Origin of the sequence: Pseudomonas sp. P7758, from assembly GCF_013386485.1 — a bacterium.
GTDB lineage: Bacteria > Pseudomonadota > Gammaproteobacteria > Pseudomonadales > Pseudomonadaceae > Aquipseudomonas.
The window spans coordinates 58,950-111,044 of record NZ_JACARS010000017.1 but is presented as its reverse complement, the minus strand read 5'-3'; the positions used below and the strand labels follow the sequence as shown (position 1 = coordinate 111,044).

57 protein-coding genes and 1 pseudogene (1 of these 58 cut by a window edge) are annotated in these 52,095 nt (G+C 60.7%); 34 read left to right on the top strand and 24 right to left on the bottom strand.

Annotated elements, in window-relative coordinates; genetic code table 11:
- Positions 1–75: 75 nt before the first annotated feature.
- From gatB to gatC, 3 genes are read right to left on the bottom strand one after another with little or no spacing between them, the layout of a single operon-like run.
- On the bottom strand, positions 76–1,521 hold the full coding sequence (gene gatB / locus HX873_RS05220; RefSeq protein ID WP_003216073.1) for an Asp-tRNA(Asn)/Glu-tRNA(Gln) amidotransferase subunit GatB: 1,446 nt from the start codon (positions 1,519–1,521) through the stop codon (positions 76–78).
- A gap of 10 nt (positions 1,522–1,531) precedes the next feature.
- Positions 1,532–2,983 (bottom strand): Asp-tRNA(Asn)/Glu-tRNA(Gln) amidotransferase subunit GatA, encoded by a 1,452-nt coding sequence (gene gatA / locus HX873_RS05215; RefSeq protein ID WP_177122449.1) that lies wholly within the window; start codon positions 2,981–2,983, stop codon positions 1,532–1,534.
- Positions 2,984–2,999: 16 nt separating this feature from the next.
- On the bottom strand, positions 3,000–3,287 hold the full coding sequence (gatC, locus tag HX873_RS05210) for an Asp-tRNA(Asn)/Glu-tRNA(Gln) amidotransferase subunit GatC (RefSeq protein ID WP_003216077.1): 288 nt from the start codon (positions 3,285–3,287) through the stop codon (positions 3,000–3,002).
- A gap of 210 nt (positions 3,288–3,497) precedes the next feature.
- On the opposite strand from gatC, the gene mreB reads away from it, so the two are divergent.
- The 8 genes from mreB to tldD all read left to right on the top strand — a co-directional run bounded on the left by mreB (position 3,498) and on the right by tldD (position 14,696).
- Complete coding sequence (mreB, locus tag HX873_RS05205; protein ID WP_002555108.1) at positions 3,498–4,535, top strand: rod shape-determining protein MreB; 1,038 nt, start codon at positions 3,498–3,500, stop codon at positions 4,533–4,535.
- A gap of 140 nt (positions 4,536–4,675) precedes the next feature.
- Positions 4,676–5,785 carry a rod shape-determining protein MreC gene (gene mreC, locus HX873_RS05200; RefSeq protein WP_080673268.1) on the top strand — a complete coding sequence of 370 codons (1,110 nt, stop codon included), beginning with the start codon at positions 4,676–4,678 and terminating at the stop codon, positions 5,783–5,785.
- Positions 5,785–6,273, top strand: coding sequence for a rod shape-determining protein MreD (gene mreD, locus HX873_RS05195; protein WP_003216081.1), 489 nt, complete (start codon positions 5,785–5,787; stop codon positions 6,271–6,273). The genes mreC and mreD overlap by 1 nt, the downstream gene beginning before the upstream one ends.
- A 50-nt stretch (positions 6,274–6,323) precedes the next feature.
- Complete coding sequence (locus HX873_RS05190) at positions 6,324–6,920, top strand: nucleoside triphosphate pyrophosphatase (protein ID WP_003216083.1); 597 nt, start codon at positions 6,324–6,326, stop codon at positions 6,918–6,920.
- A gap of 70 nt (positions 6,921–6,990) precedes the next feature.
- Positions 6,991–8,448 carry a ribonuclease G gene (gene rng, locus HX873_RS05185; RefSeq protein ID WP_003216085.1) on the top strand — a complete coding sequence of 486 codons (1,458 nt, stop codon included), beginning with the start codon at positions 6,991–6,993 and terminating at the stop codon, positions 8,446–8,448.
- A 76-nt stretch (positions 8,449–8,524) separates the two neighbouring features.
- Positions 8,525–12,340: a YhdP family protein gene (locus HX873_RS05180; protein WP_177122448.1), complete on the top strand. Its 3,816-nt coding sequence runs from the start codon at positions 8,525–8,527 to the stop codon at positions 12,338–12,340.
- Between the two features lie 48 nt (positions 12,341–12,388).
- On the top strand, positions 12,389–13,237 hold the full coding sequence (locus HX873_RS05175) for a carbon-nitrogen hydrolase family protein (protein WP_008437218.1): 849 nt from the start codon (positions 12,389–12,391) through the stop codon (positions 13,235–13,237).
- A 16-nt stretch (positions 13,238–13,253) separates the two neighbouring features.
- Positions 13,254–14,696, top strand: coding sequence for a metalloprotease TldD (gene tldD / locus HX873_RS05170; protein ID WP_010170608.1), 1,443 nt, complete (start codon positions 13,254–13,256; stop codon positions 14,694–14,696).
- A 45-nt stretch (positions 14,697–14,741) separates the two neighbouring features.
- Here the strand turns inward: tldD and yjgA are convergent, their stop codons facing one another.
- On the bottom strand, positions 14,742–15,263 hold the full coding sequence (gene yjgA, locus HX873_RS05165; RefSeq protein WP_003216092.1) for a ribosome biogenesis factor YjgA: 522 nt from the start codon (positions 15,261–15,263) through the stop codon (positions 14,742–14,744).
- Between the two features lie 108 nt (positions 15,264–15,371).
- Here yjgA and pmbA point away from each other — a divergent pair, with 108 nt between their 5' ends.
- The 6 genes from pmbA to HX873_RS05135 all read left to right on the top strand — a co-directional run bounded on the left by pmbA (position 15,372) and on the right by HX873_RS05135 (position 20,641).
- Complete coding sequence (gene pmbA / locus HX873_RS05160) at positions 15,372–16,718, top strand: metalloprotease PmbA (protein WP_003216094.1); 1,347 nt, start codon at positions 15,372–15,374, stop codon at positions 16,716–16,718.
- Between the two features lie 149 nt (positions 16,719–16,867).
- Entirely contained in the window at positions 16,868–17,263 is a 396-nt protein-coding gene (locus HX873_RS05155; RefSeq protein ID WP_177122447.1) for a FagA protein, read from the top strand.
- Positions 17,256–18,632 (top strand): aspartate ammonia-lyase, encoded by a 1,377-nt coding sequence (locus HX873_RS05150; RefSeq protein WP_177122446.1) that lies wholly within the window; start codon positions 17,256–17,258, stop codon positions 18,630–18,632. Before HX873_RS05155 ends, HX873_RS05150 begins: the two co-directional genes overlap by 8 nt.
- A gap of 27 nt (positions 18,633–18,659) precedes the next feature.
- Entirely contained in the window at positions 18,660–19,103 is a 444-nt protein-coding gene (locus HX873_RS05145; protein WP_003216099.1) for a hypothetical protein, read from the top strand.
- A 1-nt stretch (position 19,104) separates the two neighbouring features.
- The gene (locus HX873_RS05140; protein WP_008434313.1) at positions 19,105–19,716 is read left to right on the top strand and encodes a superoxide dismutase; all 612 of its coding nucleotides are present in this window, start codon (positions 19,105–19,107) and stop codon (positions 19,714–19,716) included.
- Positions 19,717–19,747: 31 nt separating this feature from the next.
- Positions 19,748–20,641, top strand: a complete 894-nt coding sequence (locus HX873_RS05135; protein WP_177122445.1) for a ZIP family metal transporter — start codon at positions 19,748–19,750, stop codon at positions 20,639–20,641.
- 13 nt (positions 20,642–20,654) lie between these two features.
- Here HX873_RS05135 and HX873_RS05130 read toward each other — a convergent pair whose 3' ends face one another.
- Complete coding sequence (locus HX873_RS05130) at positions 20,655–21,605, bottom strand: GlxA family transcriptional regulator (RefSeq protein ID WP_087692865.1); 951 nt, start codon at positions 21,603–21,605, stop codon at positions 20,655–20,657.
- A gap of 114 nt (positions 21,606–21,719) precedes the next feature.
- Between HX873_RS05130 and HX873_RS05125 the strand changes: the two genes are divergently transcribed.
- Positions 21,720–22,721, top strand: coding sequence for an SLAC1 anion channel family protein (locus HX873_RS05125; RefSeq protein ID WP_177122444.1), 1,002 nt, complete (start codon positions 21,720–21,722; stop codon positions 22,719–22,721).
- A 20-nt stretch (positions 22,722–22,741) separates the two neighbouring features.
- On the opposite strand, the gene HX873_RS05120 is transcribed toward HX873_RS05125, so the two are convergent.
- The 10 genes from HX873_RS05120 to HX873_RS05075 all read right to left on the bottom strand — a co-directional run bounded on the left by HX873_RS05120 (position 22,742) and on the right by HX873_RS05075 (position 29,791).
- On the bottom strand, positions 22,742–23,014 hold the full coding sequence (locus HX873_RS05120; RefSeq protein ID WP_003216108.1) for an HPr family phosphocarrier protein: 273 nt from the start codon (positions 23,012–23,014) through the stop codon (positions 22,742–22,744).
- Between the two features lie 16 nt (positions 23,015–23,030).
- The gene (gene rapZ, locus HX873_RS05115) at positions 23,031–23,888 is read right to left on the bottom strand and encodes an RNase adapter RapZ (protein WP_003216111.1); all 858 of its coding nucleotides are present in this window, start codon (positions 23,886–23,888) and stop codon (positions 23,031–23,033) included.
- A 2-nt stretch (positions 23,889–23,890) separates the two neighbouring features.
- Positions 23,891–24,355: a PTS IIA-like nitrogen regulatory protein PtsN gene (ptsN, locus tag HX873_RS05110; protein WP_003216114.1), complete on the bottom strand. Its 465-nt coding sequence runs from the start codon at positions 24,353–24,355 to the stop codon at positions 23,891–23,893.
- Between the two features lie 12 nt (positions 24,356–24,367).
- Entirely contained in the window at positions 24,368–24,673 is a 306-nt protein-coding gene (hpf, locus tag HX873_RS05105; protein WP_003216115.1) for a ribosome hibernation-promoting factor, HPF/YfiA family, read from the bottom strand.
- A 75-nt stretch (positions 24,674–24,748) separates the two neighbouring features.
- Entirely contained in the window at positions 24,749–26,242 is a 1,494-nt protein-coding gene (locus HX873_RS05100) for an RNA polymerase factor sigma-54 (protein ID WP_003216117.1), read from the bottom strand.
- Between the two features lie 184 nt (positions 26,243–26,426).
- Positions 26,427–27,152, bottom strand: coding sequence for an LPS export ABC transporter ATP-binding protein (gene lptB, locus HX873_RS05095; protein ID WP_003216119.1), 726 nt, complete (start codon positions 27,150–27,152; stop codon positions 26,427–26,429).
- Positions 27,152–27,724: a lipopolysaccharide transport periplasmic protein LptA gene (lptA, locus tag HX873_RS05090; RefSeq protein ID WP_023659193.1), complete on the bottom strand. Its 573-nt coding sequence runs from the start codon at positions 27,722–27,724 to the stop codon at positions 27,152–27,154. The genes lptB and lptA overlap by 1 nt, the downstream gene beginning before the upstream one ends.
- Positions 27,711–28,283 (bottom strand): LPS export ABC transporter periplasmic protein LptC, encoded by a 573-nt coding sequence (lptC, locus tag HX873_RS05085; protein WP_003216122.1) that lies wholly within the window; start codon positions 28,281–28,283, stop codon positions 27,711–27,713. The genes lptA and lptC overlap by 14 nt, the downstream gene beginning before the upstream one ends.
- An 8-nt stretch (positions 28,284–28,291) precedes the next feature.
- Complete coding sequence (locus HX873_RS05080) at positions 28,292–28,816, bottom strand: HAD family hydrolase (RefSeq protein ID WP_087692862.1); 525 nt, start codon at positions 28,814–28,816, stop codon at positions 28,292–28,294.
- Positions 28,817–29,791 carry a KpsF/GutQ family sugar-phosphate isomerase gene (locus HX873_RS05075; RefSeq protein WP_003216126.1) on the bottom strand — a complete coding sequence of 325 codons (975 nt, stop codon included), beginning with the start codon at positions 29,789–29,791 and terminating at the stop codon, positions 28,817–28,819.
- Positions 29,792–30,083: 292 nt separating this feature from the next.
- On the opposite strand from HX873_RS05075, the gene HX873_RS05070 reads away from it, so the two are divergent.
- From HX873_RS05070 to hisC, 10 genes are all read left to right on the top strand, one after another.
- On the top strand, positions 30,084–30,893 hold the full coding sequence (locus HX873_RS05070) for an ATP-binding cassette domain-containing protein (protein WP_003216128.1): 810 nt from the start codon (positions 30,084–30,086) through the stop codon (positions 30,891–30,893).
- Positions 30,893–31,690 carry a lipid asymmetry maintenance ABC transporter permease subunit MlaE gene (mlaE, locus tag HX873_RS05065; RefSeq protein ID WP_003216131.1) on the top strand — a complete coding sequence of 266 codons (798 nt, stop codon included), beginning with the start codon at positions 30,893–30,895 and terminating at the stop codon, positions 31,688–31,690. The genes HX873_RS05070 and mlaE overlap by 1 nt, the downstream gene beginning before the upstream one ends.
- On the top strand, positions 31,690–32,157 hold the full coding sequence (gene mlaD, locus HX873_RS05060; RefSeq protein WP_003216133.1) for an outer membrane lipid asymmetry maintenance protein MlaD: 468 nt from the start codon (positions 31,690–31,692) through the stop codon (positions 32,155–32,157). Before mlaE ends, mlaD begins: the two co-directional genes overlap by 1 nt.
- Positions 32,158–32,168: 11 nt before the next feature.
- The gene (locus HX873_RS05055; protein WP_003216135.1) at positions 32,169–32,822 is read left to right on the top strand and encodes a phospholipid-binding protein MlaC; all 654 of its coding nucleotides are present in this window, start codon (positions 32,169–32,171) and stop codon (positions 32,820–32,822) included.
- On the top strand, positions 32,819–33,124 hold the full coding sequence (locus HX873_RS05050) for a lipid asymmetry maintenance protein MlaB (RefSeq protein WP_177122443.1): 306 nt from the start codon (positions 32,819–32,821) through the stop codon (positions 33,122–33,124). The genes HX873_RS05055 and HX873_RS05050 overlap by 4 nt, the downstream gene beginning before the upstream one ends.
- A 114-nt stretch (positions 33,125–33,238) precedes the next feature.
- Positions 33,239–33,478 carry a BolA family protein gene (locus tag HX873_RS05045; protein WP_008434291.1) on the top strand — a complete coding sequence of 80 codons (240 nt, stop codon included), beginning with the start codon at positions 33,239–33,241 and terminating at the stop codon, positions 33,476–33,478.
- 23 nt (positions 33,479–33,501) lie between these two features.
- A complete protein-coding gene (gene murA, locus HX873_RS05040; RefSeq protein WP_003216140.1) occupies positions 33,502–34,767 on the top strand; it encodes a UDP-N-acetylglucosamine 1-carboxyvinyltransferase in 1,266 nt (421 codons plus the stop codon).
- A gap of 247 nt (positions 34,768–35,014) precedes the next feature.
- Positions 35,015–35,650 carry an ATP phosphoribosyltransferase gene (hisG, locus tag HX873_RS05035; protein ID WP_003188599.1) on the top strand — a complete coding sequence of 212 codons (636 nt, stop codon included), beginning with the start codon at positions 35,015–35,017 and terminating at the stop codon, positions 35,648–35,650.
- A 127-nt stretch (positions 35,651–35,777) separates the two neighbouring features.
- Positions 35,778–37,103 carry a histidinol dehydrogenase gene (hisD, locus tag HX873_RS05030; RefSeq protein WP_177122442.1) on the top strand — a complete coding sequence of 442 codons (1,326 nt, stop codon included), beginning with the start codon at positions 35,778–35,780 and terminating at the stop codon, positions 37,101–37,103.
- A 3-nt stretch (positions 37,104–37,106) separates the two neighbouring features.
- The gene (gene hisC / locus HX873_RS05025; RefSeq protein ID WP_003216145.1) at positions 37,107–38,159 is read left to right on the top strand and encodes a histidinol-phosphate transaminase; all 1,053 of its coding nucleotides are present in this window, start codon (positions 37,107–37,109) and stop codon (positions 38,157–38,159) included.
- 129 nt (positions 38,160–38,288) lie between these two features.
- Here hisC and HX873_RS05020 read toward each other — a convergent pair whose 3' ends face one another.
- Complete coding sequence (locus HX873_RS05020) at positions 38,289–39,563, bottom strand: uracil-xanthine permease family protein (protein ID WP_087692860.1); 1,275 nt, start codon at positions 39,561–39,563, stop codon at positions 38,289–38,291.
- Positions 39,564–39,565: 2 nt separating this feature from the next.
- Complete coding sequence (gene upp, locus HX873_RS05015) at positions 39,566–40,204, bottom strand: uracil phosphoribosyltransferase (protein WP_003216149.1); 639 nt, start codon at positions 40,202–40,204, stop codon at positions 39,566–39,568.
- A gap of 165 nt (positions 40,205–40,369) precedes the next feature.
- Here upp and HX873_RS05010 point away from each other — a divergent pair, with 165 nt between their 5' ends.
- The 3 genes from HX873_RS05010 (at position 40,370) to HX873_RS05000 (ending at position 41,970) form a co-directional block, all read left to right on the top strand.
- Complete coding sequence (locus HX873_RS05010) at positions 40,370–40,927, top strand: hypoxanthine-guanine phosphoribosyltransferase (RefSeq protein WP_003216150.1); 558 nt, start codon at positions 40,370–40,372, stop codon at positions 40,925–40,927.
- Between the two features lie 61 nt (positions 40,928–40,988).
- Complete coding sequence (locus tag HX873_RS05005; protein ID WP_177122441.1) at positions 40,989–41,474, top strand: hypothetical protein; 486 nt, start codon at positions 40,989–40,991, stop codon at positions 41,472–41,474.
- Between the two features lie 208 nt (positions 41,475–41,682).
- The gene (locus HX873_RS05000; RefSeq protein WP_003216153.1) at positions 41,683–41,970 is read left to right on the top strand and encodes a PA4642 family protein; all 288 of its coding nucleotides are present in this window, start codon (positions 41,683–41,685) and stop codon (positions 41,968–41,970) included.
- A 93-nt stretch (positions 41,971–42,063) separates the two neighbouring features.
- Here the strand turns inward: HX873_RS05000 and mqo are convergent, their stop codons facing one another.
- Positions 42,064–43,572, bottom strand: a complete 1,509-nt coding sequence (gene mqo, locus HX873_RS04995; RefSeq protein WP_003216154.1) for a malate dehydrogenase (quinone) — start codon at positions 43,570–43,572, stop codon at positions 42,064–42,066.
- 727 nt (positions 43,573–44,299) lie between these two features.
- Positions 44,300–44,533 carry a hypothetical protein gene (locus HX873_RS04990; protein ID WP_003216156.1) on the bottom strand — a complete coding sequence of 78 codons (234 nt, stop codon included), beginning with the start codon at positions 44,531–44,533 and terminating at the stop codon, positions 44,300–44,302.
- Positions 44,534–44,717: 184 nt separating this feature from the next.
- Here HX873_RS04990 and HX873_RS04985 point away from each other — a divergent pair, with 184 nt between their 5' ends.
- Complete coding sequence (locus HX873_RS04985) at positions 44,718–45,302, top strand: YajG family lipoprotein (protein ID WP_003216157.1); 585 nt, start codon at positions 44,718–44,720, stop codon at positions 45,300–45,302.
- A 107-nt stretch (positions 45,303–45,409) separates the two neighbouring features.
- Here HX873_RS04985 and HX873_RS04980 read toward each other — a convergent pair whose 3' ends face one another.
- Positions 45,410–45,619, bottom strand: coding sequence for a hypothetical protein (locus tag HX873_RS04980; protein ID WP_008434269.1), 210 nt, complete (start codon positions 45,617–45,619; stop codon positions 45,410–45,412).
- Positions 45,620–45,800: 181 nt separating this feature from the next.
- On the opposite strand from HX873_RS04980, the gene HX873_RS04975 reads away from it, so the two are divergent.
- A complete protein-coding gene (locus tag HX873_RS04975; RefSeq protein ID WP_177122440.1) occupies positions 45,801–46,058 on the top strand; it encodes a hypothetical protein in 258 nt (85 codons plus the stop codon).
- Positions 46,059–46,103: 45 nt separating this feature from the next.
- Here HX873_RS04975 and HX873_RS04970 read toward each other — a convergent pair whose 3' ends face one another.
- Positions 46,104–47,267 carry a 1-acyl-sn-glycerol-3-phosphate acyltransferase gene (locus HX873_RS04970; protein WP_029615884.1) on the bottom strand — a complete coding sequence of 388 codons (1,164 nt, stop codon included), beginning with the start codon at positions 47,265–47,267 and terminating at the stop codon, positions 46,104–46,106.
- 144 nt (positions 47,268–47,411) lie between these two features.
- Between HX873_RS04970 and HX873_RS04965 the strand changes: the two genes are divergently transcribed.
- From HX873_RS04965 to HX873_RS04955, 3 genes are read left to right on the top strand one after another with little or no spacing between them, the layout of a single operon-like run.
- Complete coding sequence (locus tag HX873_RS04965; protein WP_102369897.1) at positions 47,412–47,591, top strand: CPXCG motif-containing cysteine-rich protein; 180 nt, start codon at positions 47,412–47,414, stop codon at positions 47,589–47,591.
- Between the two features lie 10 nt (positions 47,592–47,601).
- Positions 47,602–47,862 carry a putative signal transducing protein gene (locus HX873_RS04960; protein WP_017477710.1) on the top strand — a complete coding sequence of 87 codons (261 nt, stop codon included), beginning with the start codon at positions 47,602–47,604 and terminating at the stop codon, positions 47,860–47,862.
- Between the two features lie 36 nt (positions 47,863–47,898).
- Positions 47,899–48,519 (top strand): SOS response-associated peptidase, encoded by a 621-nt coding sequence (locus HX873_RS04955; protein WP_003216163.1) that lies wholly within the window; start codon positions 47,899–47,901, stop codon positions 48,517–48,519.
- Between the two features lie 133 nt (positions 48,520–48,652).
- Here HX873_RS04955 and HX873_RS32015 read toward each other — a convergent pair whose 3' ends face one another.
- The gene (locus tag HX873_RS32015) at positions 48,653–49,396 is read right to left on the bottom strand and encodes a methyl-accepting chemotaxis protein (RefSeq protein WP_371135980.1); all 744 of its coding nucleotides are present in this window, start codon (positions 49,394–49,396) and stop codon (positions 48,653–48,655) included.
- Positions 49,397–49,510: 114 nt separating this feature from the next.
- Positions 49,511–49,711: pseudogene (locus tag HX873_RS32010) on the bottom strand (HAMP domain-containing protein); the annotation flags it as partial.
- Between the two features lie 1,332 nt (positions 49,712–51,043).
- Here HX873_RS32010 and HX873_RS04945 point away from each other — a divergent pair.
- Positions 51,044–51,862 (top strand): M48 family metallopeptidase, encoded by an 819-nt coding sequence (locus HX873_RS04945; RefSeq protein WP_003216165.1) that lies wholly within the window; start codon positions 51,044–51,046, stop codon positions 51,860–51,862.
- A gap of 160 nt (positions 51,863–52,022) precedes the next feature.
- On the opposite strand, the gene HX873_RS04940 is transcribed toward HX873_RS04945, so the two are convergent.
- Positions 52,023–52,095 carry the end of a TMEM165/GDT1 family protein gene (locus HX873_RS04940; RefSeq protein WP_003216166.1) on the bottom strand. 512 nt of this gene lie beyond the right edge of the window, so only the last 73 of its 585 coding nucleotides appear in the window; its start codon lies beyond the right edge, outside the window; its stop codon occupies positions 52,023–52,025.

The following is a 52,095-nucleotide window of genomic DNA, read 5'->3' as shown; positions in this document are numbered from 1 at the left end:
CCGCTCCCACACAAGCCCGCTCCCACAAGGGGTCAGAGTTGGACGTGAGGTCCTGCTCCGACCATTTCACCGCGTTTAGCCTTCGAGTTTGCTTTTCAGCAGTTCGTTGACCTGTTGCGGGTTGGCCTTGCCTTTGGAGGCTTTCATCGCCTGGCCGACAAAGAAGCCGAACATCTTGCCGCGCTTGGCTTCATCCGCAGCACGGTATTGTTCAACCTGTTCGGCATTGGCTGCCAGCATCTCGTCGAGCACGGCCGAAATCGCGCCGCTGTCGGTGACTTGCTTCAGGCCGCGCTTTTCGATGATCTCGTCAGCGTTGCCTTCGCCTGCGGCCATGGCTTCAAACACGGTCTTGGCGATTTTGCCGGAGATGGTGTTGTCCTTGATCCGCAGCAACATGCCGCCCAACTGTTCTGCCGACACCGGTGCTTCGTCGATTTCCAGGCCCTGTTTGTTCAACAGGCTGCCCAGCTCAACCATCACCCAGTTGGCCGCCAGTTTGGCGTCGCCGGCAATGCTCACGACTTTTTCGAAGTAGTTGGCTTGCTCGCGGCTCGACGCCAGCACGCTTGCGTCATACACCGAAAGCCCGAACTGCGCCTGGAAACGCTCGCGTTTCTGCGGTGGCAGTTCCGGCAGCGTGGCGCGCACGTCAGCCAGGAACGAGTCCTCGATGACCACCGGCAACAGGTCCGGATCGGGGAAGTAACGGTAGTCGTTGGCTTCCTCCTTGCTGCGCATGGCGCGGGTTTCGTCTTTGTTCGGGTCGTACAGGCGGGTCTGCTGGATCACCTTGCCGCCGTCTTCGATCAGCTCGATCTGGCGACGTACTTCGGTGTTGATCGCCTTCTCGATGAAACGGAACGAGTTGACGTTCTTGATCTCGCAGCGGGTGCCGTATTCGGCCTGGCCCTTTGGCCGCACCGACACGTTGCAGTCGCAACGCAGGGAGCCTTCGGCCATGTTGCCGTCGCAGATCCCGAGGTAACGCACCAGCGCGTGGATCGTCTTGACGTAGGCCACGGCTTCCTTGGCGCTGCGCATGTCCGGCTCGGAAACGATTTCCAGCAGCGGGGTGCCGGCGCGGTTCAGGTCGATGCCGGTGGCGCCGTTGAATTCTTCATGCAGGCTCTTGCCGGCATCTTCTTCCAGGTGCGCACGGGTCACGCCGACACGTTTGATGGTGCCGTCTTCCAGCGGGATGTCCAGGTAGCCCTTGCCGACGATCGGCAATTCCATCTGGCTGATCTGGTAGCCCTTGGGCAGGTCCGGGTAGAAGTAGTTCTTGCGGGCGAACACGTTGTGCTGGCCGATCTCGGCATCGATGGCGAGGCCGAACATCACCGCCATGCGCACCGCTTCCTGGTTCAGCACCGGCAGCACGCCGGGCATGCCCAGGTCTACCAGGCTGGCCTGGGTGTTGGGTTCTGCGCCGAACGTGGTGGCGCTACCGGAGAAAATCTTCGATTGGGTGGCGAGCTGGGTATGAATCTCCAGCCCGATCACGACTTCCCATTGCATAGTGTTCTCCTCAGAAGCCGGTAGGGGTGCGAGTGTGCCAGTCAGAGTTCAACTGGTACTGGTGCGCCACATTGAGCAGGCGGCCTTCCTGGAAATACGGGGCGAGCAGTTGCACGCCCACCGGCAAGCCATCGACGAAACCTGCAGGCATGGACAAGCCCGGCAGACCGGCGAGGTTGGCGGTGATGGTGTACAGGTCTTCCAGGTACTCGGCGATCGGGTCGCCGGTCTTGGCGCCGATCTTCCAGGCCGGGTTCGGCGTGGTTGGGCCGAGGATCACGTCGACTTCATTAAAGGCAGCCATGAAGTCGTTCTTGATCAGGCGACGGATCTTTTGCGCCTTGAGGTAGTACGCGTCGTAGTAGCCGGCCGACAGGGCGTAGGCACCGACCATGATCCGGCGTTGTACTTCCGCGCCGAAACCTTCGCCACGGGAGCGCTTGTACAGGTCGGTGAGGTCTTTCGGGTTTTCGCAGCGGTAGCCGAAGCGCACGCCGTCGAACCGCGACAGGTTGGAGGACGCTTCTGCCGGCGCGATCACGTAGTAGGCCGGAATCGCGTGCTGGTTGTTCGGCAGGCTGATTTCCTTGATCACGGCGCCGAGCTTTTCCAGCTCCTTGACGCTGTTGTGCACCAGTTCGGCGATGCGTGGGTCGAGGCCGGCGCTGAAATACTCTTTCGGCACGCCGATGCGCAGGCCTTTGATCGAGGTATTCAGGCTGGCGCTGTAGTCCGGCACGGGTTCATCAATGCTGGTGGAGTCCTGCGGATCGAAGCCTGCCATGCCTTGTAACAAAATTGCGCAGTCTTCAGCGGTGCGTGCCAGGGGGCCGCCCTGGTCGAGACTGGAGGCGTAGGCAATCATGCCCCAGCGGGAAACGCGACCGTAGGTCGGTTTCAGACCGGTGAGGTTGGTGAAAGCGGCCGGTTGGCGGATCGAGCCGCCAGTGTCGGTGGCCGTGGCGGCAGGTAACAGACGAGCGGCAACCGCGGCCGCCGAACCACCGGACGAACCGCCGGGCACGTGCTCGAGGTTCCACGGGTTTTTCACCGCGCCGTAGTGGCTCGACTCGTTGGCCGAGCCCATGGCGAATTCGTCCATGTTGGTCTTGCCCAGGGTCACGGCCCCGGCAGCGGCCAGCTTGGCGACCACAGTGGCGTCGTAGGGCGCCTTGAAATTGTCGAGCATCTTCGAGCCGCAGCTGGTGCGAATGCCCTGGGTGCAGAACAGGTCCTTGTGGGCAATCGGCGCACCCAACAGGGCGCCGTTCTCACCGTTGGCGCGACGTGTGTCGGCGGCCTTGGCCTGGCTCAGGGCCAGCTCTTCGGTGATGCTGATGAAGCTGTTGACCTTAGGGTCCAGCTCGGCGATACGCGCCAGCAGGGTCGTGGTCAGCTCTTCGGAAGAAAACTTTTTGTCGGCGAGACCGCGGGCGATCTCGGCCAGAGTCAATTGATGCATTGCAGGCTCTTTCCCTTTAGTCGATGACTTTCGGAACCAGGTACAGGCCGTTTTCGACCGCTGGCGCGATGGACTGGTAAGCCTCGCGATTATTGCGCTCGGTCACGACGTCGGCGCGCAGGCGCTGGCTGGCTTCCAGCGGGTGAGCCAGGGGCTCGATGCCGTCGGTATTCACGGCTTGCATTTGGTCGACCAGCCCGAGAATGCTGTTCAGGGCTGCGGTGGTCTGTGGAAGATCGGCTTCATTGAGGCCCAGGCAGGCCAAATGAGCGATTTTTTCCACGTCGGAGCGTTCAAGCGCCATGGGATTCTCCAGTGGAAAACAGAACGGAAGCTATCCGTGTGTTAGATTGTAGGAACACTACCGCATTTCTACGGTCATATGGCCGCGATTGTGGGGGTTGGTGCACAGAAAGTCGGCCAATTTAGCACATTGGCGCCTTGCCCAAAATCCCTGTCGTTGTTAGAGTTTGCCGCACTTTTTTACCCACGCGTTGCCTAGGGTCCCTTTCCCATGTTCAAGAAACTGCGTGGCATGTTTTCCAGCGATCTTTCCATCGACCTGGGCACTGCCAACACCCTTATTTACGTGCGCGAGCGCGGTATCGTCCTGAATGAGCCATCGGTTGTGGCCATTCGGACCCATGGTAATCAGAAAAGTGTCGTTGCCGTTGGCACCGAGGCCAAGCGCATGTTGGGCCGAACACCGGGCAACATTGCTGCCATTCGTCCGATGAAGGATGGCGTGATTGCTGACTTCAGTGTCTGCGAAAAGATGCTGCAGTACTTCATCAACAAGGTTCACGAAAACAGTTTCCTGCAGCCCAGCCCTCGTGTGCTGATCTGCGTTCCGTGCAAATCCACCCAGGTGGAACGTCGTGCCATCCGTGAGTCGGCCCTTGGCGCCGGTGCCCGTGAAGTGTTCCTGATTGAAGAGCCAATGGCCGCTGCGATCGGTGCCGGCCTGCCGGTTGAAGAAGCGCGCGGTTCGATGGTGGTGGATATCGGTGGTGGTACCACTGAAATCGCCCTGATCTCCCTCAATGGTGTGGTGTATGCCGAATCCGTACGGGTTGGCGGCGACCGCTTCGACGAAGCGATCATCACCTACGTGCGTCGCAACTACGGCAGCCTGATCGGCGAATCCACCGCCGAGCGCATCAAGCAGGAAATCGGTACCGCTTACCCGGGCGGCGAAGTTCGCGAAGTCGATGTTCGCGGTCGCAACCTGGCCGAAGGCGTTCCACGTGCCTTCACCCTGAACTCCAATGAAGTGCTGGAAGCTCTGCAAGAGTCCCTGGCCACCATCGTTCAGGCGGTGAAGAGCGCCCTGGAGCAATCGCCTCCGGAACTGGCTTCCGATATCGCCGAGCGTGGCCTGGTACTGACCGGTGGTGGCGCCTTGCTGCGCGACCTCGACAAGTTGCTGGCCCAGGAAACCGGTTTGCCAGTGATCGTTGCTGAAGACCCGTTGACCTGCGTCGCCCGCGGCGGTGGCCGTGCACTGGAAATGATGGATAAACACACCATGGACCTGCTCTCCAGCGAATAAGAATTTGCTGGTTTGCCCATGTTTCGCTCACAGGCAGCACTTTGCAGTGCTGCCTGTTGGCGTTTATCTTCTTCAATCTGCATCCAGGCCGGTTTGATGCCGTATGAATAAAGAAAACATTTGCCTGGGAGGAGCGGCTTATTAAACCGCTTTTTTCCAAAGGCCCCTCATTGGGCGTGCGCCTGTTGGTGCTGGTCGTGCTATCGGTTGCGCTGATGGTGGTCGATGCCCGCTTCACACTGCTCAAGCCAGTGCGTAGCCAGATGTCGCTGGTCCTGATGCAGACGTACTGGATCACTGACCTGCCGCAGCGTCTCTATCAGGGTGTCGCCAGTCAATTTGGCAGCCGCACCGAACTGGTGGCGGAGAACGAAAAACTCAAGACCGAAAACCTGCTGCTGCAGGGGCGCATGCAAAAGCTCGCGGCCCTCACCGAGCAGAACGTTCGGCTGCGCGAGTTGCTCAATTCCTCTGCGCTGGTCAATGAGAAGGTCGAAGTGGCCGAGTTGATCGGTATGGATCCGAACCCCTTCACCCATCGCATCATCATCAACAAGGGTGAGCGCGACGGCGTAGTCCTTGGCCAACCGGTGCTCGATGCCCGTGGCTTGATGGGCCAGGTGGTGGAGTTGATGCCTTATACCTCCCGCGTGCTGTTGCTGACCGACACGACCCACAGCATCCCGGTGCAAGTCAACCGCAACGGCCTGCGGGCGATTGCCAGCGGTACCGGTAACCCGGAACGCCTGGAGTTGCGTCACGTCGCAGACACCGCCGACATCAAGGAAGGCGACCTGCTGGTCAGCTCCGGCCTGGGTCAGCGGTTCCCGGCAGGCTACCCGGTCGCGACGGTCAAGGAAGTGATCCACGATTCCGGCCAGCCGTTCGCCATTGTGCGTGCCGTGCCGACCGCCGCATTGAACCGCAGCCGTTACCTGTTGCTGGTGTTCAGTGACAACCGCACCCCGGAAGAGCGTGCCAACGAAGCCGCCCAGGCCCAGGAAGCGGAAGACAAGCAAAACGGCACCGCGCCGATCATTCCGGCCACCGTGCCAAAACCGGCGGCACCTGCTGCCCCGGCAGCCGCTCCGGCAACGCCAGCCGCGCCGGTTGCGACACCGGTCAAGCCTGTGGCCCATAGCGCGCGTCCGGCCAAGCCTGCGGCTGCAACACCTGCCGCTGCCAAACCGCCCGCCGCCGCCAAACCACCGGCCGCGGCCCCGGCAACCACTCGGCAGAGGGAAGAATAATGGCCGGTACTCATTCGCGTAACGGCTGGATCGTCTGGCTGACCTTTGCCATCGGCTTGCTGCTCAGCGTTTCGCCGCTGCCGCAATTCATGGAGATCCTGCGCCCGCTGTGGCTCGCCTTGCTGCTGGCGTTCTGGGCCCTGGCGCTGCCGCACAAGGTCGGGATGGTCACGGCCATGTGCCTGGGGCTGATGGAGGATGTGCTCTACGGCACCCTGCTCGGGCAGAACGCGTTGATCCTGACCCTGATTACCTTCCTGGTGCTGTCATTGCAGCAGCGCCTGCGGATGTTCCCGATGTGGCAACAGTGCCTGGTGATCCTGGTGATCTTCGGCCTGGCGCAGTTGGTACAGCTGTGGCTTAGCGCCTTGACCGGCAACCGCCAACCGACCCTGGCGCTGGTGTTGCCCGCGCTGGTCAGCGCGCTGTTGTGGCCCTGGGTCAGTTTTGGCCTGCGTGGATTGCGTCGTCGCTATAAAATCAATTGAATGGATCGCGAGGCTCTGCCTGGTTATCGAACCCTACAGGGAGAGTCTGCATGAATTCGCTTTATCTGGCCTCGGGCTCCCCGAGGCGGCGTGAGCTGCTGACACAGATCGGCGTGCCGTTCACCGTCGTCAGCGCCGCCATTGATGAAACTCCCCTTACAAATGAATCGCCCGCGTCCTACGTAGAACGCCTGGCGCGCGGCAAGGCTGCGGCCGGTCGAGCGACCTTGGCCGATGCCACCGGCGCCTGTGTGCTGGGCGCGGACACAGCCGTGATCCTCGACGGCCGGATCCTCGGTAAACCCGTGGATCAAGCCGACGCCCTGGCCATGTTGCTGGCCCTTTCCGAGCGTGAACACGAAGTCTTGACGGCCATTGCCCTGATTGACGGCCAGCGTTGCGAAACGCAGCTGGTCAGCAGTCGTGTGCGCTTTCGCAGGATTTCAGCGGACGAAGCCACCACTTATTGGCACAGCGGCGAGCCCCAGGACAAAGCGGGCGGCTATGCTATCCAAGGCTTGGCGGCGGTGTTCGTCGCCGGACTCAATGGCAGCTACTCTGCCGTCGTTGGCCTGCCGGTCTGCGAAACCGCAGAACTGCTGGGCCAATTCGGCATACCCTGTTGGCAAAACCTTACCGTGCGCTAAACGCCGTATTCCAGCGCCAAGCCTTAAGCGATCGGTCACTATTGTGAAAACGCCTGAACGAGACCCAGCCATGAGTGAAGAGATTCTGATCAATATCACGCCGATGGAATCGCGCGTGGCGGTGGTAGAGAACGGTGTTCTGCAAGAAGTGCACGTCGAGCGCACCCAAAAGCGCGGGATCGTCGGCAATATTTATAAAGGCAAGGTCGTGCGTGTGTTACCGGGGATGCAAGCGGCGTTCGTCGACATCGGCCTGGACCGCGCTGCGTTTATCCATGCTTCGGAAATCTCCCTGCGCGAAGGCCCTGCGGTTGAAAGCATCAGCGCCCTGGTGCACGAAGGGCAGAGCCTGGTGGTGCAAGTCACCAAGGATCCGATTGGCTCAAAGGGCGCACGGCTGACCACGCAACTGTCGATTCCTTCGCGCTACCTGGTGTACATGCCGCGCACGGCCCACGTCGGTATTTCCCTGAAAATCGAAGATGAAGCCGAGCGCGAGCGCCTGAAAAAGGTGGTCAGTGACTGCGTGGCGCTGGAAGGTATCAAGGAGGCCGGCGGCTTTATCCTGCGTACTGCCGCAGAAGGTGCCGGTGCCGATGAAATCCTCATGGACATCCGCTACCTGCGCCGCCTCTGGGACCAGATCGGAGCGCAGATCAAGACCATTGGCGCCCCCAGCGTGATCTACGAAGATCTCGGCCTGGCCCTGCGCACCTTGCGCGACCTGGTCAGCCCGAAGATCGAGAAAATTCGCATCGACTCGCGGGAAACCTTCCAGCGCACTACGCAATTTGTTGCCGAGCTGATGCCGGAAATCGCCGATCGCCTGGAGCATTACCCGGGCGAGCGGCCGATTTTCGACCTGTATGGCGTCGAAGACGAAATCCAGAAAGCCCTTGAGCGCAAAGTGCCGCTCAAGTCCGGCGGTTACCTGGTGGTGGACCCGGCGGAAGCCATGAGCACTATCGACGTGAATACCGGTGCCTTTGTGGGCCATCGCAATCTCGAAGAAACCATCTTCAAGACCAACCTCGAAGCGGCCACCGCGATCGCCCGCCAGCTGCGCCTGCGCAACCTGGGCGGGATCATCATCATCGACTTCATCGACATGGAAGACGAAGAGCACCAGCGCCAGGTGCTGCGTACCCTGGAGAAGCAACTGGAGCGCGATCACGCCAAGACCAACATCATCGGCATCACCGAGCTGGGCCTGGTGCAGATGACCCGCAAGCGCACCCGCGAAAGCCTCGAGCAAGTGCTGTGCGAGCCGTGCAGCAGTTGCCAGGGGCGCGGTAAGTTGAAGACCCCGGAAACGGTTTGCTACGAGATTTTCCGGGAAATCTTACGGGAGGCACGCGCCTACCAGGCCGAGGGCTATAGAGTCCTGGCTAACCAGAAGGTGGTCGACCGTTTGCTGGATGAAGAATCCGGCAACGTAGCCGAGCTGGAGGGTTTTATCGGGCGCACCATTCGCTTCCAGGTCGAAACCATGTATTCCCAGGAACAATATGACGTGGTGCTGCTCTGATTCGCGTTAGTTCTTATCAACGAGACGGGCAGGCCTTGATCTGCCGTCCGACTATTGCCTTTGAGGGTCGCCTGACATGGAGCGTCTGATACGCTTTTTTGCCGCATTGACCCGCTGGGGCCTCGGCCTGTGCGCCTTGCTGCTGGTATTGGCGGCGGTGTACGTGAGCCTGGGCCGTGAATTGACGCCGTTGGTGGCGGAATACCGTGGCGAAATCGAGGCCAAGGCGCGTATTGCGCTGGATATGCCCGTGAACATCGGCAGCCTGGAAGGGCGCTGGAGTGGCTTCGCGCCGGTATTGTTGGCTCACGACGTGATGGTCGGCGAGGGCAGCAGCGCCCTGCGCCTGGACCAGGTGCAAGTGGTGCCGGATATCTGGGCCAGCCTGCTGGCGCGTGAAGTGCGCATTGCCCACCTGGAAGTCAGCGGCCTGCAAGTCAGCGTGAAGGAAGACCAGGACGGCCACTGGGCGCTGCAAGGCCTGCCGGTGCAGGATGACCAGCCGCTGGATCCCGAACAACTGCTGACGCGCCTGCAAATGGTCGGGCAGGTTTCATTGCTCGACAGCCAGGTGACGCTGCAGCCGTTCGACCAGGCTCCGCTGACCTTGACCTATGTCGGCGTGAGCCTGCAGACCGGCGCCAACCGCCAGCGCCTGGACGCGCGCCTGACCCTGCCCGACGGCCAGCCCCTGGCGTTGAACCTGCGCACCCGAATCCGCGCCAGCCAGTGGAAAGACGGCGAAGCCGAGGCTTACCTGAGCTTGCCCCAGAGTGACTGGGCAAAATGGATCCCGGCAAAACTGACCCAGCAATGGAAACTTACCGAACTCAAGGCCGGCGGCGAATTCTGGCTGACCTGGGCCAAGGGCACCGTGCAAAGCGCCGCCGTGCGCCTCAACGCCCCGCAGCTCAAGGGCAGCTATGCCGATCGCAAGCCGACTCATATTGAGAACCTGGCCCTCACTGCGTACCTGCAACGCAGTGACAGCGGCCTCAAGGTGCTGTTTGACTCGCTCGCAATGAACCTCGGCGACACCCGCTGGGAATCGCGCCTGCAACTGCAGCAAACCCTGGCCACCGACAAGGCCCAGGAAGTCTGGAACCTGCAGGCCGATCGCCTCGACCTGACGCCGATCACGCCATTGCTGCACGCCTTGGCACCCTTGCCGGAAGCCGTGGCCACCACCCTGGATCATCTGAAGGCCACCGGCACGCTGCGGAACGTGTTGCTGGATTATCGGCCTCAAGACACCACCGACCAGCGCGTGAGCTTCGCGGCCAACCTCGACCGTATTGGTTTCGACGCTTACTTCGGCGCGCCGGCCGCCCGCAATGTCAGCGGCAGCATCAGCGGTGACCTGGGCAAGGGTGAGCTGCGCATGGACAGCAAGGATTTCTCCTTGCACCTGTTTCCGATCTTCGCCAAGCCCTGGCAGTACATCCAGGCCAACGCCCGCCTGACGTGGAAGCTCGACAAGGAAGGCTTCACCCTGATCGCGCCGTATATCAAGGTGCTGGGCGAGGAGGGCAAGGTCGCCGCCGACTTCCTGATTCGCCTGCATTTCGACCATAGCCAGGAAGACTACATGGACCTGCGGGTCGGTATGGTTGACGGCGATGGGCGCTTCACCCCCAAATACCTGCCGGCGGTGTTGAGCCCGGCACTCGATGAGTGGCTGCGCACTGCGATTCTCAAGGGTGCAGTGGACGAGGGCTTCTTCCAGTACCAAGGCTCGCTGAACCACGACGCACTGCCTGCCTCGCGCAATATCAGCCTGTTCTTCAAGGTGCATGATGCCGAGCTGGCATTCCAGCCGGGCTGGCCGCACGTGAGCAAGGTCAAGGGTGAAGTGTTTGTCGAGGAAAGCGGCGTGCGCATCCTGGCCAGCAAGGGCCAGCTGCTCGACACCAAGGTCAATGATATCTACGTCAACATTCCCCACGCCCCCGAAGGCAAGGACAGCCACCTGCTGCTCACCGGCAACTTTGCCGGTGGCCTGGGCGATGGCCTGAAAATCCTTCAGGAAGCGCCGATCGGCACCGCCTCGACCTTCGCCGGCTGGAAAGGCGAGGGCGACCTGCAAGGCAAGCTGGACCTGGATATTCCCCTGGCCAAGGGCGCCGATCCCAAGATCGTGGTGGATTTCAAGACCGACAAGTCCCGCCTGCAACTGGCCGAGCCTACGCTGGACCTGAGCCAGCTCAAGGGTGATTTCCGCTTCGACAGCGCCAAGGGCCTGAGTGGCCAGAACATCAGCGCCCAGGCCTTCGACCGACCGATCACCGCGCAGATTTTCGCCGATGGCAAGCCAGGCGACCTCAACACCCGCGTCACCGCGAAAGGGCAGGTGACCGTCAAGCGGCTGACTGACTGGCTGAAGGTCAGCCAGCCGTTGCCGGTGTCCGGCGATATCCCCTACCAATTGCAGCTCAACCTCGATGGCGCCGACAGCCAGTTGATGGTCAGCTCCAATCTCAAGGGCGTGGCCGTGGACCTGCCGGCGCCGTTCGGCATGCCGGCGAGCCAGGGCCGCGACAGTGTGTTCCGCATGACCTTGCAGGGTAAGGAGCGCCGTTACTGGTTCGATTATGGCGAGTTGGGCAGCTTCACCTTCGCCGCCCCGGCGGACAATTTCGCCGACGGCCGGGGTGAGCTGTTCCTGGGAGATGGCGATGCGGTGTTGCCGGCCGGCAAGGGCTTGCGAATCCGCGGCGTGTTGTCGGAGCTGGATATCGACCCCTGGAAAAAGCTCGTGGACCGCTACGCCGGCAACGACCCGGGTGGCAGTGCCAAGCAGTTGTTGAGCGGGGCCGATTTCAAGGTCGGCAAGCTGACCGGTTTCGGCACCCAGTTCGACCAGGTCAGCTTGCAGCTGGACCGCAAACCCGCTGCCTGGGGCTTGCAGTTCGACAGCCAGCAGGCCAAGGGTACCGTGGGGTTGCCGGACGCCAAGGGCGCGCCGATTGCAGTCAACCTGCAATACGTGAAGCTGCCTGCGGTGGATCCGACCGTGCAGGCGGATGAAAATGCGCCGGACCCATTGGCTGATGTTGATCCCAAGGATATTCCCGCGCTGGATATCTCGATTGCCCAGTTGTTCCAGGGCCCGGACCTGGTAGGTGCCTGGTCTCTGAAAGTTCGCCCGACCACCAGGGGCATGGCGTTCAACAGCCTGAACCTGGGGCTCAAGGGCATGGTGCTCCAGGGCGCCGGCGGTTGGGAAGGTGCACCCGGTGCCAGCAGCAGTTGGTACAAGGGCCGCCTCGATGGCAAGAACATTGGCGACGTGCTCAAGGGCTGGGGATTTGCGCCGAGCGTGACCAGCGAAGATTTTCACGTGGACGTGGACGGCCGCTGGCCGGGTTCGCCGGCCTGGGTAGGTCCCAAGCGTTTCTCCGGCAGCCTGGACGCCAGTTTCCGCAAAGGCCAGTTTGTTGAAGTGGACGGCGGTGCGCAGGCCCTGCGGGTGTTTGGCTTGCTGAACTTCAACTCCATCGGTCGCCGGCTGCGCCTGGACTTCTCGGACTTGCTTGGCAAGGGCTTGAGTTATGACCGGGTCAAGGGCTTGCTGGCCGCCAGTAACGGCGTGTTTGTAACCCGTGAGCCGATCACCATGACGGGCCCGTCGAGTAATCTGGAGATCAACGGCACCCTGGACCTGGTGGCTGATCGCGTCGATGCCAAGTTGCTGGTGACGCTGCCGGTCACCAACAACCTGCCGATTGCTGCATTGATCGTCGGCGCGCCGGCCATTGGCGGGGCGCTGTTCCTGATCGACAAGCTGATTGGCGACCGTGTTTCGCGTTTCGCCAGCGTGCAGTACAAGGTAGAAGGCCCGTGGAAGGACCCGAAAATCACCTTCGACAAGCCATTTGAAAAGCCAAACTGAGTACCTGTGGAGTAGCATGGCCGCATGCCTTTTCTGGAGTGTGGGCCCATGTCCTTTGCGGTAATTCAAATGGTCAGCCAAAGCGATGTGCTGGCCAACCTGGCTCAGGCTCGGCGCCTGCTGGAGCAAGCGGCGGCGGGCGGTGCAAGGCTTGCGGTACTCCCGGAAAACTTCGCCGCCATGGGCCGTCGCGATGTGGCCGATATCGGTCGCGCCGAGGCCTTGGGCGAAGGTCCGATCCTGCCATGGTTGAAACAGACCGCCCGCGACCTCACCTTATGGATAGTGGCCGGCACTTTGCCGCTGCCCCCAAAGGATCAGCCGAACGCCAAGTCCAATGCCTGCTCGCTGCTGATCGATGATCAGGGCGAAATCGTTGCCCGCTACGACAAGCTGCACCTGTTCGATGTCGATGTGGCCGATGCCCGGGGTCGTTATCGTGAATCCGATGACTATGCTCATGGTAGCCAGGTGGTCGTCGCCGATACGCCGGTCGGCCGCCTGGGGCTGACGGTGTGTTACGACTTGCGCTTCCCGGAGCTATACAGCGAATTGCGCGCTGCGGGTGCCGAGTTGATCACCGCGCCCTCGGCCTTTACAGCGGTAACCGGCGCCGCGCACTGGGATGTGCTGATCCGTGCGCGTGCCATCGAGACCCAGTGCTACCTGCTGGCGGCCGCCCAGGGTGGCGTGCATCCGGGGCCCAGGGAAACCTTCGGGCATGCAGCGATCATCGACCCATGGGGGCGCGTGCTGGCACAACAGGATCAAGGCGAGGCGGTGTTGTTGGCCGAACGCGATAGCAGCGAACAGGCGTCGATACGGACGCGCATGCCGGTGGCGGGCCACCGGCGCTTTTTCTCGCAGGGCGCACAGCGACCTGCTTCAGAACGATGAATTTAAGGCCAAACCTATGAGCGAGTTGTTGTCCTCAGTCAGTGAACACCTCCTGGCGCCTGGTGGCGTGACCATCGAAAGCTTGCAAACGGTCCTCGGCGATCTGGCCGGGCCAGGCATCGACGCTGCGGACCTATATTTCCAGGGGCAGATTTCCGAGTCCTGGGCCCTGGAAGACGGGATCGTCAAGGAAGGCAGCTTCAACCTCGACCAAGGCGTGGGTGTGCGTGCGCAGTCCGGTGAAAAAACCGGCTTTGCCTACAGCAACGCCATCACCCTGGAAGCCCTGGGGCTGGCGGCTCGCGCAGCGCGTTCGATCTCCCGTGCCGGGCAAAACGGCACGGTGCAGGCGTTCAGCACCCAGGACGTGGCCCAGCTGTATGCCCCGGATAACCCATTGGAAGTGATCAGCCGCGCCGAAAAGGTCGAGCTGCTCAAGCGTGTGGACGCGGCGACCCGCGCCCTGGATCCGCGTATCCAGCAAGTCACCGTAAGCATGGCCGGGGTGTGGGAACGCATCCTCGTGGCCTCCACCGATGGCGGCCTGGCGGCGGATGTGCGGCCGCTGGTGCGCTTCAATGTCAGCGTGATCGTTGAACAGAATGGCCGTCGCGAGCGCGGTGGCCATGGCGGCGGTGGGCGTACCGACTACCGTTATTTCCTCACCGAAGACCGCGCCATGGGGTATGCCCGTGAAGCGTTGCGCCAGGCCCTGGTCAATCTGGAAGCAATTCCGGCCCCGGCGGGTACGTTGCCGGTGGTATTGGGCTCTGGCTGGTCCGGCGTGCTGCTGCATGAAGCGGTGGGCCACGGCCTGGAAGGTGATTTCAACCGCAAGGGCAGTTCCGCCTACAGCGGGCGCATGGGCGAGATGGTTGCGTCCAAGCTCTGCACCATCGTCGATGACGGTACCCTGGCCGGGCGTCGCGGTTCGTTGAGCGTCGATGACGAAGGCACCCCGACCGAGTGCACCACACTGATCGAAAACGGTGTGCTCAAGGGCTACATGCAAGACAAGCTCAACGCGCGCCTGATGGGCGTGGCCCGCACCGGTAACGGTCGTCGCGAGTCCTACGCGCACCTGCCGATGCCGCGCATGACCAACACCTACATGCTCGGCGGCGAAAGCGATCCGGCCGAAATCATCGCCTCGGTGAAACGCGGCATCTACTGCGCCAACCTCGGTGGTGGGCAGGTGGACATCACCAGCGGCAAGTTCGTGTTCTCCACCAGCGAGGCGTATTTGATCGAAGACGGCAAGATCACCGCGCCGGTCAAGGGTGCAACGTTGATTGGCAACGGCCCGGAAGCCATGAGCAAGGTGTCGATGGTCGGTAACGACCTGTCGCTGGACAGCGGTGTGGGGACGTGCGGCAAGGATGGTCAGTCGGTGCCGGTGGGTGTCGGCCAGCCAACCTTGAAAATCGATGCGATCACCGTGGGTGGCACGGGGTCGTAAGAACGGGAGCTTCGGGTGGCGAAGGCCGCCACCCGGGGAAGAGGGTCAGCGCAGGCCGCGTTGACTATCGTCCAGCTCACGGATGTATTTGAAGATTTTTCGGCTGGAGGCCGGTGGCTTGCTTTGCGCCAGTTCGTGCTGGGCCTGACGGATCAGGGAGCGCAATTGTTGGCGATCGGCATCCGGGTACTCGATGACGAACTTCTCCAGTACCGCGTCATCGCCAGCGATCAGGCGATCACGCCAGCGTTCCAGGTTATGGAAGCGCTCGTTGTACTGGCGAGTGGAGGCATCGAGTTGATCGAGCAACGTCAGAATGGCGTCAGTGTCCTGGTCGCGCATCAGTTTGCCGATGAACATGAGGTGCCGTTTACGCGCGATATTCGCGGTGTGCTTGGGCGCATCGTTCAGAGCCCGGCGCAGGGCGTCGGTCAATGGCAGTTTTGCACACAAGTCAGGCTTGAGTGTTGTAAGGCGCTCGCCGAGGTCAACCAGAGCATGCAGCTCGCGTTTGACCTGAGATTTGCTTTTCTCCCCATCGAGGGAGTCGTCGTAAGAATCAACCATGGTGGCAGTCCGCAAAGAAACGCCGCCATGATAACCAGTCGGGGGCCGCTTGTCCGGCCCGGTCGCTAGAAGGCCTTAACCGAAAGCAGAATTTGAGTGGAGAAAACCATGAGTGCAGCCCAAAGCGTCGGTCCGCAAGCGTTACCGGCACTGCAGGAACAAGTCGAGCAGATCATTGCCGAGGCCAAGCGCCAGGGGGCCAGTGCCTGTGAAGTGGCGGTGTCCCTGGAGCAGGGGTTGTCGACTTCGGTGCGCCAGCGGGAAGTGGAAACCGTCGAATTCAACCGCGACCAGGGGTTTGGCATCACCTTGTACGTGGGCCAGCGCAAGGGCTCGGCCAGCACTTCTGCCAGCGGCCCGGAAGCGATTCGCGAAACCGTTGCAGCAGCGCTGGCGATTGCCAAGCACACCTCCGAAGATGAAAGCTCCGGCCTGGCTGATGCAGCCCTGATGGCTCGGGACTTGAAGGATTTTGACCTGTTCCATGCCTGGGACATCACCCCGGAACAGGCTATTGAACAGGCTTTGACCTGTGAAGCGGCGGCATTCGATGCCGACAGCCGGATCAAGAACGCCGATGGCACCACCTTGAGTACTCATCAGGGTTGCCGTGTATACGGCAACAGCCACGGTTTTATCGGCGGTTATGCCTCGACGCGTCACAGCCTGAGCTGCGTGATGATCGCCGAAGCCAACGGCCAGATGCAGCGTGATTACTGGTACGACGTGAACCGCCAGGGCGAATTGCTGATGGACCCGGTACTCATCGGCCAGCGCGCCGCGCAGCGTGCTGCCAGCCGCCTGGGCGCGCGCCCGGTGCCGACCTGTGAAGTGCCGGTGTTGTTCTCGGCGGAACTGGCCGGTGGTTTGTTCGGCAGTTTCCTTGGGGCGATTTCCGGTGGCAACCTGTACCGCAAGTCGTCGTTCCTGGAAGGTGCGATTGGCCAGAAGCTGTTCCCGGAATGGCTGACCATCGATGAGCGCCCGCACCTGATGCGCGCCATGGGCAGTTCGTCGTTTGACGGTGATGGCCTGGCCACCTATGCCAAGCCATTCGTCGAGAACGGTGAGCTGGTGTCCTATGTGCTGGGCACCTACGCCGGTCGCAAACTCGGCCTGCCAAGCACCGCCAACTCCGGTGGCGTACACAACCTGTTCATCACCCATGGCGATGAAGACCAGGCGGCGCTGTTGCGGCGCATGGGCCGTGGCTTGCTGGTCACCGAGTTGATGGGCCATGGCCTGAATATGGTCACGGGTGATTACTCCCGTGGTGCGGCGGGTTTCTGGGTGGAAAATGGCGAAATCCAGTTCGCCGTGCAGGAAGTGACCATCGCGGGCAACATGCGTGACATGTTCAAGCAGATTGTCGCGGTGGGTAATGACTTGGAACTGCGCAGCAACATCCGCACCGGTTCGGTGTTGATCGAAAAGATGACCGTCGCCGGCAGCTAATCCGCCGACAGACGCCATAAAGAAGGCGCGCCACCCATTGGGTGGCGCGCCTTTTTTTGTGCCTGGAATTCCGAGTGACTCCCTCAGGCTCTTGTTTTGATTCTCAATATCATTTAATAATAAATATCATTACCGAATGAGTGTGGATCATGAGTTCTGTCCTGCATGAGGATCCCTACCTGGAAAGCTGGCGTTGGATGAATCGTCAGATTCGTTGCGGCCTTGCTCCCGACGAGCCCCGCCTGATCGAACATTATCTGGCCGAAGGCCGGTACCTCGCCTGTTGCACTGCGACCCACCCGTGGACCATCGGCGAAACCTCATTCCGCCTGCTGCTGGACACCGCCTCCGACATCGCCTTGCCCTGGCACTGGCGGTCCATGTGCCTGGACCAGGCCTGGCGCCCGTTGCGCGACCTGGAAAAACTTTCCCACTGTGCCTGCCGCCTCAAGCGCTGGCAGACCTTTGCCTGGCAATTGGCGACCTGCGAATTGCTGCCATCGATTTCTCACTCTGACCTGGTGCAAGGATCTTCCGATGAGTAACACCCGTATCGAACGCGACAGCATGGGCGAACTGCAAGTGCCCGCCGAAGCCTTGTATGGCGCACAAACCCAGCGTGCGGTGAACAACTTTCCCATCAGCCACCAGCGCATGCCGGCGCAGTTCATTCGTGCGTTGATCCTGGCCAAGGCTGCCGCCGCTAAAGCCAACGTCGAGCTGAAACAACTGAGCGAAGCCCAGGGCAAGGCCATCGTTGATGCCGCCCAAGGCTTGCTGGAAGGCGATTTCATGCAGCATTTCCCGGTGGATATCTTCCAGACCGGTTCCGGCACCAGCTCCAACATGAACGCCAACGAAGTGATTGCGACCCTCGCCAGCCGCTTGCTGGGCGAGCCGGTCAACCCTAACGATCACGTCAACTGCGGCCAGAGCAGCAATGACATCATCCCGACCACCATTCACGTCAGCGCGGCACTGGTGCTGCACGAACAGACCCTGCCGGCGCTGCTGCACCTGGTCCAGGTGATCGAGCACAAGGCCGAGGAGGTGCACCGTTTCGTCAAGACCGGTCGGACGCATCTGATGGACGCCATGCCGGTGCGCATGAGCCAGGTGCTCAATGGCTGGGCGCAGCAGCTCAAGGCCAATATCGGCCATCTGCAAGACCTGCTGCCGAGCTTGCAGGCGCTGGCCCAGGGTGGCACTGCAGTCGGCACCGGGATCAATGCGCATCCGGAGTTTGCAGCGCGCTTCAGCCAGCAACTGAGCAGCCTGACCCACGTCCAGTTCACCCCAGGCAAGAACCTGTTCGCGCTGATCGGCTCCCAGGACACGGCCGTCGCGGTCTCCGGGCAGCTCAAGACCACCGCCGTGTCCCTGATGAAAATCGCCAACGACCTGCGCTGGATGAACTCCGGCCCATTGGCGGGCCTTGGTGAAATCGAGCTGGAAGGCCTGCAGCCGGGCTCTTCGATCATGCCCGGCAAGGTCAACCCGGTGATCCCGGAAGCCACCGCCATGGTTGCCGCACAAGTCATCGGCAACGACACGGTGATTACCATCGCCGGCCAGTCCGGCAACTTCGAACTCAACGTGATGCTGCCGATCATTGCCCAGAACCTGCTCGGCAGCCTGGAGTTGCTGGCCAACTCCAGCCGACTGCTGGCCGACAAGGCCATCGCCAGCTTCAAGGTCAACGAAGCCAAGCTCAAGGAAGCGCTGTCGCGCAATCCGATCCTGGTGACCGCACTGAACCCGATCATCGGTTACCAAAAGGCCGCCGAAATCGCCAAGAGGGCCTATCAACAAGGCCGTCCGGTGATTGATGTGGCGCTTGAACATACCGACTTGCCCCGCAGCCAACTGGAAATCCTGCTGGATCCGGAAAAGCTCACGGCTGGCGGCGTGTAATCACCGACCCTGCTTTGGAGGCTCACCATGGAGCACTGGAAACGCACGATCGAACGGGCCAATCGCTGCTTTATGGCGGGCGAGCTGGTAGATGCCCGCGAGGCCTACCTGCAAGCCCTGGCCCTGGCTCAAGTGTTGTTTGAGCGCTGGGCGGATGCCGACGAAGCGGTGGCGGCTTGCGTCATTTCCCATCACAACCTGGCCGACCTGCACTTGCGCCTGAACCAGCCGGAAGAAAGCGCGGAATACCTCTGCGCCATTCACCAGCGCCTGTTGCAGACCATGCAAGACACCCGTCTTAACCCGCTATTGCGGGAAGCGGCCCTGCGCCAGAGCAGCAAGACCTACGTCGAACTGCTGAATTTCATCAGCGATCACGGTGAGTACCCACGTACCCACCGCCTGCTGGGCAGCAACGTGGCGCCATCGGATGCGTCGACCCGCAACAGCCCTTTTTATGGAGCTCATTGATATGTCCTACACCTTGCCGGCCTTGCCTTACGCCTACGATGCCCTTGAACCGCATATCGACGCGCAAACCATGGAGATCCACTACACCAAGCACCACCAGACCTACATCAACAACCTCAACGCAGCCGTCGAAGGCACCGAGTTTGCCGCTTGGCCGGTGGAGAAACTGGTGTCCAGCGTCCAGCAACTGCCGGAAAAACTCCGGGCGGCGGTGATCAATCAGGGCGGCGGCCACGCCAACCACTCGTTGTTCTGGGCTGTCATGTCGCCCAAGGGCGGCGGCAAGCCAGACGGCGCGCTGGGTGACGCCATCGACGAGCAGTTGGGCGGTTTCGACGCCTTCAAAGAGGCCTTCACCAAAGCTGCCTTGACCCGTTTCGGCAGCGGCTGGGCGTGGTTGAGCGTGACGCCGCAAAAGACCCTGGTGGTGGAAAGCAGCGGCAACCAGGACAGCCCGTTGATGAACGGCAATACGCCAATCCTCGGTCTGGACGTCTGGGAACACGCTTATTACCTGCTGTACCAGAACCGTCGTCCGGAATACATCAATGCGTTCTACAGCGTCATCAACTGGCCGGAAGTTGCCGGCCGCTACCAGGCTGCGCTGGGCTGAAACTCCTCTATAACAAGATCTAAGGCCGACTATGGGCACTGAAACACTGGCGATCAGCAGCGTGCGAATGTTTCGTTATGCGTTTGGCTCGCTGCTGCTATTGGCAGGAACTGCATTGCTGGTGGCCCAAGGGCTGGCCTGGCTTGACCTGGAATCGCGCATCCTGCGTGCCTTGCAGGGCGGGGCCATCTGCGCGCTCGGCACCGCCCTGGGTGCCGTGCCGGTACTGGTGATCCGCCGGATGCCATTGGCGGTGAGCGACACGCTGCTCGGCTTCGGTGCCGGGGTGATGTTGGCCGCTACGGCGTTTTCGCTGATCGTGCCGGGTATTGCGGCTGCCCAAAGCCTGGGGCTGACGCCATGGGGCGCCAGTGGATTGATCAGTTTCGGCATCATGCTGGGCGCGTTCGGGCTGTATCTGGTGGATCGCAAGGTCTCCGGCGCCACCCCGGAAATGCTCGTGGGCAGTCCGGAGCATCCGGTGATACCGCCGCGTATCTGGCTGTTTGTGTTCGCCATCATTGCCCACAACATTCCCGAAGGCATGGCCGTGGGTGTCTCGGCAGGCGGCGGCATGCCGGATGCCGACAGCCTCGCCATGGGTATCGCCTTGCAGGATGTGCCGGAGGGACTGGTGATTGCGTTGGTGCTGGCCGGGGCAGGGATGTCACGGGTCAAGGCGTTCCTGATCGGCGCGGCGTCAGGGCTGGTGGAGCCGGTGTTTGCGGTGCTGTGTGCCTGGCTGGTGAGCCTGGCTCAGGTGCTGTTGCCGCTGGGGCTGGCGCTGGCGGCCGGGGCCATGCTGCTGGTGGTGACTCACGAAGTCATTCCCGAGTCGCGGCGCAATGGCCATGACAAGCTCGCCAGCCTGGGGCTGTGTATCGGGTTTTGCTTGATGATGGTGATGGATACGGCGTTGGGCTGAGGCTGTCGCGCTTCTACAAGAAGCGCTTGCGGTAGTCGCTGGGGGTAACGCCCAGGCGGCGAACGAAGGCGCGCCGGAACCCATCAACATTGGCATAGCCGACCTGATCGGCCAGGCGTTTGAGCGAGACATTCGAGCCTTCGATCAGCCGCCGTGCCTGGTCGATACGTGCCAGCTCCACGAACTCGGCAGGGGTGAATCCACCCTCGGCCTTGAATACCCGGGCAAAGTTGCGTTCGCTCATGTCAGCGCGCTGGGCCAGCAATGCCACGCTCAGGTCTGCGGCCAGGTTGTCGACGATATAGGTCTGTATCTGGCGAATGTTCGTGCGCTCTGCGGTCTGTGCCGCCAGTTGGGCGCTGAACTGTGACTGGCCGCCCGGCCGTTTGAAGTACATCACCATTTCCCTGGCCACACTGAGCGCCAAATCACGGCCGTGGTCCTCCTCGACTAACGCGAGCGCCAGATCCATACCGGCCGTCACACCGGCGGAGGTGTACAGGTTACCGTCGCGGATAAAAATGCTGTCCGGTTCGACCACGGCATCGGGGTATTGCCGGGCCAGCAATGCACTGGAATTCCAGTGCGTGGTGACGCGTCGCCCGACCAGCAAGCCAGCAGCCCCCAGCACAAAAGCGCCACTGCAAACCGAGCCTATCCGCCGCACGCGCGTGGCCTGGTAGCGCACCCAGTCCCGCAGGTGGGCGTCGTGTGCCACGTCATTCACGCTGGGGCTTCCTGCGATCAGCAGCGTATCGATAGCCCCCTTGAACGTCTCGATGGAGTCATCCGTGGCCAGGCGAAGCCCATTGGTTCCCTTGATCTGCCCCGCGACGGTACCGATGACCGAGATCCGGTATGCACGGGAATTGCCCAATTGCCTGGCCGCTTCAGCGAACACATCGGCAGGGCCCACGACATCCAGCATTTGCACACGGGGAAACGCCAGGAGGGCAATTCGCATGGTGTCGGTCTCCGTAGTGGAAATGGCTGAAATCGTCGCTAAGCGACACTATAGGACAGAGGGGAGGTAGGCGACACTGTCCGTCACGTGCTTTATCGTCAACCGGAGACCCGCATGAGCATCTGTAACGCGCCACTTCCCCCCTTCGCTGTCGAATCGAGCGAGCGGTCGGGGTCCATCAAGAATCTTCCCATCAATTTGTTTGGCGCCGTGATGGGGTTGGCCGGCCTGAGCCTGGCCTGGCAGTCCGCCAGTGAATATGTGGCTTACGCGCAAATGATCGGAGCGGTCATTGGTGGGTTTGCCATTCTGGTGTTTATCGCACTGGTGGCGGGGTATCTCACCAAATGGGTTAAATACCCTGCGGCGGTCAAAGCCGAGTTCAATCACCCGATATCAGGAAATTTCTTTGGCACGGTGACGATCGCGTTGCTGCTGCTGTCGGCAGTCGTAGGTTCAGCTAGCACCCTGATCAGCCAGGGGCTTTGGATGTTGGGTAGCCTGCTGACCATGATCCTGGCGGCAATTGTGCTCTCGCGACTGTTGTCCGGTAATCAGGAGTCGCAATATGCGGTGCCTGCCTGGCTGATCCCGGGGGTGGCGGCGCTCGACATCGCGGTGACAGGTGCCCACATGCCCATGGCGTGGGCATACGAGTTCAATCTGTTCGCGATGGCGGTAGGGAGTGTGATTGCGCTGGTGTTCTTCACGCGAATTTTTTCACGTCTGGTTCACGAGCCGGTGATGGCCAAAGGTATGACACCTTCGCTGATTATACTTATCGCCCCCTTTGAAGTCGGCTTTCTGGCTTACACCAACTTCTTTGGCAGCGTCGACTATTTTGCCAGCGTGCTCTTCTACTTTGGCCTGTTCCTGTTTGGGGTGCTGGCATTCAAAGTATTCCGTCAGGCCGCGCCTTTTTCTCCTGCCTGGTGGGCAATCAGCTTTCCGATTGCGGCATTGAGCAACGCTGCGTTGAAATATGCCGATGCCAAAGGAGGCGTGATCCTGGAAGCGATTGCCTATCTGATCCTGGCTTTCCTGACGATCGCCCTGGCCGTACTGACGGTCAAGACGTTGAAGATTCTGTTCAACGGCAAACTGCTGTCCAACTGACGCAGGGGAGGGGCGATTACCTACTCGCCCTCATCAAAGAAATTATTGATCAACGCTACCAGGGCATCCATCGCTTCCTGCTCTTGCTCGCCTTCGGTCTTCAAATGAATCTTCGTGCCCTTGCCCGCAGCCAGCATCATCATGGCCATGATGCTTTTGCCGTCGACCATGGATTCCGGGGTGCGCCCGGCGCGGATCTGGCAAGGGAACTGCCCGGCGACGCCGACGAACTTGGCCGAGGCCCGGGCGTGCAGGCCCAGCTTGTTGATGATTTCAATTTCCAGAGCGGGCATCGCGGGGGTGTTCCTTTCAGCTGAGGTCGCGGTGGCGAACCTGGACGTTCTTGAGGGTTTGTTGCAGCACCTTGCCCAGGCGTTCGGTCAGGTAGACGGATCGGTGGTGGCCGCCGGTGCAGCCAATGGCGATGGTGACATAAGCCCGATTGCTGGCCGCAAAACGCGGCAGCCATTTGAGCAGGTAGCTGGAGATGTCCTGGTACATTTCCTCGACATCCGGTTGCGCCGCCAGGTACTCGGCCACAGGTTGGTCCAGCCCCGACTGATCGCGCAGTTCCGGCTTCCAGTACGGGTTGGGCAGGCAGCGCACATCGAACACCAGGTCGGCATCCACCGGCATGCCGCGCTTGAAACCGAACGACTCGACAAGGAACGCCGTGCCTGGCTCCGGCTGGTTCAGCAGACGCAGCTTGATCGCATCCCGCAGTTGATACAGGTTCAGGCTGGTGGTGTTGATCTTGAGGTCGGCCAGGTCAATGATCGGCCCCAGCAGTTTGGTCTCGTCCTCGATGGCTTCGGCCAGGGAACGATGAGGGCTGCTCAACGGGTGGCGGCGACGGGTTTCAGAGAAGCGCTTGAGCAGGGTCTCTTCGTCGGCGTCCAGGTACAGCACATCGCAATGGATGTGCTTGGCCCGCACTTCTTCGAGCAGTTCAGGAAAGCGTGTGAGGTGGCTGGGCAGGTTGCGGGCGTCGATCGACACGGCGACCAGCGGTTGCGCCAGCTCGGTATGAATCAGCGCGCGTTCCGCCAGTTCCGGTAGCAGGCCGGCGGGCAGGTTGTCGATGCAATAGAAGCCGTTGTCCTCAAGAACATTGAGGGCCGTGCTTTTACCTGAGCCGGAACGGCCGCTGACGATGATCAAACGCATGATTAATGCCCGTTTTGTTCATCCAGGACAACCTGGTAGAGCGCCTCATTGCTTGAGGCGCTACGCAGTTTGTCGCGTACGTCCTTGCGGTCGAGCATGCTGGCGATCTGCCGAAGCAGCTCCAGGTGCGCATCGGTGGCAGCTTGCGGGACCAGCAGCACGAACAGCAGGTCGACCGGCGCGCCGTCGATGGCGTCGAAATCGATAGGGGCGTCCAGGTGCAGCAGGGCGCTGACTGGAGACTCACAGCCTTGCAGGCGGCAGTGAGGAATGGCGATGCCGTTGCCAAAGCCGGTGGAGCCGAGCTTTTCACGGGCGATCAGAGCCTCGTACACAGCTTGCGTATCCAGTTCGGGCACTTCGCGGCCGATCAGGTTGGCAATTTGTTCGAGGGCGCGCTTTTTACTGCCGCCCGGCACGTTCACGAGGGAACGGCCGGGGGTCAGGATGGTTTCAAGTCGGATCATGGGTGGGGAGTGTTAGCGGCCAGTGCCTTGAAGAAGGCTCTGCTGCTTTTCCTTATGCTTTTTAAGTTGGCGGTCAAGCTTGTCTGTGAGCAAGTCGATTGATGCATACATGTCTTCATGTTCGGCATTGGCGACCACTTCGCCACCGGGTATCTGAAGTGTCGCTTCGATTTTCTGCTGAAGCTTGTCGACCTTCATGATGACCTGCACGTTGGTGATCTTGTCGAAATGGCCCTCAAGCTTCTTCAGCTTCAGCTCGACGTATTCGCGCAATGGAGGGGTGACTTCTACATGGTGTCCACTGATGTTGACTTGCATACAGCTTCTCCTTCGTTGCCAGTGCATAAAGCGGCGGGTAGGAATACCCGCCACTGGAACGCTATGGCCCGCCCGTCACATCAAACGCTTACGCTCGCTGGAAGGCGCGATCCCTAGGGACTCGCGGTACTTGGCGACGGTTCGACGGGCGACCTGAATGCCTTGTGCCTCCAGTAAACCAGCGATCTTGCTGTCACTCAACGGCTTTTTCTGATTTTCCGCGGCAACCAGTTTTTTGATGATCGCGCGGATCGCCGTGGACGAGCATTCGCCGCCTTCGGAGGTGCTGACGTGGCTGGAGAAAAAGTATTTCAGCTCATATATACCCCGTGGGGTATGCATGAATTTTTGCGTGGTCACCCGGGAAATCGTTGATTCGTGCATGCCCACCGCCTCGGCGATGTCGTGCAGTACCAGCGGCTTCATTGCTTCATCGCCGTATTCCAGGAAGCCGCGCTGGTGCTCGACGATCTGGGTGGCGACTTTCATCAGGGTTTCGTTGCGGCTTTGCAGGCTCTTGATGAACCAGCGGGCTTCCTGCAGTTGGTTACGCATGAAGGTGTTATCGGCGCTGGTGTCGGCGCGGCGCACAAAACCTGCGTATTGCGGATTGACCCGCAGGCGCGGCACCGATTCCTGGTTCAGCTCCACCAGCCAGCGTTCGTTGTCCTTGCGCACAATCACGTCGGGCACGACATATTCGGCTTCGCTGGACTCGATCTGCGAGCCCGGGCGTGGGTTGAGGCTCTGCACCAGCTCGATGATCTGGCGCAGGTCATCTTCCTTGAGCTTCATGCGGCGCATCAGCTGGCTGTAGTCGCGGCTGCCCAGCAGGTCGATGTAGTCGGTGACCAGGCGCTGCGCTTCGCTCAGCCAAGGCGTCTTGGCCGGCAATTGGCGCAGTTGCAGCAGCAGGCACTCGCTGAGGTTGCGGGCGCCGATGCCGGCCGGCTCGAATTGCTGGATGCGGTGCAGGACGGCTTCGATTTCGTCCAGTTCGATGTCCAGTTCCGGGTCGAACGCCTCGAGGATCTCCTCAAGGGTCTCGTCCAGGTAGCCCTGGTTGTTGATGCAATCGATCAGGGTCACGGCGATCAGGCGATCGGTATCGGACATCGGTGCCAGGTTCAGTTGCCAGAGCAAATGGCTCTGCAGGCTCTCGCCGGCTGATGTGCGGGTGGTGAAGTCCCACTCGTCGTCATCGTTGCTGGGCAGGCTGCTGGCGCTGGTCTGGTAGACGTCTTCCCAGGCGGTATCCACGGGAAGTTCGTTGGGAATGCGTTCGTTCCATTCGCCTTCCTCAAGGTTATCCACCGTGGGGGCGGTTTCCTGGTAGGAGGGTTCCTGTACGTCGGGGTTGGGCTTTTGCTCGATGTTGTCGGCCAGCGGGTCTGCATTATCGAAGTCGTCGCCTTCTTCCTGGCGTTCGAGCATCGGATTGGACTCCAGGGCCTCTTGGATTTCCTGTTGCAGGTCCAGGGTCGACAATTGGAGCAGGCGGATGGCCTGTTGCAGCTGCGGTGTCATCGTCAGCTGCTGGCCCATTCTCAGGACTAGCGATGGTTTCATGGCAGGGGCTTAACACCTTATTCGCCGGCGCAATGCGCCATCCACGACAGGGCGCGTGAGCGCCAAACATAAGCAAATTATATGCCTGATATCGGGGGCTTTGCCTAGAGCGCGGTAACAATAAAAATACTGAGGTTTTTATTGACTACCGCGCTCCATGGCGAATGGCCTGATACCACCGTGTTTACAGGCGGAACTCGTGACCCAGATACACTTCCTTGACCAGTTCGTTGGCCAGGATAGTGGCAGAGTCACCTTCGGCAATCAGCTGTCCATCGTTGACGATGTAGGCGGTTTCGCAGATATCGAGTGTCTCACGGACGTTGTGGTCGGTGATCAATACACCGATGCCCTTGGCCTTGAGATGATGGATGATCTGCTTGATGTCGCCGACCGAGATCGGGTCGACACCGGCGAAAGGTTCGTCCAGCAGGATGAACTTGGGCGCCGTGGCCAGCGCACGGGCGATTTCCACACGACGACGCTCGCCGCCGGAAAGGCTCATGCCGAGGTTGTCGCGAATGTGGTTGATGTGGAATTCCTGCAGCAGGCTTTCCAGCTCTTTCTTGCGCCCGGCGCGGTCGAGTTCCTTGCGGGTCTCGAGGATGGCCATGATGTTGTCGGAAACCGACAGTTTGCGGAAGATCGATGCTTCCTGGGGAAGATAGCCGATACCCGCCTGCGCACGGCCGTGCATAGGCTGGTGGCTCACGTCCAGGTCGTCGATCAGGACGCGGCCTTGATCGGCCTGCACCAGGCCGACGATCATGTAGAAGCAGGTGGTCTTGCCGGCACCGTTGGGGCCGAGCAAGCCGACGATCTGGCCGCTGTCGATCGACAGGCTGACGTCACGCACGACCTGACGGCTTTTATAAGCCTTGGCCAGATGCTGGGCTTTCAGGGTTGCCATTAATTCGCCTTCTTCGCGTCGGGTTTCGGCGCCGGCTGGGCTGCGCCCGGTTTCTGCTTCGGCTGGATAACCATGTCGATACGCGGCTTCGGCGTGCTGATTTTCGAGCCGGTAGCACGGCCGGCCTGGGCGATCTGCTTCACCGTGTCGTAGACGATTTTTTCGCCGTCGGTGGTGTTGCCGTCATTGATGACCCGGGCCTGGTCGATCAGCACGATGCGGTTTTGCTGGGCGTGGTACTGGATCGTCTTGCCATAGCCTTTGACCGGCGTAGGGTCGCCCACTTTCTGCAGTTGTTCGAAATACGCCAGGTTGCCCACCGAAGTGACCACGTCGATATCGCCTGCCGGGGTACGAGTCAGTGTCACGGTGTTACCCGTCACTTTCATCGAGCCCTGGGTGATGATCACGCTGCCCGTGTAGGTCGCGATACCTTGCTTGTCATCCAGCTGCGCATCGTCAGCCTGAATGTGGATCGGTTGCTGGCTATCGTTCGGCAGAGCCCAGGCGCTCACGCTTCCCAGTGCTGCGCCCAGGCCGAGCAAAATAGGGAGGGTTTTAACGAGCCTCATACTGTCCTCTTACGTTCGATAGCAGGTGTATCCTGCTTTCTTTCAAATACGCTTTCATTCCCTTGCCAGTCGATACACCGCCAGCGCCGTCAATTCTAACGTCTTGCTCGGTCTGCGCATATTGCTTCTGTGGGAATACGGTCATGCGACTGCTGGTAATAATGGTGTCGCGGTTCTTGGCGTCAGTGCGGGCTACCCGCACCGAGTCAATCAGTTCCACTTGGGTGCCGTCCGGGTTGACCTCGCCACGCTCGCTGGTGACGTGCCACGGAAATTCGGCGCCGCGGTACAGGTTCATGTCCGGCTTGGTCAGCAAAGTGACCTCGGAGGCCTTCAAGTGTTCGACCTTGTCGGAGGTCATTTCATACTGGACCTTGCCATCGGGCAGGTACTGGATGCTGTGGGCGTTGATGGCGTAATAGTCGATAGCACTCTCGTCAACCTGTGCAACCGGCTTGTCGAGGAAGCGCTCCGGGCTGATATTCCAGTAGCCGACCGCGAGGAAAACCGCGGCGATGACTGCAAGTATCAGGAAATTGCGAATCTTTTTACTCAGCATAAAACGCTCTATAGGTAGGCGGCGTGGGCCGCTTCAAGGCTGCCTTGGGCGCGCAGAATCAACTCGCAGAACTCGCGGGCGGCGCCTTCGCCGCCGCGGGCGGTGGTTACACCATGGGCGTGTTCGCGAACGAACGCCGCCGCATTGGCCACGGCCATGCCCAGGCCGACCCGGCGAATCACCGGCAGGTCGGGTAAATCGTCACCCAGGTACGCAACCTGCTCATAGCTTAGGTTGAGTTGGCCAAGAAGCTCGTCCAGAACCACCAGTTTATCCTCGCGGCCCTGATACAGGTGAGGAATACCCAGGTTTTGTGCGCGGCGTTCCACAACCGGGGTCTTGCGACCGCTGATGATGCCGGTTTGCACGCCCGCCGCCATCAGCATCTTGATGCCCTGGCCGTCGAGGGTGTTGAACGTCTTGAATTCGCTGCCGTCTTCCAGAAAGTACAGGCGGCCATCCGTCAGCACGCCGTCGACGTCGAAAATCGCCAGCTTGATGTGCTTGCCCCGTTGCAACAGGTCGGTGGTCATTTACATCACTCCCGCACGCAGCAAGTCGTGCATGTTCAGGGCGCCAACCGGACGGTCGTCGCTGTCGACCACCACCAGCGCCAGGATCTTGTGGTCTTCCATGATCTTCAGTGCTTCGGCCGCGAGCATGTCAGGGCGTGCGGTCTTGCCGTGAGGCGTCATGACTTCGTCGATGGTGGCGGTCTGGATGTCGAGGTTGCGGTCCAGGGTGCGGCGCAGGTCGCCGTCGGTGAAGACCCCGGCCAGCCGCCCGTCGGACTCCAGGATTACGGTCATGCCCAGGCGCTTGAGGGTCATTTCCATCAAGGCATCTTTCAGCAAGGTGCCGCGTGGCACTTGTGGCAGCTCGTCGCCGGCGTGCATGACGTTTTCCACTTTCAGCAGCAGGCGACGGCCAAGGGCGCCGCCCGGGTGGGAAAACGCGAAGTCTTCGGCGGTAAACCCGCGGGCTTCCAGCAATGCCACGGCCAGCGCATCGCCCATGACCAGGGCAGCGGTGGTGGAGGAGGTCGGTGCCAGGTTCAGCGGGCAGGCCTCGTGGGCAACGTGCACGTTCAAATTCACTTCGGCGGCTTTTGCCAGCGTCGAGTCCGGGTTGCCGGTCACGCTGATCAGCTGGATACCCAGGCGCTTGATCAGCGGCAGCAGGGTCACGATTTCGTTGGTGGTGCCGGAGTTGGACAGTGCCAGGATGATGTCGTCCCGGGTGATCATGCCCATGTCGCCGTGGCTGGCTTCGGCCGGATGCACGAAGAACGCGGTGGTCCCGGTGCTCGCCAGGGTGGCGGCGATCTTGTTGCCGACATGCCCGGATTTGCCCATGCCGACCACCACTACGCGGCCCTTGCTGGCCAGAATCATCTCGCAGGCGCGTACGAAATCCGCGTCGATATGGGCCAGCAAGCCTTCTACGGCTTCAAGCTCGAGGCGGATGGTGCGTTGTGCGGATTGAATAAGGTCGCTGGATTGGCTCATGTCTGAAATCGTATAGCCTGACGAAAAGTCGGCGATTATAACGGTAATGATCAATTCCCTCACACAAGTTCGTCAGGCTTTATTCAATCCACCTGTGGTTGAGATTGAACCTCAGCCAGGATTTTTTAGCTGTCCTGTTTCTGAACAAGCTCTGTTCCGGCCTTGGGGGCGCTGTACCAGCAGTGATATAGTTCGCGGCCAGTTCGGTCCGCACGGCCTTTTTGTCTATTCGGCGCAAGCATTTGTCGAAAACAAAGTGTCTGAGTGAAAGGCTGCATCCCAAGGAGTTTAGATGAGTGCCGATAACGCCTACGCGGTCGAGCTGAAGGGCCTTTCCTTCAAGCGCGGTACGCGCAGCATCTTCAATAATGTGGATATTCGCATTCCCCGCGGCAAAGTCACGGGCATCATGGGGCCTTCCGGCTGCGGCAAGACTACGCTGCTGCGCCTGATGGGCATGCAATTGCGCCCCTCCGCCGGTGAAGTCTGGGTCAATGGCCAGAACCTGCCGACCCTTTCGCGCAGTGACCTGTTCGATGCCCGCAAACACATGGGCGTCCTGTTCCAGAGCGGCGCGTTGTTTACCGATCTCGATGTTTTCGAAAACGTGGCGTTCCCGCTGCGGGTGCATACACAGCTGTCCGATGAAATGATTCGTGACATTGTGTTGCTGAAATTGCAGGCCGTCGGGCTGCGCGGTGCTATCGATTTGATGCCCGACGAGTTGTCCGGAGGCATGAAGCGTCGTGTCGCCCTGGCGCGTGCCATCGCCCTCGACCCGCAGATTCTCATGTACGACGAGCCTTTCGTTGGCCAGGACCCGATCGCCATGGGGGTGCTGGTACGCCTGATCCGCCTGCTCAATGATGCGTTGGGTATCACCAGTATCGTGGTTTCCCACGACCTGGCCGAGACCGCGAGCATTGCCGACTACCTATATGTAGTGGGCGATGGCCAGGTGCTGGGGCAGGGCACGCCTGAAGAACTGATGAACGCAGACAACCCGCGCATTCGCCAATTCATGACCGGCGATCCCGATGGCCCGGTGCCTTTTCACTTTCCGGCAGCGGACTACCGCTCAGATCTTCTGGGGAAGCGCTGATGCGCAAGACATCATTACTCGAAAAGGTTCGCCTTTTCGGTCGCTCCGGCATCGATATCATCGGTGTGCTGGGGCGTTCGACGATTTTCCTGTTTCATGCCTTGCTCGGCCGCGGCGGTATTGGCGGCGGTTTCGGCCTGCTGATCAAGCAACTGCACTCCGTGGGCGTGATGTCTCTGGTGATCATCGTGGTCTCCGGGGTGTTCATCGGCATGGTGCTGGCGCTGCAAGGCTTCAATATCCTCTCCAGCTACGGGTCCGAGCAGGCTGTTGGGCAGATGGTTGCCCTGACGCTGTTGCGTGAGTTGGGCCCGGTGGTGACCGCTCTCCTGTTTGCCGGGCGTGCCGGTTCGGCACTGACGGCCGAAATCGGCAACATGAAGGCCACCGAACAGCTGTCCAGCCTGGAAATGATCGGTGTCGATCCGCTCAAGTACATTGTTGCCCCGCGTCTGTGGGCCGGCTTCATTTCCCTGCCACTGCTGGCGATGGTGTTCAGCGTGGTGGGAATCTGGGGCGGTTCCTGGGTCGCGGTTGACTGGCTGGGGGTCTACGACGGCTCCTACTGGGGCAATATGCAAAACAGCGTGACCTTCAGCGGCGACGTGCTCAACGGCATCATTAAAAGCATCGTCTTCGCCTTTGTAGTGACCTGGATCGCCGTATTCCAAGGCTATGACTGTGAGCCCACCTCAGAAGGGATCAGTCGCGCCACCACCAAGACCGTTGTGTACGCCTCGCTGGCGGTACTGGGCCTTGACTTCATTTTGACCGCCTTGATGTTTGGAGATTTCTGATGCAAAACCGCACTGTGGAAATCGGTGTCGGCCTTTTCTTGCTGGCTGGCATCCTGGCTTTACTGTTGCTCGCCCTGCGAGTCAGCGGCCTATCGGCCAGCCCCACCGCCGATACTTATAAACTTTACGCCTACTTCGACAATATCGCCGGTTTGACTGTCAGAGCTAAAGTGACCATGGCGGGTGTAACCATCGGCAAGGTCACGGCAATCGATCTGGACCGCGACAGCTTCACCGGCCGTGTGACCATGCAGGTGGACAAGAAGGTAGATAACCTGCCGACTGACTCCACTGCGTCTATCCTCACCGCTGGCCTGCTGGGCGAGAAGTACATCGGCATCAGCGTCGGCGGGGAATCTGCCCTGCTCAAGGATGGTTCGACCATTCATGACACACAGTCGTCGTTGGTGCTGGAGGACTTGATCGGTAAATTCCTGCTCAATACCGTCAATAAAGACGCCAAATGAGGAATGTGTTCATGATCTCTACTTTGCGACGTGGCCTGTTGGTACTGCTCGCGGCACTGCCGTTGATGGCTAACGCCGCTGCCGGCGGTTCTGCGCATGACCTGGTGCAGGACACCACCAACAAGATGTTGGCTGACCTGAGTGCCAACAAGGAAAAGTACAAGCAGGACCCGAGTCAGTTCTATAACGCGCTGAACACGATTGTCGGGCCTGTTGTTGATGCTGAAGGTATTTCCAAAAGCATCATGACCGTCAAGTACTCGCGCAAGGCTACGCCTGCGCAGATGCAGACATTCCAGGAAAACTTCAAGAAGGGCTTGTTCCAGTTCTATGGCAACGCCCTGCTGGAGTACAACAACCAGGGGATTACCGTCGCCCCTGCCGGGGATGAGTCGGGTGACCGCACCAGCGTCAACATGAGCGTCAAGGGCAACAACGGCGCGGTCTACCCTGTGCAGTACACGCTCGAGAAGGTCAACGGCGAGTGGAAACTGCGTAACGTGATCATCAACGGCATCAACATTGGCAAGCTGTTCCGTGACCAGTTCGCGGATGCCATGCAGCGCAATGGCAACGACCTGGACAAAACCATCAACGGTTGGGCCGGTGAAGTGGCCAAGGCCAAGGAAGAAACCGACAAAGCTGCCGGGAAGCCTGCCCAATGACCGAGTCGGCCATTCGCCTTGGCGAGTCCGGTGAGCTGTTGCTCAGCGGCGTGCTGGATTACAGCACTGGGCCCGCCCTGCGCAACCAGGGCCAGGCGCTGATCAATGCCAGTACCGCTCCTGCGCTGGTGCTGGATTGCTCGGCGGTGGTGAAGTCCAGCAGCGTCGGCTTGTCGTTGCTGCTGTGTTTCATGCGCGATGCGCAGGCCGTCAAAAAGCCGGTGAGCATTCGTGCATTGCCCGAAGACATGCGTGAAATCGCTGAGGTTTCCGGTCTGACCGAGCTGTTGGCGCATCCTTAATACACATTATTAAAGAAGCCCCCCGTCAGAGTCCTGCTATGCGGGGTTCGCAGGCGCGGGGCTTTTTTGTATGATGTGCGACCCGCGCGCACTGGGCGCCCATAGAGGTTGATCATGCAGGCCCTAGAAGTTAAAAGCTTCCTTGAAGGAAAGCTGCCCGAAACTAATGTTGAAGTTGAGGGCGAAGGCTGCAATTTCCAGCTGAACGTGATTAGCGATGAACTGGCGGCATTGAGCCCGGTCAAGCGTCAGCAGCAGATCTATGCCCATTTGAACCCGTGGATCACCGATGGCAGCATCCATGCGGTCACTATGAAATTTTTCAGCCGCGCGGCCTGGGCCGAGCGCACCTGAGCCCCCAAGGCGTCGAGATTCTTATGGATAAATTGATTATTACCGGCGGTGCTCGTCTTGATGGCGAGATCCGTATTTCCGGGGCGAAGAACTCCGCCCTGCCGATCCTGGCAGCGACCTTGCTGTGCGATGGCCCGGTTACCGTGGCCAACCTGCCGCACCTGCATGACATCACCACCATGATCGAGTTGTTCGGTCGCATGGGCATCGAGCCGGTGATCGACGAGAAACTCAGCGTCGAAATCGACCCGCGCACCATCAAGACCCTGATCGCACCGTACGAGCTGGTGAAAACCATGCGCGCCTCGATCCTGGTACTGGGCCCGATGGTTGCCCGGTTCGGCGAAGCCGAAGTCGCACTGCCTGGCGGTTGCGCCATCGGCTCGCGTCCGGTGGACCTGCACATCCGTGGCCTCGAAGCCATGGGTGCAACCATTGACGTCGAAGGCGGCTACATCAAGGCCAAGGCGCCGGAAGGCGGCCTGCGTGGCGCAAACTTCTTCTTTGATACCGTCAGTGTGACCGGTACCGAGAACATCATGATGGCCGCTGCCCTGGCCAATGGCCGCAGCGTGCTGCAAAACGCCGCGCGCGAGCCGGAAGTGGTCGACCTGGCCAACTTCCTGATCGCCATGGGTGCCAACATCACCGGCGCCGGCACCGACACCATCACCATTGATGGCGTGAAACGCCTGCATTCGGCTACCTACAAAGTGATGCCGGACCGCATCGAGACCGGTACCTACCTGGTCGCGGCTGCCGTCACCGGTGGCCGTGTCAAGGTCAAGGACACTGATCCGACCATCCTCGAAGCCGTCCTGGAAAAACTCAAGGAAGCCGGCGCCGAGATCACCACCGGTGAAGACTGGATCGAGCTGAACATGCATGGCAAGCGGCCAAAAGCCGTTAACGTGCGTACCGCTCCGTACCCGGCGTTCCCGACCGACATGCAGGCGCAGTTCATTTCCCTGAACGCGATTGCCGAAGGCACCGGTGCCGTGATCGAGACCATCTTCGAAAACCGCTTCATGCACGTGTACGAGCTGCACCGCATGGGCGCCAAGATCCAGGTCGAAGGCAACACCGCCATCGTGACCGGTATCGAGAAGCTCAAGGGCGCGCCAGTGATGGCTACCGACCTGCGTGCCTCCGCCAGCCTGGTGATCTCGGCGTTGTGCGCTGACGGCGACACCCTCATCGACCGCATCTACCACATAGACCGTGGTTACGAGTGCATCGAAGAGAAGCTGCAGATGCTCGGCGCGAAAATCCGCCGCGTACCGGGCTAGTTCCAGGAACTGCAAACACGTTCATTGTGGCGAGGGAGCTTGCTCCCGCTGGACTGCGCAGCAGTCCCAGTCTTTTTAAACAAAGATCAGGGCCGCTTCGCGCCCCAGCGGGAGCAAGCTCCCTCGCCACATGACGATGTATGCTGTTAGCTGATTTGTTTCAAGTCGAGGCTGTAATGGCCTCGATCTGTGTCTGGCGCCGATTGCGACCGGACAGCAATAGCCTGATGAAGGACTGACGTTTCCCATGTTGACCATCGCACTGTCCAAGGGCCGCATCCTTGACGACACTTTGCCGCTTCTGGCTGAAGCGGGCATCGTGCCGACCGAGAATCCGGACAAGAGCCGCAAGCTGATCATTCCCACGACCCAGGACGACGTTCGCCTGCTGATCGTGCGTGCCACCGATGTGCCAACTTACGTTGAACATGGCGCGGCCGACCTCGGCGTCGCGGGCAAAGACGTGTTGATGGAATACGGCGGCCAGGGCCTGTACGAGCCGCTGGACCTGCGTATCGCCCTGTGCAAGCTGATGACCGCCGGCCGCGTCGGTGACGTCGAGCCTAAAGGCCGCCTGCGGGTGGCGACCAAGTTCGTCAACGTTGCCAAGCGTTACTACGCCGAGCAAGGCCGCCAGGTCGACATCATCAAGCTTTACGGCTCGATGGAGCTGGCACCGCTGATCGGCCTGGCCGACAAGATCATCGACGTGGTCGACACCGGCAACACCCTGCGCGCCAACGGCCTGGAGCCCCAGGACTTTATCGCCGACATCAGCTCCCGGCTGATCGTCAACAAAGCTTCGATGAAAATGCAGCACGCCCGTATCCAGGCGTTGATCGACACCCTGCGCAAGGCAGTGGAGTCTCGACACCGCGGTTGACTCACCCGCGCGGCCCCAAGCCGCGCCCGTCTATCCGCCTCATAGCCAGAATTCTCAGGTGCCCAAGCGGATCGACTGCTAACTTTCGGCGCCTGAGCATTTTTGCCATTCCTATGAGGCCCTCGCTATGACCACGTCCACTGCAATTGCCCGACTCAACGCTGCCGACCCGGATTTCGCCCATCATCTGGATCATCTGCTGAGCTGGGAAAGCGTGTCCGACGATTCGGTCAACCAGCGGGTGCTCGACATCATCAAGGCCGTGCGCGAGCGCGGTGACGCGGCGCTGGTTGATTTTACCCGGCAGTTCGATGGCCTGGATGTCGCCTCCATGGCCGACCTGATCCTGCCCCGCGAACGCCTGGAACTGGCCTTGACCCGCATCACCGCGCCCCAGCGCGAAGCCCTGGAAGTGGCGGCCGCGCGGGTGCGCAGCTACCACGAGAAACAGAAACAGGATTCCTGGAGCTACACCGAGGCCGACGGCACCGTACTGGGCCAGAAGGTCACGCCGCTGGACCGTGCCGGCCTGTACGTGCCGGGCGGCAAAGCGTCGTACCCGTCCTCGGTACTGATGAACGCGATTCCGGCCAAGGTGGCCGGCGTGACCGAGGTGGTCATGGTGGTACCTACGCCGCGCGGCGAAATCAACGAACTGGTGCTGGCAGCGGCCTGCATCGCGGGCGTTGATCGCGTGTTCACCATCGGTGGCGCCCAAGCGGTAGCGGCCCTGGCCTTTGGCACCGAAAGCGTGCCGAAGGTCGACAAGGTGGTTGGCCCGGGCAACATCTACGTGGCCACGGCCAAGCGCCATGTATTTGGCCAGGTCGGCATCGACATGATCGCCGGCCCTTCGGAAATCCTCGTGGTGTGTGACGGCCAGACCGACCCGGACTGGATCGCCATGGACCTGTTCTCCCAGGCCGAGCACGACGAAGACGCCCAGGCGATCCTCGTCAGCCCGGATGCCGAATTCCTGGACAAGGTCGCCGCCAGCATCGCCAAGCTGCTGCCGACCATGGAGCGCGCCGAGATCATCGAGAAGTCGATCAATGGCCGTGGCGCCCTGATCCTGGTCCGCGACATGGAGCAAGCCATCGAAGTGGCCAACCGCATCGCCCCGGAACACCTGGAGTTGTCCGTCGCCGACCCACAAGCCTGGTTGCCGCTGATTCGCCACGCCGGCGCGATCTTCATGGGCCGCCACACCAGCGAAGCCCTGGGCGACTACTGCGCAGGTCCCAACCACGTGCTGCCCACGTCGGGCACTGCGCGGTTCTCCTCGCCGCTGGGCGTATATGACTTCCAGAAGCGCTCGTCGATCATCTTCTGCTCGCCAGAGGGCGCGTCGGAGTTGGGCAAGACCGCTTCCGTGCTGGCCCGTGGCGAGTCGCTGACCGCCCACGCCCGCAGCGCCGAATACCGCATCGTTGACGATAAGCAGGGGAACTGAAACATGAGCAAATTCTGGAGCCCGCTCGTCAAGGATCTCGTGCCTTACGTGCCCGGTGAGCAACCGAAGCTGACCAAGCTGGTAAAACTCAACACCAATGAAAACCCCTACGGCCCATCGCCCAAGGCGCTGGCTGCCATGCAGGCCGAGCTGAACGACAATCTGCGTTTGTACCCGGACCCCAACAGCGACCTGCTCAAGCAGGCGGTGGCCAAGTACTACGGGATCGACGCGGGCAAGGTGTTCCTCGGCAACGGCTCCGATGAAGTCCTGGCGCACATCTTCCACGGTTTGTTCCAGCACGACCTGCCGCTGCTGTTCCCGGACATCAGCTACAGCTTCTACCCGGTGTACTGCGGCCTGTACCGCATTGCCTTCGACGCAGTGCCGCTGGATGAACAGTTCCAGATCCGCGTGTCGGACTACGCCAGGCCCAACGGTGGGATCATCTTCCCGAACCCGAACGCGCCGACCGGTTGCGTGATGGCGCTGGACGCCGTGGAGCAAATCCTCAAGGCCAGCCCGGACTCGGTGGTGGTGGTCGATGAAGCCTATATCGACTTCGGCGGCGAGACCGCCATCAGCCTGGTGGACCGTTACCCGAACCTGCTGGTGACCCAGACCCTCTCCAAGTCGCGCTCCCTGGCCGGTTTGCGGGTGGGCCTGGCCGTGGGCCACCCGGACCTGATCGAGGCGCTGGAGCGGGTCAAGAACAGCTTCAACTCCTACCCGCTGGACCGTCTGGCGATTGTCGGCGCGGCCGCCGCTTTTGAAGACCGCGAATACTTCCGGAATACCTGCAAGTTGGTGATCGATAGCCGTGAAAAGCTGGTGGCGCAACTGCAGGCCAAGGGGTTTGAAGTACTGCCGTCGGCGGCCAACTTCATCTTTGCCCGGCATCCAGGGCACGACGCTGCCGGGCTGGCAGCCAAGGTGCGGGAGCAGGGGGTGATTGTGCGGCACTTCAAGCAGGAGCGGATTGCCCAGTTCCTGCGGATCAGTATTGGCACGCCGGAGCAGAACCAGGCGCTGATCGATGCGTTGGGCGAGCTGTAAGCCACACTGAAACTCAAAAAAATGTGGGAGCGGGCTTGCTTGCGAATGCGGTGGTTCAGTCACTGATGTGCTGAATGACACACTGCATTCGCGAGCAAGCCCGCTCCCACATTGGTTTTGCGTTGGCAGTTAGATCAGCGGCTCATCCGGCTTCCTGTTCTTCCAGCCATCATTGCCCGGCAGCAGCAGATTCAACGCAATCGCTACCACCGCACACAGGGCGATACCCTTCAGGCCAAAGTCATCCGGGCCAGTGCCGGTGCCTACCAGCACACCGCCAATCCCGAACACCAGGGTCACCGACACAATCACCAGGTTGCGCGCTTCGCCAAGGTCGATCTTGTGGCGGATCAGGGTGTTCATCCCCACTGCGGCAATCGAGCCGAACAGCAGGCACAGAATCCCGCCCATTACCGGGACTGGAATGCTTTGCAGCAGCGCGCCGAACTTGCCGATAAACGCCAGGCTGATGGCAAACACCGCCGCCCAGGTCATGATCTTCGGGTTGTAGTTCTTGGTCAGCATCACCGCGCCCGTCACTTCCGCGTAGGTCGTGTTGGGCGGGCCGCCGAACAGGCCGGCAGCGGTGGTGGCGATCCCGTCACCCAGCAGGGTGCGGTGCAGGCCAGGCTTCTTCAGGTAGTCGCGACCGGTCACGCTGCCCACCGCAATCACACCACCGATGTGTTCGATCGCCGGGGCCAGGGCCACCGGGACGATAAACAGGATCGCCTGCCAGTTGAATTCCGGCGCGGTGAAGTGGGGCAGGGCGAACCACGGTGCGGCGGCGATCTTCGCGGTGTCGACTACGCCGAAGTAGAACGACATGGCGAAACCCACCAGCACGCCGGAGATGATCGGCACCAGGCGGAAAATGCCTTTGCCGAACACCGCCACGATCAGCGTGGTCAGCAGCGCCGGCATCGAGATCAGCATGGCGGTCTGGTAGTGGATCAACTCACTGCCGTCACCGGCCTTGCCCATCGCCATATTGGCCGCAATCGGCGCCATGGCCAGGCCAATGGAAATGATCACCGGCCCGATCACCACCGGCGGCAGCAGCCGGTCGATGAAACCGGTGCCCTTGATCTTCACGGCCAGGCCCAGGAAGGTGTAAACGAAGCCGGCCGCCATCACGCCGCCCATGGTCGCCGCGAGGCCGAACTGGCCCTTGGCGAGAATGATCGGGGTGATAAACGCAAAGCTCGACGCCAGGAACACCGGTACCTGGCGCCCGGTAACCACCTGGAACAACAAGGTGCCCAAGCCTGCGGTAAACAGGGCGACGTTTGGATCGAGACCGGTGATCAGCGGCATCAACACCAGCGCGCCAAATGCTACGAAGAGCATCTGTGCGCCAGACAGGATCTGGCGCCAAAGCGGGTCGTTGAACTCATCCTGCATGGTCACGCGTCCTTCTGCTTGGTACCGAAGATCTTGTCGCCGGCATCGCCCAGGCCCGGGATGATGTAGCCATGTTCATTCAGGCGTTCATCGATGGATGCGGTGTAGATCAACACGTCCGGGTGGGCTTTCTCGACGGCGGCGATGCCTTCGGGAGCGGCCACCAGCACCATGGCGCGGATGTCCTTGCAACCGGCTTTTTTCAGCAGGTCGATGGTGGCAACCATGGAGCTGCCGGTGGCGAGCATCGGGTCGATGATCATCGCCAGGCGCTCGTCGATTTCCGGTACCAGTTTTTCCAAGTAGGTGTGGGCCTGCAGCGTCTCTTCGTTGCGGGCCACGCCTACGGCGCTGACCTTGGCACCCGGGATCAGGCTGAGCACGCCTTCGAGCATGCCGATACCGGCACGCAGGATCGGCACCACGGTAATCTTCTTGCCGGCGATTTTCTCGACCTGGACGGGACCACACCAACCGGCGATCTCGTAGTTTTCCAGGGGCAGGTCTTTGGTCGCCTCGTAGGTGAGCAGCGCTCCGACTTCCTGAGCAAGCTCACGGAAGTTCTTCGTGCTAATGTCGGCGCGGCGCATAAGGCCGAGTTTATGTCGGATCAGCGGATGGCGGATCTCACGGATGGGCATGGGGAAAGGCTCCGGCGGCGGGCAAAAAAACCGGCCTAGATTAATCTATCCGAGGGTGTTGTCCTATAGACATCTAGTACGTTAGTCCATTAAGGCTTGAACGTTGGGCCTCACATGCGTACCTTTGCCCGCTTTTCTTGCCACAGCACCCCCTTGGAGAGCGCCATGTCCGCTGATCTCGAGCATATCCGTCAAATCATGCGCGAGGCTGACTGCCTGTACACCGAAGCGCAAGTCGAAGAGGCCATCGCCAAGGTCGGCGCGCACATCTCCCGTGAAATGGCCGACACCAACCCGGTGGTCTTTTGCGTGATGAACGGTGGCCTGATTTTCGCCGGTAAATTGCTCACCCACCTGCAATTCCCGCTGGAAGCGTCCTACCTGCACGCCACTCGCTATCGCAATGAAACCAGTGGCGGCGACCTGTTCTGGAAAGCCAAGCCGGAAGTCTCGTTCATCGACCGCGACGTGCTGATCATCGACGACATCCTCGACGAAGGTCACACCCTGGGCGCGATCATCGACTTCTGTAAACACGCCGGCGCGCGCAAGGTGCACACTGCCGTGCTGATCGACAAGGACCACGACCGCAAGGCCCGTCCGGACCTGAAAGCCGATTACGTGGGCCTGCCGTGCATTGACCGTTACATCTTCGGTTACGGCATGGACTACAAAGGCTACTGGCGCAACGCCAATGGGATCTACGCCGTCAAAGGGATGTAAGCGGGATTCAGGCGCAGGGTTGTCATGCTATCGTGCTTGGCCCCTGCGTCTGGAGCTGTTCATGAGCCTGTTGATTCGCACCTGCGCCTCCCTGGCGCTGACCCTCAGTTTGCCCCTGGCGGCTGCTCCGGCGCCGCTGCACAGCCAATTCCTGCCGCCCGACGACCTGGCCCTGCGCGCCGAAACCCCGGACCAGCAGCAATTGCTGCAAGTCACCGAGTATTCGGTGGTGGTGGGTAACCAGCGCCAATCCACCCAGCAGCCGATCCCGGTGACCTCGCCGTTGATGATCCGCCTCAAGGGCAAGTCCCTGAACAAAGGCGCGACCATCGCCCAGGTGATCCTCAATTTCGATGCCGAAAGCAAAAGCCTGAAAAAGCCGGTGTTCGACGATAAAAGCAAAACCCTGACCTTGTCGTACCCGATGACCCAGTATCGGGTGATCGTCGATCTGCTGCGCAACGACACGGTCTATGTGCAGTTCCTCACTTACGCCAACGGCCATATCTGGGCCGATTTGCACACCGGGGCGGTGCGCGCCAAATAATCCAGCCGACGCGCATTCGGCGGTGTAAATACAGTCAATGTGGGAGCTGGCTTGCCTGCGATAGCGGTGGGTCCGTTGGCCCATCTGGCACTGATGCACCGCTATCGCAGGCAAGCCGGCTCCCACATTGGTTCGCGTAGCTTTCGAAGCCGCGGTGCCGCAGGTAAACTGCTTTTCCCGTGTAAATGTCTGCAGGCTGGAGTCGGTAATGCGTAAAGATAAGAAACAGGTGATTGGTGATGAAATCGGCGACGAGCAAATCAAGCTGTTCCTGGATTTCGAGCCGGTAGACGCCACTTCGCCGTCCCTGCACAAACTGATCAAGGCCTACCGCGGCCTGCGTATCGACGACTTCGAACGCTTCCTGGTTTTCTTCAAGGAAGCCGGTCTGGACCTCGATGGCAAGGACGAGCATGGCCTGACCTTCGTTGAAGTGATCAAGGACCAGCGCAACGCCGCCGAGTACATCGAGCTGATCGAACAAGCCCGCGGCTGATTGTTGCGGACGAAAAAAAACGCCCCATTGGGGCGTTTTTCGTTCCCACGCTCTGCGTGGGAATGCGTCCACTGACACTCTGCGTCACGACGCTCAAGCGTAGCTTTCGGTCTCGCTGCTCTGCTCAACCAGTTCCAGGCTGATGTTGTTCTGCGTGTTGATCTTGCGATACAGCTCGGCATCGGTCTCCAGGACCTTTTCCCGAGCCGGGAAGATCTCGTGCAGCTTGGCGGCCCACTCACCGGCCGCTTTCGTCGGGAAGCAGCGTTCGATCAGTTCCAGCATGATCGACACGGTCACCGAAGCACCTGGGGACGCGCCCAGCAGGGCGGCCAGCGAACCGTCCTTGGCCGCAACCAGTTCGGTACCGAATTGCAGCACGCCGCCTTTCTTCGGGTCTTTCTTGATGATCTGCACCCGTTGGCCGGCCACTTCCAGGCGCCAGTCTTCGGCTTTTGCCTCAGGGTAGAAGCGACGCAGGGATTCCAGGCGCTGCTCCATGGACTGGCGCACCTCGCTGACCAGGTACTTGGTCAGGTCCATGTTGTCCCGGGCCACGGCCAGCATCGGGCCGATGTTGCCGGCACGAATCGACATGGGCAGGTCAAGGAACGAGCCGTGCTTGAGGAACTTGGTGGTGAAACCGGCGTATGGCCCGAACAGCAGGGATTTCTTGCCGTCGACCACACGGGTGTCGAGGTGCGGCACCGACATCGGTGGCGAACCCACGGCTGCCTGGCTGTAGACCTTGGCCTGGTGGTGCTTGACCACTTCCGGGTTGTCGCAACGCAGCCACTGGCCGCTGACCGGGAAGCCGCCGAAGCCCTTGCTTTCCTCGATGCCCGAGGCTTGCAACAGCGGCAGGGCCGCGCCACCGGCGCCGAGGAACACGAACTTGGCGTCCACATCACGGGAATTGCCGCTGTTGACGTCCTTGATGCTCACGGTCCAGCCGGCGCCGTTGCGCTTGAGGCCGGTGACGCGCTTGCTGTACTTGACCTGGGCATCCGGGGCGCTGGTCAGGTGCGAGAGCAACTGGTTGGTCAGGGCGCCGAAGTTGACGTCGGTGCCGTTCATCACGCGGGTGGCGGCGATTTTTTCGTCCAGTGGGCGGCCGGGCATCATCAGCGGCATCCACTCGGCCATCTCGCTGCGGTCTTCGGTGTAGTGCATGTCCGAGAACGCGTGGTGCTGGCTGAGGGTTTCAAAGCGTTTCTTGAGGAACGACACGCCTTTCTCGCCCTGTACGAAGCTCAGGTGCGGCACGGGGCTGATAAAGGATTTGGACGAGCCAAAGGTGCCTTTCTTGGTCAGGTAGGCCCAGAACTGCTTCGACACCTCGAATTGGGTGTTGATGTGCACGGCTTTCTTGATGTCGATGGAGCCGTCGGCGGCCTGCGGTGTGTAGTTCAGCTCACACAGCCCGGCGTGGCCGGTACCGGCGTTGTTCCACGGGTTGGAACTTTCCGCGGCACCCGAATCCATCAGCTCAACGACTTCCAGCTTGAGGCCGGGGTCGAGCTCTTTGAGCAGTACGGCGAGGGTGGCACTCATGATGCCCGCACCTACCAGTACTACGTCGACTGCTTCGTTATGCGCCATTTAACGCGTCTCCAAAATCTGCAGCACCAAATTGACGGCATGGCTGCCAGGAGTGACGGGGCGGTTCACGTGATGCCCCAGGTTACCCATGGCCAGGATCGCCATGTCCGATTCTTCGCAATTTATCGCAAGCGGACGCTGCCGACCGGGCCTGATCTGCGTATGAACGCATTTAAGGGCGCCTGTGGCAATTCGACTTATGGTCAAGCTCGTCCGATCGTGCAACCAAATCCGTAGCGGACAGGCTTCAAGCTCCGGTTCTTGAGGAGTGCTCGGTCCTGTGTGGTGGGGCTGTTCCAGACGCTGATGGTGCTTGTACAAACGCAAAACTATTCATTTGCTCGCCACACTCTTGTGAAGTTGTGAAAACCCGTTTTTTTCACGCTCTTTTGAAGACGTGAACCTCAAAAAAGGGCTGCCCCAGCCTGGCACCTGGCCCGAAATCACTGCCGGCAAGCGGCAAAACGGGCAAACAACTCAAGTGGCCGAGCGCATGGCAGCTCTGGCAGATTCGGGTAAAGACGATGGTTTGCAGAGAAAACAGCAAGCTCGCCAGCTTCACACGATCTGTGTGGGCGGCTCTCTGTGGGCGGTGCGGGGGAGCTAATACAAGTGCATTAGCGATGCTGCGAGGCCCGATCAGGAGACGTCCTTATAATCGGGGGGAGATTGTAGCGAAGAAATGCGCGCAAATGGACGTGTTTAATGACTTTTATTAGCAGTCTGGTCAGGAGGCCAACGCGTGCCGTGCCTGTGGCTGCGAAACCCGGGGGCTGACGCGCGCGCTGGCGGGCAGCGGACGGTGCATCCAGCTCAGGCGGGTCTCTTCGACTTCGACCCAGCCTTCACCGACGGGCGGCAGGCTGCACTGCTTGAAAGCCTGGCAGCAGCCTTGGGCGTCGAGCAGGGCGAAGTGGCGATGGCTGGCGTGGGAAAAGAACAAAGATTTGAGAAGGCGCATGGCTGTGTACCCGGTTCGTTACATGCTGCGAAGGTTGGCAGTCTGGCATGACATTGAGGTGACGGTTCTGTGTGAAAATTGTAATTTCGCCGACAGTTCAGGCGCCGTTCAGGAATTCTGGTGAGTGGCGAGCGCTCACCGTTATACTGGCGCCCTGTTTGCATCTAGTCCTGGAGAAATGAGTATGTTGCAACGCCTGTTGTTCGGTTTGATCACTGTGACCAGTTTGACCCTGGTTGGCTGCGCCCACAGCCCGCAACAACTCAGCCCGCAACCGAAAATCACCACCCAGCTGGCGCCTGTCGGCCATGGCCAGCCGGTGTCGGTGCGTGTGGTTGACGGTCGTCCGTCGCCGACCCTCGGCACCCGTGGCGGCCTGTACCCGGAAACCAGCGCCATTACGGTGACCGGTGCGGACGTGCTGCCCAAGCTGCAAGCCCAGGCCGAAGCGGCCGTGCGCCTGTTGGGCTTCACCCCTTCCAACTCGCCAGGTGCGCCACAACTGACCATCACCCTGGCCGAGCTGAAGTATCAGTCGCCCAAGGAAGGCCTGTACGTGACTGAAGCCACCATCGGCGCGACCTTCAAGTCCGACGTGACTGCCGGTACCCGTCGCTACAGCGGCCGTTACGGCGCATCCCTGGACCAGCGCTTCGGCATGGCGCCGAACCAGGAAACCAACACCAAGCTGGTCAGCGACGTGTTGAGCGATGCCCTGACGCGCCTGTTCAAGGACCCGAGCATCGGTTCGCTGCTCAGCTCGCAGTAAACGTCAGGCGGGCGCGGAGCGCCCCAGTCGGCATTCCTTTGCGGCGCGTGGGAACGATCAAAAAACCGGGCTCATCACTGAGCCCGGTTTTTTTACGCCTGCCGTTTTCATGCAGCCGTTTCGACATAAAAGTCCAGCACACTCACGCCAGTGAGCAAGTCCAGCTCCGGCAGGTCGGCATGTTGATGCCCGCCGAGGGCGCAATACACCAGCCAGTGGCGGTCCTGCACATTGAACGCGAGGCCGCCCACCAGGGCCTCTTGCTCATCACTTGGGGCAATCAGATACAGCCGATCCTGGTTCTGCGCGTGCAACATGACAAGCTCCCGGGCTTTCGAAGGGCAACAGAGTGGCTTGTTAAGGTGACGTTCAGGTGACGCTGTAAATTACTGGATACATTAGCCGTCAATGGGGAAGGAGTAATGACGCGCAGGCGGCGCATATCATTCAGGTTTGTATCTGGATTGATACCAAGACACTGATACATCGAGGTTTGCGATGTCGCTGACCGCACTACTGCTCAATTCCCTTGCCCTGTTACTGGCCTGCCCGGCGGCATGGCTGCTGTTTGTCACGCGCCTGCATGAACAGCGCGCGATGGCCCGCCTTGCCGCGCAAAGCGAACTGCGTGCCATTGATCAGCCGATGCTGTATCTGGACGTGTTGACGCAGCGTACCTATCGCCTGTTCTACCGGTTGGGGTTTGTCTGTCTGGGGCTGGCGTTGCTGGTGTCCTTTCTTAGTACCCGATTGTAGGAACACCCTAAAAACAACTGTGGGAGCGCTGTTGCTGGTACCGGGTTACAGGGCAATCCCGGCCTTGACCCGGTACTGATTCCTCACCGGCGTCGCGTATTGCAACACCAGATACGGCCGATGCTCGGCCGGGCACGCATTCAAGCGCCGCTCCCACTCTGCCTTCGCCTTGGCCAACTCGTCCGCCGGGAATACCTCGGCTGCGGTCGGTACCTGCAATTGCGGATCGGCATCGCTCCATTGGGCGTACGCCAGGTAATGCACCGGGAACAACCGATACCCACCCAGGATCTGCCGGTCCATTTCGATCGCCAACAGCTTGGTGTCTTCGAACGCCTCGGTGATCGGCGGCGCGAAGTTGACGTGTACCCGGCCCTTGTAGCCGGTGATGCCCAGGGCGATGCTCACGTCATCTTCCCCCGGCGCCTTGCTGTAGGTGCCGGTGGTGGCGCGGATGTACAGCTCGCGGGCCTTGGCTGCGTCGCACGGGTCGTATTCGTAGCTGATGGACACCGGCGTCAGGTTCAGTGACTGGATGACTTCGGCGAACGGCTCGTCCTTGCGGCTCATGTGGAACATCTTGAGGATCGCCGACTCGGTGCGATCATCCCCATCCTTGGCGCGGCCTTCGGCCTGGGCGATCCAGATCGACTGGCAGTCGTTGCGAATCGAATGGTTGATGTAGGCCGACAGCAACTGGTAGGCCGCCATCTTCTCTTTGCGCCCGGTGATCGAGCGGTGCACGATGAAACTCTTGTTCAGGCGCATCAGGTCGCTGACAAACGGCTTTTGCAGCAGGTTGTCGCCGATGGCGATGCGTGGCGTCGGCAGGCCGGCGTGATACACGGCGTAGTTGACGAAGGCCGGGTCCATCACGATGTCGCGGTGGTTGGCCAGGAACAGGTAGGCGCTGCCGGATTTGAACTGCTCCACGCCGGTATAGGTCACGCCGTCGGTTGCCCGCTCGATGGTGTGGTCGACGTAAAACTCGACTTTGTCCTGCAGCGTGGCCACGGTGGTGACGCCGGCGAACTCACGGCGCAGTTTATGAGCGATCATCGGCTTGAGCAGCCAGCCGAAGGCGCCGGCAAAGCGCGGGAAGCGAAAGTGGGTCAGGATGTCCAGAAAGGCCTTGTCACTGAACAGTCGGGCCAGCACTGCCGGGACTTCGCTGTCGTTGTAAGGTCGGATGGTATCGAATTCGCCCATCATGCTCTCTTGTTAGAAACGGCTAGGGTAAGTAAAGGTTTGGAACAATAAATATCAGGGCGTGGTCCGGGCAATTGGCCGGGACGAAAAATAGCCCTGTAAATAGACCGGCGATTATACGCACAAGTCACCTTGGAGACCGCGATGGAAGAGGAGTCGTACGAATGTCCTTATTGTGGAGAGGTAGTCACGGCGCTACTGGACCTGTCGGCGGGCGATCAGGAATATATTGAGGACTGCCCGGTGTGCTGCCGGCCCATTGTTTTCGAGCTGCAGGTTCATGACGACGAATGGATGCTCAACGTGCGCAGCGAGAACGAATAAAGGTACGCCCATGCAGCGAATCTACGAGCCGGAAAACCTGATGGAAGGCGAGCTGCTGCAAGGCATGCTCGAAAGCGAGGGCATCACCGCGCACCTGGTGGGGCGCGATTTGCTCGGGGGTACCGGCGAACTGCCGATCTATGGCCTGCTGGCGCTGGCGGTGGAGAACGACCAGGCCGCCTACGCCCGCGAGCTGATCACCGCCTACAACGGTGCGCAACCACTGCCCGGTGATGAACCCGACAGCTTTCCCGACGTGCTGGTCTGTTAGGCTGTCGGCCAGTTTCTCCAAGAGTCGTGTTGCCCCATGTGTGGACGTTATGCCCTGTTTCGCTGGAACCCCGCGTTTGCTGCCTTGCCGGGCTTCCCGGCCGACCAGCAGGCCCAGTGGAACATCTCTCCCAATGACTCGGTGCTGATCCAGCGCCTGAGCGACGGCCAGCACACCCTGGCGCGGGCGCGCTGGGGCCTGACGCCGCCCTGGCTGACCGATCTCTCTCGTACACCGGCCCATGCCCGGGCGGAAACCCTTGCCGAACAGCCGATGTTTCGCGAAGCGTTTCGCCAGCGCCGCTGCCTGCTGCCGGCCAATGGTTTCTACGAATGGCGCGGCACCCAGCGCAAGCGCCCGTACTGGCTGACGCCGGGGGAGGGCAGCACACTGTTCTTTGCGGCGATCTGGGAGGCGTATCCGGTGCAGGAGCAGGTGTGGCTGAGTACGGCAGTGGTGACCCAGGCGGCGCAGAGTCAGCGCCGACCGTTGATTCTGGATGCGGCGGGGCAGGCAGCCTGGCTGAACCCCGAGACCCCGCTGCACACCTTGCAGGCCTTGTTGGCCAGTGAACCCACCGCGTTGCGCGAGCGGGTGCTGGCCAATATGGTCAACGATCCGAAGCTGAATGGACCGGAGTGCCTGACGCCGGGTTGAGCGTTGTGTTGAATCGGCCGGCCTCTTCGCGAGCAAGCCCGCTCCCACATTTGATTGCATTTCAACTGAAGGAATGCGATCAAATGTGGGAGCGGGCTTGCTCGCGAAGGCGCCCGAAAGGGCGCCGCTTGACTCAAACCTTGAACTGATTGATCAACCGCCGCTGCTGTTCCGCCAGCTTGGTCAGGTCTGCGCTGGCCGCGCTCGACTCATCCGCTCCGCCTGCCACTTCATTGGCCACCTGTCCGATATTGATCACGTTACGGTTAATGTCCTCGGCCACCGCGCTCTGTTCCTCGGCGGCGCTGGCGATCTGGGTGTTCATGTCGTTGATCACCGACACCGCCCGGGTAATGGTCTCCAGCGCCTGAGCCGCCTTGGCCGCGTGCTGCACGCTTTCATCGGTGCGGTTCTGGCTGTCTTCCATCACCCGCACCACGTCGCGGGTGCCCTGCTGCAGTTGCTGGATCATGGCCTGGATTTCTTCGGTGGCCTTCTGGGTCTTCTGCGCGAGGTTGCGCACCTCGTCGGCCACCACCGCAAACCCGCGTCCCTGTTCTCCGGCCCGTGCGGCTTCGATTGCCGCGTTGAGCGCCAGCAGGTTGGTCTGCTCGGCAATCCCGCGAATCGCCGTGAGGATGGCATTGATGTTCTCGCTGTCCTTGGCCAGCGCCTGCACCACACCGACCGCCTTGCCGATTTCCTCGGCGAGGGCGCCGATGGAGGTGGAGGTGTCGCGCACAATCTGCATGCCCTGGCTCGCCGCTTGATCAGCGTGGCTGGCGGCCTGTGCGGCCTGGGTGGCGTTGCGCGCCACGTCCTGTGCGGTCGCGGTCATCTCGTGCACGGCGGTAGCCACCTGGTCGATCTCGACCATTTGCTTGTGCACGCCCTGGTTGGTACGAATCGCGATGTCGGCGGTGTGCTCCGAGGAGTCGCTGACCTTCTGCACCGAACTCACCACCTGGGTAATCATCCCCTGCAACTTGGCCAGGAATGTATTGAAGCCGCTGGCAATCGCCCCCAGTTCGTCGGCGCGATCACTGGTCAGGCGCCGGGTCAGGTCGCCTTCGCCCTGGGCGATGTCATTGAGCATCGCCACCATTTGCTTGAGCGGCCGGGCAATGCCGTGGCCCACCAGCCAGATCACCAGCAAGCCGATGCCGGCGATCAGCAGCCCGGCCACGGCCATGCCGAAAATATCGGTTTTGCGCTGGGCGTCGAGGTCGTGCTGCATCGCCTGCAGGTCGGCCATTACCGCACTCAGGGGCAGTTGCAGGAGCAGGGTCCAGCGGGCGTCGGTCTGGCCGATGTTGAACGGCAGGAACAGCTCGATATGCCCGTGTTGCTTGTCCACGTCGTAGCGCACCTCGCCGATCTTCAGTTGGCCGAGGTTGGCCAGTTCGTTGCTGTCCAGCAGGTCGCTGGCCTTTTCCCCGAGCTTGCTGGCGTCCTTGGTGTAGGCCACCAGGCGGCCGTTGCTGGAAATCAGCGCCAGTTCACCAGCACCGTTGTACAAATTCTGATCAGCCTTGGTGAGCATTTCCTGGATGAAGTTCACCGACAGGTCGGCGCCGACGATGCCCTGAAAGGTGCCGTCGATCATGATTGGTTCGATAAACGAGGCGAGCATCACCATCGCATTCCCGACTTTATAAGGGGCCGGATCGATGGCGCAGGGCTTTTTGCTTTCCTTGGAACACAGGTAGTACTCACTGGCGCGCACGCCGGTGGACAGGATGGTCTGGTCGGCCACGTCAGCCAGTTTATCCAGGCCCAGGCTGCCGTCGGCATTGCGGAACCACCACGGCAGGAAGCGGCCGTTGGTTTCGATGCCGACCACCGGGCTGTTGACGTAGGCAGCATCGTTGTGGTCGATGGCGTTGGCTTCCCAGCCTATATAGGCGCCGAGAATCTTCGGGTTACGCACCACGGTTTCGTGGATCAGGTTGATCAGTTGTTCACGGGAGACCGCCAGTTGCGGGTTGCCGTTGGCGTCTTTCATGCCCATCAGGGCGTTGGCGGTGGCCAGGCCCTTGGCCGTCACCAGCGGTGCTTCGAGTTCGCGCTGGATCAGCGTCGCCTGGGTTTGCGCCAGGGCGGTCAGGCGCTGCTCGATGATTTGTTCGAATTGACCCTGGGTGCGTTCCTGCACCATCTCCTGGGTGCGCGCCCCGGCGAACAAGGCATACAGCACCAACACCGCCACCACGCTCAGGACAATGGCCCCGGCCAGTGCCGCGACAGAAAATTGAATCGACTTGAACTTCATGACGGCTCCGAACGCAGGGGGAGATTGGCTGCTTGTGTATATCGGCCGCGGGCGGGGGAGACATGAGGGCCATTACCTCAAAATGGCTGTGCCGGATGGGCGAATGTCGTAAATGGAATGGTTGCCAGCGTTTGTGAATTTTTTGCGGCAGTGTGGGATGTATCTGAAATCAGGTGGCTATACGTCTGTTGTATCTGGCGTCGATACAATTGGCCGACTACGATACGCGCCATGTTTTCAGGGAGCAGGTTGATGAAAAAGACAGTGGCGGTATGTGCGTTGGGCGCGGCTTTGTTGCTCGCCGGTTGTCAGTCGGTCAACACCACCAGCGGCGGCGCCGTGGGGGTTGAGCGCAAGCAGTACATGTTCAGCATGTTGTCGAGCCAGGAAGTCGACCAGATGTATGCGCAGTCCTACCAGCAGACCCTGGGTGAAGCCAGCGGCAAGGGCCTGGTGGACAAGACCAGCGCCAACGCCAAGCGCGTGCAGGCGATTGCCAACCGCCTGATCGCCCAGGCGCCCACCTTCCGCCCGGATGCGGCGCAGTGGAAGTGGGAAGTGAACCTGATCAAAAGTGACGAGATGAACGCCAACTGCGGGCCTGGCGGCAAGATCTTTGTCTACAGCGCGCTGATCGACAATCTCAAGTTGACCGACGACGAACTCGCCGCCGTGATGGGCCATGAAATTGCCCACGCCTTGCGTGAACACGGCCGCGAAGCCATGTCCAAGGCCTACGGTATCGAAATGGCGAAGCAGGGGGCCGGTGCCTTGTTCGGCCTCGGTCAGGACAGCCTGGCGCTGGCCGATACCGTGGCCAACTACGGCATGACCTTGCCCAACAGCCGCAGCAATGAAAACGAAGCGGACCTGATCGGCCTGGAGTTGTCGGCGCGTGCCGGTTACAACCCGAACGCGGCGATTACCCTGTGGAACAAAATGGCCAAGGCTTCGGAAGGCTCGCCACCTGAATTCATGAGCACCCACCCTGCCTCCGACAGCCGGATCGCCTCGTTGCAGGCGGCGATTCCGAAGGTGATGCCGTTGTATCAGCAGGCGAAAAAATCCTGATTTATAAGGCTGAAATGCAAATCTGAATGTGGGGGCCCGGCTTGTGTGGGAGTCGGGCTTGCCCGCGATGCAGGCACCTCGGTGTGTCAGTTGCACCGAGGTGATGCTATCGCAGGCAAGCCAGCTCCCACCAAAGCCCAGCCCTCATATGGGGTTGCGTTTAGATCCAGCCACTGCTCTGCATGGCCTTGTACACCGCAACAATGGCCAGGATGAAGAATGCCGTAGCCGCC

Excerpts from the sequence above, each read along its gene's own strand:
- HX873_RS05070 (WP_003216128.1), top strand. The coding sequence starts at position 30,084 with ATGAGTGCCGATAACGCCTACGCGGTCGAGCTGAAGGGCCTTTCCTTC.
- HX873_RS05150 (WP_177122446.1), top strand. The coding sequence starts at position 17,256 with ATGAGTAACACCCGTATCGAACGCGACAGCATGGGCGAACTGCAAGTG.
- lptC (WP_003216122.1), bottom strand. The coding sequence starts at position 28,283 with ATGCTGAGTAAAAAGATTCGCAATTTCCTGATACTTGCAGTCATCGCC.
- HX873_RS05135 (WP_177122445.1), top strand. The coding sequence starts at position 19,748 with ATGGGCACTGAAACACTGGCGATCAGCAGCGTGCGAATGTTTCGTTAT.
- HX873_RS04945 (WP_003216165.1), top strand. The coding sequence starts at position 51,044 with ATGAAAAAGACAGTGGCGGTATGTGCGTTGGGCGCGGCTTTGTTGCTC.
- mlaE (WP_003216131.1), top strand. The coding sequence starts at position 30,893 with ATGCGCAAGACATCATTACTCGAAAAGGTTCGCCTTTTCGGTCGCTCC.
- hisD (WP_177122442.1), top strand. The coding sequence starts at position 35,778 with ATGACCACGTCCACTGCAATTGCCCGACTCAACGCTGCCGACCCGGAT.
- HX873_RS04975 (WP_177122440.1), top strand. The coding sequence starts at position 45,801 with ATGTCGCTGACCGCACTACTGCTCAATTCCCTTGCCCTGTTACTGGCC.
- HX873_RS05125 (WP_177122444.1), top strand. The coding sequence starts at position 21,720 with ATGAGCATCTGTAACGCGCCACTTCCCCCCTTCGCTGTCGAATCGAGC.
- mreB (WP_002555108.1), top strand. The coding sequence starts at position 3,498 with ATGTTCAAGAAACTGCGTGGCATGTTTTCCAGCGATCTTTCCATCGAC.
- gatC (WP_003216077.1), bottom strand. The coding sequence starts at position 3,287 with ATGGCGCTTGAACGCTCCGACGTGGAAAAAATCGCTCATTTGGCCTGC.
- HX873_RS05190 (WP_003216083.1), top strand. The coding sequence starts at position 6,324 with ATGAATTCGCTTTATCTGGCCTCGGGCTCCCCGAGGCGGCGTGAGCTG.
- ptsN (WP_003216114.1), bottom strand. The coding sequence starts at position 24,355 with ATGATCCGACTTGAAACCATCCTGACCCCCGGCCGTTCCCTCGTGAAC.
- HX873_RS05020 (WP_087692860.1), bottom strand. The coding sequence starts at position 39,563 with ATGCAGGATGAGTTCAACGACCCGCTTTGGCGCCAGATCCTGTCTGGC.
- HX873_RS05080 (WP_087692862.1), bottom strand. The coding sequence starts at position 28,816 with ATGACCACCGACCTGTTGCAACGGGGCAAGCACATCAAGCTGGCGATT.
- HX873_RS05140 (WP_008434313.1), top strand. The coding sequence starts at position 19,105 with ATGTCCTACACCTTGCCGGCCTTGCCTTACGCCTACGATGCCCTTGAA.
- pmbA (WP_003216094.1), top strand. The coding sequence starts at position 15,372 with ATGAGTGCAGCCCAAAGCGTCGGTCCGCAAGCGTTACCGGCACTGCAG.
- HX873_RS05055 (WP_003216135.1), top strand. The coding sequence starts at position 32,169 with ATGATCTCTACTTTGCGACGTGGCCTGTTGGTACTGCTCGCGGCACTG.
- HX873_RS05075 (WP_003216126.1), bottom strand. The coding sequence starts at position 29,791 with ATGAGCCAATCCAGCGACCTTATTCAATCCGCACAACGCACCATCCGC.
- HX873_RS05050 (WP_177122443.1), top strand. The coding sequence starts at position 32,819 with ATGACCGAGTCGGCCATTCGCCTTGGCGAGTCCGGTGAGCTGTTGCTC.
- upp (WP_003216149.1), bottom strand. The coding sequence starts at position 40,204 with ATGCCCATCCGTGAGATCCGCCATCCGCTGATCCGACATAAACTCGGC.
- HX873_RS04980 (WP_008434269.1), bottom strand. The coding sequence starts at position 45,619 with ATGTTGCACGCGCAGAACCAGGATCGGCTGTATCTGATTGCCCCAAGT.
- mreD (WP_003216081.1), top strand. The coding sequence starts at position 5,785 with ATGGCCGGTACTCATTCGCGTAACGGCTGGATCGTCTGGCTGACCTTT.
- mqo (WP_003216154.1), bottom strand. The coding sequence starts at position 43,572 with ATGGCGCATAACGAAGCAGTCGACGTAGTACTGGTAGGTGCGGGCATC.
- hisC (WP_003216145.1), top strand. The coding sequence starts at position 37,107 with ATGAGCAAATTCTGGAGCCCGCTCGTCAAGGATCTCGTGCCTTACGTG.
- HX873_RS04965 (WP_102369897.1), top strand. The coding sequence starts at position 47,412 with ATGGAAGAGGAGTCGTACGAATGTCCTTATTGTGGAGAGGTAGTCACG.
- gatB (WP_003216073.1), bottom strand. The coding sequence starts at position 1,521 with ATGCAATGGGAAGTCGTGATCGGGCTGGAGATTCATACCCAGCTCGCC.
- murA (WP_003216140.1), top strand. The coding sequence starts at position 33,502 with ATGGATAAATTGATTATTACCGGCGGTGCTCGTCTTGATGGCGAGATC.
- hisG (WP_003188599.1), top strand. The coding sequence starts at position 35,015 with ATGTTGACCATCGCACTGTCCAAGGGCCGCATCCTTGACGACACTTTG.
- mlaD (WP_003216133.1), top strand. The coding sequence starts at position 31,690 with ATGCAAAACCGCACTGTGGAAATCGGTGTCGGCCTTTTCTTGCTGGCT.
- tldD (WP_010170608.1), top strand. The coding sequence starts at position 13,254 with ATGAGCGAGTTGTTGTCCTCAGTCAGTGAACACCTCCTGGCGCCTGGT.
- HX873_RS05000 (WP_003216153.1), top strand. The coding sequence starts at position 41,683 with ATGCGTAAAGATAAGAAACAGGTGATTGGTGATGAAATCGGCGACGAG.
- HX873_RS05155 (WP_177122447.1), top strand. The coding sequence starts at position 16,868 with ATGAGTTCTGTCCTGCATGAGGATCCCTACCTGGAAAGCTGGCGTTGG.
- HX873_RS04970 (WP_029615884.1), bottom strand. The coding sequence starts at position 47,267 with ATGGGCGAATTCGATACCATCCGACCTTACAACGACAGCGAAGTCCCG.
- rng (WP_003216085.1), top strand. The coding sequence starts at position 6,991 with ATGAGTGAAGAGATTCTGATCAATATCACGCCGATGGAATCGCGCGTG.
- HX873_RS05130 (WP_087692865.1), bottom strand. The coding sequence starts at position 21,605 with ATGCGAATTGCCCTCCTGGCGTTTCCCCGTGTGCAAATGCTGGATGTC.
- HX873_RS04955 (WP_003216163.1), top strand. The coding sequence starts at position 47,899 with ATGTGTGGACGTTATGCCCTGTTTCGCTGGAACCCCGCGTTTGCTGCC.
- HX873_RS05005 (WP_177122441.1), top strand. The coding sequence starts at position 40,989 with ATGAGCCTGTTGATTCGCACCTGCGCCTCCCTGGCGCTGACCCTCAGT.
- lptA (WP_023659193.1), bottom strand. The coding sequence starts at position 27,724 with ATGAGGCTCGTTAAAACCCTCCCTATTTTGCTCGGCCTGGGCGCAGCA.
- HX873_RS05145 (WP_003216099.1), top strand. The coding sequence starts at position 18,660 with ATGGAGCACTGGAAACGCACGATCGAACGGGCCAATCGCTGCTTTATG.
- HX873_RS04960 (WP_017477710.1), top strand. The coding sequence starts at position 47,602 with ATGCAGCGAATCTACGAGCCGGAAAACCTGATGGAAGGCGAGCTGCTG.
- yjgA (WP_003216092.1), bottom strand. The coding sequence starts at position 15,263 with ATGGTTGATTCTTACGACGACTCCCTCGATGGGGAGAAAAGCAAATCT.
- HX873_RS04985 (WP_003216157.1), top strand. The coding sequence starts at position 44,718 with ATGTTGCAACGCCTGTTGTTCGGTTTGATCACTGTGACCAGTTTGACC.
- HX873_RS05120 (WP_003216108.1), bottom strand. The coding sequence starts at position 23,014 with ATGCCCGCTCTGGAAATTGAAATCATCAACAAGCTGGGCCTGCACGCC.
- HX873_RS32015 (WP_371135980.1), bottom strand. The coding sequence starts at position 49,396 with ATGGTCGAGATCGACCAGGTGGCTACCGCCGTGCACGAGATGACCGCG.
- HX873_RS04990 (WP_003216156.1), bottom strand. The coding sequence starts at position 44,533 with ATGCGCCTTCTCAAATCTTTGTTCTTTTCCCACGCCAGCCATCGCCAC.
- hpf (WP_003216115.1), bottom strand. The coding sequence starts at position 24,673 with ATGCAAGTCAACATCAGTGGACACCATGTAGAAGTCACCCCTCCATTG.
- gatA (WP_177122449.1), bottom strand. The coding sequence starts at position 2,983 with ATGCATCAATTGACTCTGGCCGAGATCGCCCGCGGTCTCGCCGACAAA.
- lptB (WP_003216119.1), bottom strand. The coding sequence starts at position 27,152 with ATGGCAACCCTGAAAGCCCAGCATCTGGCCAAGGCTTATAAAAGCCGT.
- HX873_RS05010 (WP_003216150.1), top strand. The coding sequence starts at position 40,370 with ATGTCCGCTGATCTCGAGCATATCCGTCAAATCATGCGCGAGGCTGAC.
- HX873_RS05180 (WP_177122448.1), top strand. The coding sequence starts at position 8,525 with ATGGAGCGTCTGATACGCTTTTTTGCCGCATTGACCCGCTGGGGCCTC.
- HX873_RS05175 (WP_008437218.1), top strand. The coding sequence starts at position 12,389 with ATGTCCTTTGCGGTAATTCAAATGGTCAGCCAAAGCGATGTGCTGGCC.
- HX873_RS05100 (WP_003216117.1), bottom strand. The coding sequence starts at position 26,242 with ATGAAACCATCGCTAGTCCTGAGAATGGGCCAGCAGCTGACGATGACA.
- rapZ (WP_003216111.1), bottom strand. The coding sequence starts at position 23,888 with ATGCGTTTGATCATCGTCAGCGGCCGTTCCGGCTCAGGTAAAAGCACG.
- HX873_RS05045 (WP_008434291.1), top strand. The coding sequence starts at position 33,239 with ATGCAGGCCCTAGAAGTTAAAAGCTTCCTTGAAGGAAAGCTGCCCGAA.